Origin of the sequence: Erythrobacter sp., assembly GCF_036351135.1 — a bacterium.
GTDB lineage: Bacteria > Pseudomonadota > Alphaproteobacteria > Sphingomonadales > Sphingomonadaceae > Erythrobacter.
In genome coordinates this window covers 113,526-171,196 of record NZ_JAZBON010000009.1, presented here as the reverse complement: position 1 = coordinate 171,196, position 57,671 = coordinate 113,526, and the positions used below count along the sequence as shown (strand labels likewise).

Annotated in this window: 48 protein-coding genes and 1 tRNA gene (1 of these 49 only partly in view); 34 read left to right on the top strand and 15 right to left on the bottom strand. The window is 64.2% G+C overall.

The window, feature by feature from the left end; genetic code table 11:
* The 3 genes in view from V2I30_RS01925 to V2I30_RS01915 are tightly spaced (at most 39 nt apart) and all read left to right on the top strand, a layout consistent with a single transcriptional unit that may run on beyond the window.
* Window positions 1–110, top strand: partial view of an SDR family NAD(P)-dependent oxidoreductase gene (locus V2I30_RS01925; RefSeq protein ID WP_330660376.1) — the final stretch only. 703 nt of this gene lie to the left of the window's left edge; the window shows 110 of its 813 coding nt (coding positions 704–813); its start codon lies off the left edge, out of view; the stop codon is at window positions 108–110.
* Window positions 107–1,003, top strand: a complete 897-nt coding sequence (locus V2I30_RS01920) for an alpha/beta fold hydrolase (protein ID WP_330660375.1) — start codon at window positions 107–109, stop codon at window positions 1,001–1,003. Before V2I30_RS01925 ends, V2I30_RS01920 begins: the two co-directional genes overlap by 4 nt.
* A 39-nt stretch (window positions 1,004–1,042) precedes the next feature.
* A complete protein-coding gene (locus V2I30_RS01915) occupies window positions 1,043–1,267 on the top strand; it encodes an amphi-Trp domain-containing protein (protein WP_330660374.1) in 225 nt (74 codons plus the stop codon).
* 2 nt (window positions 1,268–1,269) lie between these two features.
* Here the strand turns inward: V2I30_RS01915 and V2I30_RS01910 are convergent, their stop codons facing one another.
* Window positions 1,270–2,391 (bottom strand): DUF2332 domain-containing protein, encoded by a 1,122-nt coding sequence (locus V2I30_RS01910; RefSeq protein ID WP_330660373.1) that lies wholly within the window; start codon window positions 2,389–2,391, stop codon window positions 1,270–1,272.
* A gap of 71 nt (window positions 2,392–2,462) precedes the next feature.
* On the opposite strand from V2I30_RS01910, the gene hisG reads away from it, so the two are divergent.
* From hisG to V2I30_RS01875, 7 genes are all read left to right on the top strand, one after another.
* Window positions 2,463–3,149 (top strand): ATP phosphoribosyltransferase, encoded by a 687-nt coding sequence (gene hisG / locus V2I30_RS01905; protein WP_330660372.1) that lies wholly within the window; start codon window positions 2,463–2,465, stop codon window positions 3,147–3,149.
* On the top strand, window positions 3,149–4,441 hold the full coding sequence (gene hisD / locus V2I30_RS01900; RefSeq protein ID WP_330660371.1) for a histidinol dehydrogenase: 1,293 nt from the start codon (window positions 3,149–3,151) through the stop codon (window positions 4,439–4,441). The genes hisG and hisD overlap by 1 nt, the downstream gene beginning before the upstream one ends.
* Window positions 4,442–4,799: 358 nt before the next feature.
* Entirely contained in the window at window positions 4,800–5,309 is a 510-nt protein-coding gene (gene nusB / locus V2I30_RS01895; RefSeq protein ID WP_330660370.1) for a transcription antitermination factor NusB, read from the top strand.
* A 25-nt stretch (window positions 5,310–5,334) separates the two neighbouring features.
* A complete protein-coding gene (gene thiL / locus V2I30_RS01890; RefSeq protein WP_330660369.1) occupies window positions 5,335–6,195 on the top strand; it encodes a thiamine-phosphate kinase in 861 nt (286 codons plus the stop codon).
* Between the two features lie 189 nt (window positions 6,196–6,384).
* Window positions 6,385–8,538: a sodium-translocating pyrophosphatase gene (locus tag V2I30_RS01885; RefSeq protein ID WP_330660368.1), complete on the top strand. Its 2,154-nt coding sequence runs from the start codon at window positions 6,385–6,387 to the stop codon at window positions 8,536–8,538.
* A gap of 304 nt (window positions 8,539–8,842) precedes the next feature.
* The gene (locus tag V2I30_RS01880; RefSeq protein WP_330660367.1) at window positions 8,843–10,933 is read left to right on the top strand and encodes a S9 family peptidase; all 2,091 of its coding nucleotides are present in this window, start codon (window positions 8,843–8,845) and stop codon (window positions 10,931–10,933) included.
* Between the two features lie 142 nt (window positions 10,934–11,075).
* Window positions 11,076–12,002: an acyl-CoA thioesterase gene (locus V2I30_RS01875; RefSeq protein ID WP_330660366.1), complete on the top strand. Its 927-nt coding sequence runs from the start codon at window positions 11,076–11,078 to the stop codon at window positions 12,000–12,002.
* Window positions 12,003–12,014: 12 nt separating this feature from the next.
* Here the strand turns inward: V2I30_RS01875 and V2I30_RS01870 are convergent, their stop codons facing one another.
* Window positions 12,015–14,378 (bottom strand): TonB-dependent receptor, encoded by a 2,364-nt coding sequence (locus V2I30_RS01870; RefSeq protein WP_330660365.1) that lies wholly within the window; start codon window positions 14,376–14,378, stop codon window positions 12,015–12,017.
* A 147-nt stretch (window positions 14,379–14,525) separates the two neighbouring features.
* The gene (locus tag V2I30_RS01865; protein WP_330660364.1) at window positions 14,526–15,344 is read right to left on the bottom strand and encodes a universal stress protein; all 819 of its coding nucleotides are present in this window, start codon (window positions 15,342–15,344) and stop codon (window positions 14,526–14,528) included.
* A gap of 124 nt (window positions 15,345–15,468) precedes the next feature.
* On the opposite strand from V2I30_RS01865, the gene V2I30_RS01860 reads away from it, so the two are divergent.
* From V2I30_RS01860 to V2I30_RS01845, 4 genes are all read left to right on the top strand, one after another.
* Complete coding sequence (locus V2I30_RS01860; protein ID WP_330660363.1) at window positions 15,469–16,962, top strand: carotenoid oxygenase family protein; 1,494 nt, start codon at window positions 15,469–15,471, stop codon at window positions 16,960–16,962.
* A 128-nt stretch (window positions 16,963–17,090) separates the two neighbouring features.
* Window positions 17,091–17,702, top strand: a complete 612-nt coding sequence (locus tag V2I30_RS01855) for a superoxide dismutase (protein WP_330660362.1) — start codon at window positions 17,091–17,093, stop codon at window positions 17,700–17,702.
* 354 nt (window positions 17,703–18,056) lie between these two features.
* Window positions 18,057–19,469 (top strand): HWE histidine kinase domain-containing protein, encoded by a 1,413-nt coding sequence (locus tag V2I30_RS01850; RefSeq protein WP_330660361.1) that lies wholly within the window; start codon window positions 18,057–18,059, stop codon window positions 19,467–19,469.
* A gap of 332 nt (window positions 19,470–19,801) precedes the next feature.
* Window positions 19,802–21,223 (top strand): spinster family MFS transporter, encoded by a 1,422-nt coding sequence (locus V2I30_RS01845; RefSeq protein WP_330660360.1) that lies wholly within the window; start codon window positions 19,802–19,804, stop codon window positions 21,221–21,223.
* Here the strand turns inward: V2I30_RS01845 and uvrC are convergent, their stop codons facing one another.
* Window positions 21,224–23,278 carry an excinuclease ABC subunit UvrC gene (uvrC, locus tag V2I30_RS01840; protein ID WP_330660359.1) on the bottom strand — a complete coding sequence of 685 codons (2,055 nt, stop codon included), beginning with the start codon at window positions 23,276–23,278 and terminating at the stop codon, window positions 21,224–21,226. It abuts the gene before it with no gap.
* 220 nt (window positions 23,279–23,498) lie between these two features.
* Between uvrC and V2I30_RS01835 the strand changes: the two genes are divergently transcribed.
* Together V2I30_RS01835 and V2I30_RS01830 are read left to right on the top strand one after the other, a co-directional pair.
* Window positions 23,499–24,944: a peroxidase family protein gene (locus V2I30_RS01835; protein WP_330660358.1), complete on the top strand. Its 1,446-nt coding sequence runs from the start codon at window positions 23,499–23,501 to the stop codon at window positions 24,942–24,944.
* 209 nt (window positions 24,945–25,153) lie between these two features.
* On the top strand, window positions 25,154–26,344 hold the full coding sequence (locus V2I30_RS01830; RefSeq protein WP_330660357.1) for an NAD(P)/FAD-dependent oxidoreductase: 1,191 nt from the start codon (window positions 25,154–25,156) through the stop codon (window positions 26,342–26,344).
* 86 nt (window positions 26,345–26,430) lie between these two features.
* Here V2I30_RS01830 and V2I30_RS01825 read toward each other — a convergent pair whose 3' ends face one another.
* Window positions 26,431–29,529: a hypothetical protein gene (locus tag V2I30_RS01825; protein ID WP_330660356.1), complete on the bottom strand. Its 3,099-nt coding sequence runs from the start codon at window positions 29,527–29,529 to the stop codon at window positions 26,431–26,433.
* Window positions 29,530–29,767: 238 nt separating this feature from the next.
* Here V2I30_RS01825 and infA point away from each other — a divergent pair, with 238 nt between their 5' ends.
* The 9 genes from infA to purQ all read left to right on the top strand — a co-directional run bounded on the left by infA (window position 29,768) and on the right by purQ (window position 36,914).
* Window positions 29,768–30,013: a translation initiation factor IF-1 gene (infA, locus tag V2I30_RS01820; RefSeq protein ID WP_330660355.1), complete on the top strand. Its 246-nt coding sequence runs from the start codon at window positions 29,768–29,770 to the stop codon at window positions 30,011–30,013.
* 105 nt (window positions 30,014–30,118) lie between these two features.
* On the top strand, window positions 30,119–30,724 hold the full coding sequence (locus V2I30_RS01815) for a Maf family protein (RefSeq protein WP_330660354.1): 606 nt from the start codon (window positions 30,119–30,121) through the stop codon (window positions 30,722–30,724).
* Window positions 30,717–31,664, top strand: a complete 948-nt coding sequence (locus tag V2I30_RS01810; RefSeq protein ID WP_330660353.1) for a ribonuclease — start codon at window positions 30,717–30,719, stop codon at window positions 31,662–31,664. The genes V2I30_RS01815 and V2I30_RS01810 overlap by 8 nt, the downstream gene beginning before the upstream one ends.
* 46 nt (window positions 31,665–31,710) lie before the next feature.
* Window positions 31,711–31,887 carry a DNA gyrase inhibitor YacG gene (locus V2I30_RS01805; protein ID WP_330660352.1) on the top strand — a complete coding sequence of 59 codons (177 nt, stop codon included), beginning with the start codon at window positions 31,711–31,713 and terminating at the stop codon, window positions 31,885–31,887.
* A 127-nt stretch (window positions 31,888–32,014) separates the two neighbouring features.
* Window positions 32,015–32,089 (top strand) — tRNA-Phe (locus V2I30_RS01800).
* A 30-nt stretch (window positions 32,090–32,119) separates the two neighbouring features.
* Window positions 32,120–32,923 carry a phosphoribosylaminoimidazolesuccinocarboxamide synthase gene (purC, locus tag V2I30_RS01795; protein WP_330660351.1) on the top strand — a complete coding sequence of 268 codons (804 nt, stop codon included), beginning with the start codon at window positions 32,120–32,122 and terminating at the stop codon, window positions 32,921–32,923.
* A gap of 98 nt (window positions 32,924–33,021) precedes the next feature.
* Window positions 33,022–35,877, top strand: coding sequence for a M16 family metallopeptidase (locus V2I30_RS01790; protein ID WP_330660350.1), 2,856 nt, complete (start codon window positions 33,022–33,024; stop codon window positions 35,875–35,877).
* 96 nt (window positions 35,878–35,973) lie between these two features.
* The gene (purS, locus tag V2I30_RS01785; protein ID WP_330660349.1) at window positions 35,974–36,219 is read left to right on the top strand and encodes a phosphoribosylformylglycinamidine synthase subunit PurS; all 246 of its coding nucleotides are present in this window, start codon (window positions 35,974–35,976) and stop codon (window positions 36,217–36,219) included.
* Window positions 36,219–36,914, top strand: a complete 696-nt coding sequence (gene purQ / locus V2I30_RS01780; RefSeq protein ID WP_330660348.1) for a phosphoribosylformylglycinamidine synthase subunit PurQ — start codon at window positions 36,219–36,221, stop codon at window positions 36,912–36,914. Before purS ends, purQ begins: the two co-directional genes overlap by 1 nt.
* Before the next feature lie 53 nt (window positions 36,915–36,967).
* On the opposite strand, the gene V2I30_RS01775 is transcribed toward purQ, so the two are convergent.
* From V2I30_RS01775 to V2I30_RS01765, 3 genes are all read right to left on the bottom strand, one after another.
* Window positions 36,968–39,337 carry a putative bifunctional diguanylate cyclase/phosphodiesterase gene (locus V2I30_RS01775; protein ID WP_330660347.1) on the bottom strand — a complete coding sequence of 790 codons (2,370 nt, stop codon included), beginning with the start codon at window positions 39,335–39,337 and terminating at the stop codon, window positions 36,968–36,970.
* A 133-nt stretch (window positions 39,338–39,470) separates the two neighbouring features.
* Window positions 39,471–41,294, bottom strand: coding sequence for a glutamine--fructose-6-phosphate transaminase (isomerizing) (gene glmS, locus V2I30_RS01770; protein WP_330660346.1), 1,824 nt, complete (start codon window positions 41,292–41,294; stop codon window positions 39,471–39,473).
* A gap of 96 nt (window positions 41,295–41,390) precedes the next feature.
* Window positions 41,391–42,308: a DMT family transporter gene (locus tag V2I30_RS01765; protein WP_330660345.1), complete on the bottom strand. Its 918-nt coding sequence runs from the start codon at window positions 42,306–42,308 to the stop codon at window positions 41,391–41,393.
* A gap of 226 nt (window positions 42,309–42,534) precedes the next feature.
* On the opposite strand from V2I30_RS01765, the gene V2I30_RS01760 reads away from it, so the two are divergent.
* The 4 genes from V2I30_RS01760 to V2I30_RS01745 all read left to right on the top strand — a co-directional run bounded on the left by V2I30_RS01760 (window position 42,535) and on the right by V2I30_RS01745 (window position 47,665).
* Complete coding sequence (locus V2I30_RS01760) at window positions 42,535–43,539, top strand: glycosyltransferase family 2 protein (protein WP_330660344.1); 1,005 nt, start codon at window positions 42,535–42,537, stop codon at window positions 43,537–43,539.
* Window positions 43,536–45,209, top strand: coding sequence for a hypothetical protein (locus V2I30_RS01755; RefSeq protein WP_330660343.1), 1,674 nt, complete (start codon window positions 43,536–43,538; stop codon window positions 45,207–45,209). The genes V2I30_RS01760 and V2I30_RS01755 overlap by 4 nt, the downstream gene beginning before the upstream one ends.
* Before the next feature lie 99 nt (window positions 45,210–45,308).
* A complete protein-coding gene (locus V2I30_RS01750) occupies window positions 45,309–46,349 on the top strand; it encodes a glycosyltransferase family 4 protein (protein ID WP_330660342.1) in 1,041 nt (346 codons plus the stop codon).
* Complete coding sequence (locus V2I30_RS01745) at window positions 46,346–47,665, top strand: lipopolysaccharide biosynthesis protein (RefSeq protein WP_330660341.1); 1,320 nt, start codon at window positions 46,346–46,348, stop codon at window positions 47,663–47,665. The genes V2I30_RS01750 and V2I30_RS01745 overlap by 4 nt, the downstream gene beginning before the upstream one ends.
* Here the strand turns inward: V2I30_RS01745 and V2I30_RS01740 are convergent.
* Together V2I30_RS01740 and V2I30_RS01735 are read right to left on the bottom strand one after the other, a co-directional pair.
* Entirely contained in the window at window positions 47,659–48,297 is a 639-nt protein-coding gene (locus tag V2I30_RS01740; protein ID WP_330660340.1) for a sulfotransferase family 2 domain-containing protein, read from the bottom strand. The two genes, V2I30_RS01745 and V2I30_RS01740, sit on opposite strands and share 7 nt — an antisense overlap.
* A complete protein-coding gene (locus tag V2I30_RS01735) occupies window positions 48,290–49,144 on the bottom strand; it encodes a glycosyltransferase family 2 protein (protein WP_330660339.1) in 855 nt (284 codons plus the stop codon). Before V2I30_RS01735 ends, V2I30_RS01740 begins: the two co-directional genes overlap by 8 nt.
* A gap of 423 nt (window positions 49,145–49,567) precedes the next feature.
* On the opposite strand from V2I30_RS01735, the gene V2I30_RS01730 reads away from it, so the two are divergent.
* A complete protein-coding gene (locus tag V2I30_RS01730; protein WP_330660338.1) occupies window positions 49,568–51,127 on the top strand; it encodes a CpaF family protein in 1,560 nt (519 codons plus the stop codon).
* A 6-nt stretch (window positions 51,128–51,133) separates the two neighbouring features.
* Here the strand turns inward: V2I30_RS01730 and V2I30_RS01725 are convergent, their stop codons facing one another.
* The 4 genes from V2I30_RS01725 to V2I30_RS01710 all read right to left on the bottom strand — a co-directional run bounded on the left by V2I30_RS01725 (window position 51,134) and on the right by V2I30_RS01710 (window position 54,240).
* On the bottom strand, window positions 51,134–52,483 hold the full coding sequence (locus V2I30_RS01725) for a tetratricopeptide repeat protein (protein ID WP_330660337.1): 1,350 nt from the start codon (window positions 52,481–52,483) through the stop codon (window positions 51,134–51,136).
* A 43-nt stretch (window positions 52,484–52,526) separates the two neighbouring features.
* Window positions 52,527–53,213, bottom strand: coding sequence for a hypothetical protein (locus tag V2I30_RS01720; RefSeq protein WP_330660336.1), 687 nt, complete (start codon window positions 53,211–53,213; stop codon window positions 52,527–52,529).
* Window positions 53,203–53,883, bottom strand: a complete 681-nt coding sequence (locus V2I30_RS01715) for a DUF4331 family protein (RefSeq protein WP_330660335.1) — start codon at window positions 53,881–53,883, stop codon at window positions 53,203–53,205. The genes V2I30_RS01720 and V2I30_RS01715 overlap by 11 nt, the downstream gene beginning before the upstream one ends.
* A 111-nt stretch (window positions 53,884–53,994) precedes the next feature.
* Window positions 53,995–54,240, bottom strand: a complete 246-nt coding sequence (locus V2I30_RS01710) for a hypothetical protein (RefSeq protein ID WP_330660334.1) — start codon at window positions 54,238–54,240, stop codon at window positions 53,995–53,997.
* Window positions 54,241–54,313: 73 nt separating this feature from the next.
* Between V2I30_RS01710 and V2I30_RS01705 the strand changes: the two genes are divergently transcribed.
* From V2I30_RS01705 to V2I30_RS01690, 4 genes are all read left to right on the top strand, one after another.
* Window positions 54,314–55,225 carry a DMT family transporter gene (locus tag V2I30_RS01705; protein WP_330660333.1) on the top strand — a complete coding sequence of 304 codons (912 nt, stop codon included), beginning with the start codon at window positions 54,314–54,316 and terminating at the stop codon, window positions 55,223–55,225.
* Window positions 55,226–55,419: 194 nt separating this feature from the next.
* Window positions 55,420–56,550 (top strand): hypothetical protein, encoded by a 1,131-nt coding sequence (locus tag V2I30_RS01700; protein ID WP_330660332.1) that lies wholly within the window; start codon window positions 55,420–55,422, stop codon window positions 56,548–56,550.
* A 135-nt stretch (window positions 56,551–56,685) separates the two neighbouring features.
* On the top strand, window positions 56,686–56,814 hold the full coding sequence (locus V2I30_RS01695; RefSeq protein ID WP_330660331.1) for a hypothetical protein: 129 nt from the start codon (window positions 56,686–56,688) through the stop codon (window positions 56,812–56,814).
* Between the two features lie 127 nt (window positions 56,815–56,941).
* On the top strand, window positions 56,942–57,067 hold the full coding sequence (locus tag V2I30_RS01690; RefSeq protein ID WP_330660330.1) for a hypothetical protein: 126 nt from the start codon (window positions 56,942–56,944) through the stop codon (window positions 57,065–57,067).
* A 3-nt stretch (window positions 57,068–57,070) separates the two neighbouring features.
* Here the strand turns inward: V2I30_RS01690 and V2I30_RS01685 are convergent, their stop codons facing one another.
* Window positions 57,071–57,670: a DUF938 domain-containing protein gene (locus tag V2I30_RS01685; RefSeq protein WP_330660329.1), complete on the bottom strand. Its 600-nt coding sequence runs from the start codon at window positions 57,668–57,670 to the stop codon at window positions 57,071–57,073.
* Between the last annotated feature and the right edge of the window lies 1 nt (window position 57,671).

Here is a 57,671-nt window from a genome sequence, read left to right as displayed (position 1 = left end):
GCATGGAAGAACAGATGGGCGAAGCGCGCCGAACCCCCGATGCCCTGTTCGACCAGGTCGCGGCCATGGTTGCGGGCGGATATATGGAGCGTATGGAGGAAGGCGAATGATCGCGCTCGAACAGCGCCGCGTTACGCTCGCCAACGGGATCGAACTCGACGTGGTCGACGAGGGCCCGCGCGATGCGCCGGCGCTGATCTTCCTTCACGGCTTTCCCGAAAATCACCGTACCTGGCGCCACCAGATTGACCATCTCAAGGACCGCTATCGCTGCATCGCTCCCGATCAGCGCGGCTATCGCGGGTCTTCGAAACCGGATGCGGTCGAGGATTACGCGCCCGACAAGCTAATCGCCGACGTCTTCCTGTTGGCCGATGCGCTCGGTGCTGAGACTTTCACCATTGTCGGGCACGATTGGGGCGGCGCGATCGCCTGGGGCGTGGCGCTGGGCGGCCAGCATGCGCGCGTGACCCGCGCGATTATCGCCAACGCCCCGCATCCGGCGATCTTTCAGCGGCTGCTCTATACCAACCGGGTCCAGCGCGAGGCCTCGCAATATATCCGTGCCTTTCGCAACCGCGCGAACGATCCGCTGATCGAGGAGCAGGGCCTGCGCGGTATCCTCGAACGCGATGTCAAATGGGACCGGCCCGATGCGATGGACGCAGCGGAGCGCGCGATCCTCGACGCCGATTGGCAGGATCGCGAGGCCGCCTTCGCAATGCTGAACTGGTACCGCGCGACCAACATGGACGTGCCCGATATGGACGCGCCCTTCGAAGTGCCTGCCGACTATACTCCGCCCGACCTGCCGCGGCTGACCATCCCTACGCTGGTGATCTGGGCGCTCGACGATCTCGCATTGCCGCCCGAAAATCTCGAAGGGCTGGACCGGCTGATCGATCCCCTGACCCTGGTGCACATTCCCGATTGCGGCCATTTCGTGCCGTGGGAGGCGCCGGACGAGGTCAATGCGGCGATGGACCAATTTCTGCAATCTTGATCGCCTACCCGATCTCTCCCGAGAAGAGGAGAGAGCGCCATGAGCGATATGCAAGACCGCGATGTCACCAAGACCTACTCGACGAACCAGAACATCGCGAAGCTGGAGCGGCTGATCGAGGCGCTCCGCGATGGCCAGGATTTCGAGATCCAGGTCGACAATGAACGCCTGACCGTGCCCGCGGGCAGCGAGTTCTCGATCGAGCACGAACGCGAAGGCCCCATGCACGAGCTCGAGTTCCAGTTCCGCTGGCGCGAAGACTGAGCTTATTGCGGCGCATCGCCCGCCCATTCGACCCATGCGCCATGCGGATGCGCATGCGAGAGCAGATGCGTCCCGCCGTCCTGCGCGCTGCCGTTCCAGTAGCGCACCTTCAATTCGTGGCGGAAGGTGGCGGGATCGGTCTCCAGCGCGATCCAGGCGAGCGGCCTTTGAGGCGTCGCCCGCTCCCCCGCCGCCTCGAACGCCGCGGTGATCGCGTTCTGTGAGCTGGCAGGCATGTATTGCCACATGATCGAGTGGAACATCGCCCGCGTTGTGCCCTGCGCCTGCGGCCGAGCGAGGCGTTCACTGGCAAAGTCGGCGGCGTCCTGCCGGCGAAGGTCGGGCGGCTCGGTGCGCGCAAGGGCGATTGCTGCCTCGATACGCTCCATCCGGCCGGGGGCATCGGGCCAGACATAGGATTTGAGCCTTAGCGCGGAGGCATCGTCGGTAAGGTCGATCGGAGCGACGTCGCAGCCTGTAACTTCGAGGATCGCGAAGTCGCGCGGCGGCGGCGGCGGACCAGACTCCCCGCGCCATTCGGGCGCAATCCGCATCGGCGAATCCTCCGGTCCGACCGCGACATTGCCAAGCGCGAACCGATATCGCTCGATCATCGTCAGCACACCCGCGCTCACCCCCAGCTCGAACAGTTCGAAGCGCGGGTGTACCCGGCGCGCCAGCCAGAGCAGCCCCGCCATAATGCTCGCCGCGCGGCCCGCCTCGTTGGTCTGCGGCGGTCCGGCCAGCCAGCCGAGCAGGCGCTGGTCATGCGCCTCGACCAGCGCGGCGACGCGTCGGTCGACTTCGTCCTGATCGGTGATATCGCCGCTATAGACGAGCGCGAGGCGCGCGTCCTCGCCGGTCAGCAGCAAATGATGCAGCCCGCCCGCAAGCCGCAGCGGGACGGCGTCCTTCAGGGTCAGCCCCGGCCAGCTCGCCATCCGCCGACCGGTGGCCGTATCTCCCCGCGCCACCTGCTTCATCGCCAGGACCACGCGCGCGGTGCCGGGGGCCCCGTTCTGCGCGGCGTGATCGGCCTGCCAGTCAAACGCCGCGTCGAGATCGGCGATCTGCATGACCTCGCCCTGCCCGCCAGCTCCCTCCGCCCCGGTTTCACTCGTCATGACCCGCCCTTCCCCTCACCCTTCGCAAGTTGTTGCCCTTTCCAACACCGCCGCGTAAGCCCGCCCGCGGTATGAAGCCCGCGGCCCCTCCCCGACTGACATTCGCCGTGCCCAAAGGGCGCATCCTCGAAGAGGCGCTGCCGGTGATGGCGCGGGCCGGCGTGGTGCCCGAGGAGGGGTTTCACGACAAGGCTAACCGCTCGCTCTCCTTCGACACGACGCGCGCCGACATGCGGCTGATCCGGGTGCGTGCCTTCGACGTCGCGACCTTCGTTGCGCATGGTGCGGCGCAGCTGGGGATCGTCGGCTCGGACGTGATCGAGGAGTTCGATTATGCCGATCTCTACGCCCCCGTGGACCTCGACATCGGCCATTGCCGCCTGTCGGTGGCGCGCATGGCGGACGCCCCGCCGCATGATCCCAGCGCAAGTCATGTGCGCGTCGCGACCAAGTATCCCAGCCTCACCGCGCGGCATTTCCGCGGCCGCGGCATCCAGGCCGAATGCGTCAAGCTGAACGGCGCGATGGAGCTCGCGCCCCAGCTCGGCCTCGCCAGCCAGATCGTCGACCTCGTCTCGACCGGGACGACGCTCAAGATGAACGGGTTGGTCGAGAAGGAGCGCATTCTGGGCATCACCGCGCGCCTCATAGTCAACCGCGCCGCCTTCAAGACCGACCCGCGGATCGCCGCGCTCGTCTCCGCTTTCCGCAAGGACGCCGAAGCGCGTGCGAGCGGCAAGACACGGGACGCCGCCTGATGCAGCAGCTTTCGACCAGCGACCCCGATTTCGAGCGCCACTTCGCGCGCATCGTCAATGCCCGGCGCGAAACCGACGGCGACGTGGCGAGCGCGGTGCGCGACATCCTGCGCAACGTGCAGACCGGCGGCGACAATGCGCTCGTCCAGTACACCCAGCGCTTCGACGGCTATTCGCTGACCGAGGACGCTGACTGGTCGATCACGCGCGATCGCTGCGAACAGGCCTATGACGAGATCGAAGCCGAACAGCGCGATGCGCTCGAACTCGCGGCGTCGCGCATCCGCTCCTATCACGAGGCGCAGCTGCCGAGGAACCGCGACTATGTCGACGATGTCGGCGCGCGGCTGGGTGCAAAGTGGAACGCGGTCGATGCTGCGGGTCTCTACGTGCCGGGGGGGCGGGCGGCCTATCCCTCCTCGCTGCTGATGAACGCGATCCCCGCCCGGGTCGCAGGGGTCGAGCGGGTGGTGGTGGTGACGCCGACGCCCAAGGGCAATTCGAATCCGCTGGTCCTTGCCGCTGCTCATATCGCCGGGATCGACGAGATCTGGCGCGTCGGCGGTGCGCAGGCGATCGGCGCGCTCGCCTATGGTACCGATCGCATCGCTCCGGTCGACGTCGTGGTCGGCCCGGGCAACGCCTATGTCGCCGAGGCCAAGCGCCAGCTCTACGGCGTCGTTGGCATCGACATGGTGGCAGGGCCGAGCGAGATCCTGGTCGTCGCCGATGGCCGCAATGATCCCGATCACATCGCTGCCGATCTCCTCAGCCAGGCGGAGCACGATCCCAGTTCGCAGTCGATCCTGATTTGCGACGACGAGGGGTTCGTGCGCCAGGTGACCGATTGCATCGACATCATGCTGCTCGATCTCGACACGGCCAGGGCCGCCAAGGAGAGCTGGGACGAGAACGGCGTCGTCATCCTGGTGGGCAGCATCGCCAAGGAGGCGCCCGCGCTCATCAACCGTCTCGCCGCCGAGCATGTCGAACTGGCGATCGACGAGCCGGAAGCGGTGTTCGAGAGCATCCGCCATGCCGGCAGCGTGTTCCTGGGCCGGATGACGCCCGAGGCGGTCGGCGATTACGTCGCCGGGCCCAATCACGTCCTGCCCACCGGGCGCCGCGCGCGCTTTTCGAGCGGGCTGTCGGTGCTCGACTTCATGAAGCGCATGAGCTTCCTTAGCCTCGACGAAGACGCCTTCCGCGCAATCGGTCCCGCGGCGGCGACGCTTGCCCATGCCGAGGGTCTTCCGGCCCATGCGAAGGCGGTCGAGCTGCGCCTCAAGTGAGCGAACACGTGGTTGCCCGTGCGGCGGGCGGCAAACCCTACAGAGTGGAACAGGTGGAACACGGTCCAGGCGCAAAAACCGCGATTGTGTCACTCTCGGTCGCGAGAGTGACACTGTCGGCGTCCGAATCGTCACCAAAACGCGAAAAGTGTCATCCTGCGAAACCAGGCCTGTCACCCTACGGCGATGAAAGTGTGGACGTGGAGCGCGCGCGGTGTCACCTACCGCAGCGCTTACCGGGTCGCACAATTCGGCGGGATCGCGATGGACATTTCGAACCATGGCGGCAGGTGTACCCCTCGCCTCACCCTGTAGGAAAACAGACAGCAACGATTTGAACCAGGCTCCTCGCCCCGACATGAACCAGCCCCCCCTCTCTTCCACGCGCTCGAACCCCGGCTCGAACCCGCGCGCCCAGTCGCGCTCCGCCGCGCGGCTCGCCGCCGTCCAGGCGCTTTACCAGCGCCAGATGGAGAAAACCCCGCTCGCCAGGCTGCTCGACGAGTTTCACCAGCACCGGATTGGGCGCGAGGTCGACGACGAGGACCATGCAGGTGAGGTCTTCGCCGACGCCGAGATCGAATTCTTCGACGATCTCGTGCGCGGCGTCGATGCGCGTCTGGAAGAGATCGATGCACTGCTCGCCGCCCGACTGGCGCAAGGATGGACGCTGGCCCGGCTGGACAAGACCATGCTGCAGATCCTGCGCGCTGGCACTTACGAGTTGATGGCGCGGGCCGACGTGCCCAAGGCGAGCGCGATCAGCGAATATGTCGATGTCGCCAAGGCGTTCTTCGACGATCGCGAGGCGAAGTTCGCCAACGGCATACTCGACGCGGTGGCGAAAGAGGTGCGTACCGGACCGTAAGCGGTCATGGATACGGGCAGCGCACATGATGGACGAAACCGAATTCCTCTCCGCGCTTCGGACCCTGCCCCTCCATCCCGGCGCGCGGCAGCTGCGCGACGATTGCGCGCTGATCGAGATCGGCGGAGAAACGCTGATCTTCAATCACGACACGATGACGGAAGATGTGCATTTCCGACCGAACGCCGATCTTGCCGATGTCGCGTACAAGCTGGTCGCCATCAATCTGTCCGATCTCGCTTCGAAAGGAGCCGAACCGGTCGGCATCCTGCTCGGCCATTCGCTGGGCGGCAATGACGGGCGCTTCATCGAAGGGCTACGCGAGGTGACGGCGGAATTCAGCGTGCCCCTGATGGGCGGGGACACCGTCGCTGCGACGGGAGCGAGCACCTATGCGGTCACCGCGGTTGGACGCGCGACATCGCGCCCGGTCCCCTCACGCACGAGCGCCGAAATCGGGCAGGGTGTGTTCGTGACTGGCCCGGTCGGGCGCGCGATGCTGGGCTTCGAGGGGCATCCCGAACATCTCGCCAATTTCAATCGGCCGCGCCCGCGCCTGACGGAAGGGCGCGCGCTCGCACCGCTGGTCGGGGCGATGATGGACGTCTCGGACGGGCTGCTGCTCGATGCGTTTCGCCTTGCCAATGCGAGCAACGTATCGCTGGCGCTGGACAGCACGCTAATCCCCGTCGCCGATCCGGCCCGCGCCGACGAATGCATGCGCTGGGGCGACGATTACGAATTGCTCTTCACCGCGGCGCGCGACGTTCGGCTCCCCGTTGCGGCAACCCGCATCGGCCAGGTGGAACCGCGCGGCTTCGCCCCGCTGGTGCTCGATGGCGAGCCGGTGCTGAATTCCGCCGGGCTTGGCTACAGCCACGGCTAGGCCGCGCTCGATCTCGAAACAGGCCCGATCTCAAAACTGGTGAAATGCGCCTGCCGCCGCGCTCTTCGGACTTGTCAGCCGGTGGCAAGTTCGTATGACTGAGCGCCTTGCGCCGCGAACAAAATGAGCGGGACCTGAAAGCCGGCGCAATTTTCCACACATTCCGCGTCACGAGAGAGGGGATACTTCGTGGACCTGATACTGATTTCGATCGCGCTGGGCGTGCTCGCCGTAATCTACGGCGCCTTCACCAGCCGGCAGGTGCTGAGCGCGAATGCCGGCAATGCCAAGATGCAGGAGATCGCCGGCGCGATCCAGGAAGGCGCGCAGGCCTATCTCAACCGGCAATATACGACGATCGGCATTGTCGGCGTGGTTGCCGCGGTGATCGTCGGACTGTTCCTCGGGGTCATCCCCGCGGTAGGCTTCGTGATCGGCGCGGTCCTCTCGGGCGTGGCCGGATATATCGGGATGAACATCTCGGTACGCTCCAACGTGCGTACCGCGGCGGCGGCAGAAAAGGGCCTGCAGCAGGGCCTCACCATCGCCTTTCGCGCCGGCGCGATCACCGGCATGCTGGTCGCGGGTCTCGCGCTTCTCGCCATCGCGGTGTTCTTCTGGGTGCTGGTCACCCCGATGGGTCTCGCCGCCAACAGCCGCATCGTGATCGACGGCCTCGTCGGCCTCGCCTTCGGCGCCTCGCTGATCTCGATCTTCGCGCGTCTGGGCGGCGGTATCTTCACCAAGGCCGCCGATGTCGGCGCCGATCTCGTCGGCAAGGTCGAAGCCTCGATCCCCGAGGACGATCCGCGCAACCCCGCCACCATCGCGGACAACGTCGGCGACAATGTCGGCGATTGCGCCGGCATGGCCGCCGACCTGTTCGAAACCTATGTCGTCACCGTCGGCGCGACCATGGTGCTGACCGCGCTGCTGTTTTCCGAGCAGCTCGGCGACCTGCTGCTGCCGATGATGAGCTTGCCTCTGCTGATCGGCGGGGCGTGCATCGTCACCTCCATCATCGGCACCTATTTCGTCCGGCTGGGCAGCGGCACCAACGTGATGGGCGCGATGTACAAGGGCTTTATCGTTACCGCCCTGCTCGCCATCCCCTTGATCTATGTTGCGATCGAGCTGGCGGTCGGCATCGGTACCGACTTCGGGGCCAATACGGTCAACGTCGATCCGGGCGCGCCGATCGCCGAGGAAGGCACCAGCACGCAGGTGATGGATTTCACCGGGCTGGACCTGTTCTGGTGTTCGCTGATCGGCCTGGCGCTGACCGGGATCATCATCTGGATCACCGAATATTACACCGGCACCAATTATCGCCCGGTGCGCTCGATCGCCAAGGCTTCGGAAACGGGTCATGGCACCAACGTGATTCAGGGCCTCGCCATCAGCCTTGAATCGACCGCGCTGCCGACCATCGTCATCATCGCGGCGATCATCGGCGCCTATCAGCTCGCCGGGCTCATCGGCCTCGCCTATGGCGCGACCGCGATGCTGGCGCTCGCCGGCATGGTCGTGGCGCTGGACGCCTATGGCCCGGTGACCGACAATGCCGGCGGCATCGCCGAGATGGCGGGGCTGGACGAGAGCGTGCGCGAGAAGACCGATCTGCTCGATGCGGTCGGCAACACCACAAAGGCTGTGACCAAGGGCTATGCCATCGGATCGGCGGGGCTTGCCGCGCTGGTGCTGTTCGCCGCCTACACGGCCGATCTGCGGCTATTCTTCCCCGAGGCCGATGTCGATTTCAGCCTCGAGAACCCCTATGTCATCGTCGGACTGCTGCTGGGCGCGCTGCTGCCCTATCTGTTCGGCGCGATGGGGATGACCGCGGTGGGCCGCGCGGCTGGAGACGTCGTCGTGGATGTGCGCGAGCAATTCGCCGCCGACAAGGGCATCATGGCCGGCACCAGCCGCCCCGATTATGCTCGCACGGTCGATCTCGTCACCAAGGCGGCGATCAAGGAGATGATCGTCCCCTCGCTGCTGCCGGTGCTGGCGCCGATCGTCACCTATTTCGTCATCCTGTTTATCGCCGGCCAGGAAAACGCCTTCGCCGCGCTCGGCGCTCTGCTGCTTGGCGTGATCGTCGGCGGGCTGTTCGTTGCGCTTTCCATGACCGCCGGCGGCGGCGCATGGGACAATGCGAAGAAATATATCGAGGACGGCAATCACGGCGGCAAGGGCTCCGAGGCGCACAAGGCCGCGGTGACCGGCGACACCGTGGGCGATCCCTATAAGGACACCGCCGGCCCGGCGGTGAACCCGATGATCAAGATCACCAACATCGTCGCCCTGCTGCTGCTCGCAGCGCTCGCCGGCGCGCAGTAGACGCGCAATAGGGGTCGGGCGTGCGACGCCGGACCATGCTATCGGACCCCGCCCGCGCCGTGCTGCTTTCGATGGGCAGCGCGGTGCGGGCGGGGTTTTCACTTGCGGTTCACGTCTTTATGCCTAAATTCCGCCCCGGGACTGAGGGCTGGACGCAGCGCCGTGCGCGCATTTCCTGCCGACATTATCAAACTATCGCCGGGTCGCTCGCATTCGTGCCGAGTCCTCGTCCCGTGAATTCATGCCGTGCTCCGCTCGCGCTTCCGGGCGTGGGGGAGCCCGGTTTCAAGGGGTGACGAGGGACATGATCAGACACACGCTTTTCCGTAACACGGCGCTTCGCGCGCTTGCCGCCGCCTCGCTGGGCCTCGGCGCCAGCCTGGCCGCAACCGCTGCGCCAGCTGCCGCGCAGGACGCCTCGAGCGCGCCGCAGGTTCCCGAAATGCTCGAAAAACGCATTCCGGCGGGCGAGTTCGTCAAGCAGGCCAACATGCGCTCCGTGCGCATCTCGCCGGACGGCAACCGGCTGGCCTATCTCGCCAACAATAGCGGGCGGCAGGTGCTCGTCACGCTCGACCTCAACAACATCGAAGCCGGGCCAAAGCTCATCCTCGAAGCCGAGGAAGCGCGCGAATCTGGTCAGCGCTCGCTCGCGGGCTTCCGCTGGATCGGCAACGAGCACGTGGTGATGACCGTCATCAGCCGCGAGAATATTAACGGCCAGCTCGGCGATTTCCGCCGCCTGGTTGCCTATGACGTGACCGACGGTGAACTCGTTCAGCAGGCCTGGCGCAATGCCGGCGGCGATGCGGGCGTCATCCTGCATATCGATCACGACACCGGCAAATACCTGCTGCAGCGCGATGCAATCAGCGAAAACACCGAACGCTGGGGCTATCCCGAAGTCGTCGAGGTCGATGTGAACGACGGCAAATACAGCTACGTGCAGCGCACCAACCCGGTGGTTACGGGATGGCAGGCCGACGGCAATGGCACCGTGCGCGTCGGCGGTAATTACGATAGCGACACAGGCAAACAACGCATTCTGTATCGCTCGGAAGACGAGTCCAACTTCAAGACCGTCTACAACGAGGCCGACGCCACCTTTACCGAGAGCCTGCCAGCACCCGAGGTCTTCGTTCCCGGCACGGACGACGCCTACGTCACCAGCCGCGAGGACGGCTACACCAAGGTCTACCGCATGAACATGCAGACCATGCAGCTGGGCGAGCCGGTGTTCGAGGTGGCGGGCCACGATGTCGACGGCGTCATCTCCAGCCCCGATGGGAACCGCGTGCTGGGCTATGTCTCCTACGAGAATGGTCAGCGCGAGGCCGTCTACACCGACGAGATGATGAAGCAGCTTCAGACGATGCTCGAGGAAGTGTTCGGCGAGAACGAGGCGCAGATCGTCGACTGGTCGGACGATTTCAGCAAGATCGTCGTCTTCGGCGGCGGGCTGAACCGGGTCGGCGCCTATTACCTGTACGACACGCAGACCGGCCAGCTGGGTCTGCTCGCCTGGCAGTCCGCCAGCCTCAAGGACGCGCCGATCAACCCGATGCGGGCGGAAACCTACACCGCGAGCGACGGGACCGAGATCGAGGCCATCATCACCATGCCGCGCCACCGCGAAGGGCAGACGGGCCTGCCGGTCGTGGTCATGCCGCATGGCGGCCCGTTCGGCGTCAAGGACACGATCAATTTCGGCTTTGCCTCCTGGCACCAGGCGCTGGCCGAACAGGGCTATGTCGTGATCCAGCCGAACTATCGCGGTTCGGGCGGCTACGGCAAGGAATTCGAGAAGATGGGCCGCGAACCGGGCGGCTACGGCATGCGGATGCAGGACGACCTCAACGATGCGGTCACCGCCTTTGCCGCCAAGGGTCTGATCGATGCCGACCGCGCATGTATCATGGGCTGGTCCTATGGCGGCTATGCCGCGGCCCGCGGGGCGCAGCGCGATCCCGATGTCTGGCGCTGCGCGGTCGCTGGCGCAGGGGTCTACGACATGCCGCTGATGAACGAGTGGGATCGCAAGAATCTTGGTCGCTTCAGCGAAGGCTTCCAGGCGACTTCGGACAATCCGCAAGCCATCTCGCCCGCGCTTCATCCCGAAGGCGAATGGGCGCCGATCCTGATCGTTGCGGCCAAGCGCGATGCGCGTATTCCGATGGAACAGGCCGAGGCGCTCGTCGGCGCGCTGCGCCGTGCGGGCAAGAGCGAAGGCACGGACTTCAAGTACATCGTCCAGGAACAGGGCACCCACAATTTGCCCTATGACGACGTCCATATGCAGTGGATCGAGGAGGCACATGCCTGGATCGAGAAGCACAACCCGGCCTACGTTCCCGCGGACGGCGACGAGGCGCCTGCGGTCGTCGCGATGAACTGAGCTCGCTTTCAAGTGTAACCGCGCAACATAGGGCGCGCCGGTAGCCAGGACTTCATTCCGCTGCCCGCGCGCCCTTTTTGTATCGCCAGCCGCTTCCTGCGCGCTTGACCGGCGCGGGCGGGCTGCGCATGGCGCGTGGCATATGAGCGAACCCCACGATCCCGCGAAAACCGTCGCCGCCCTTGTCGATCTGCTGACTGTCGAAGAGCGCAGCCCCGACATCTATGCCGGCCATCCGCAGAAAGGCGGCGTGGGCCGGGTGTTTGGCGGGCAGGTCGTCGCGCAGGCGTTGCAGGCGGCGCAGGCCAGCGTCGAGGACGGCAAGGCGGCGCATTCGCTGCACGCCTATTTCCTGCGCGGCGGACGCGAGGGGCTGGAGACCGAATACCGGATCGAGCGCGATTTCGACGGGCGCAGCTTCTCCAATCGCCGGGTCGTCGCCTCTCAGGAGAACGAGGACGGCGCGGCGACCCCGATCCTAAACCTCACCGCGAGTTTCCAGACGCGCGAAGACGGGCTGGAACACGACGATGCGCCGATGCCCGACGTCGCTCCGCCCGAAGAGCTCATGCCCGATATGGAGATGCGGCGGGCGATGGCGGACAAGATGGGCGACAAGCTCTCCGATGCGCAGCGCCGCCTGATGCTGCGCCCACGCCCGATCGAGATGCGCACGACCGACAAGCTCCACTGGATGAATTCGGACAAGAAGCCGCCGCGCGTGCATAGCTGGTTCCGGACCGCCGCACCCCTGCCATCCGATGCCGACACCCCCGCGCTCCACCGCGCCATCATCGCCTATGCCAGCGACTACACGCTGCTCGGCACCAGCGCGCTGCCGCACGGCCTGTCCTGGATGCGCGGCGAGCTCGTTGGCGCGAGCCTCGATCACGCGATCTGGTTTCACAGGGAAGCGAGAGCGGACGAGTGGCTCCTCTACGCCACCGATTCGCCCTGGTCGGGCAGCGGACGCGGCTTCAACCGCGGTCGGATCTACAACCGCGCAGGCGAGCTCGTCGCCAGCGTCGCCCAGGAAGGCATGATGAGAAAGCGTCGGCGCAAGGGGTGACGCGCCGCCCGCTCACTGACCGAAACGCGCCGTCAGTTGCACGCCGTAAAAGCGCGGTTCGGCGGGGATGAAGGTCGGCACGCCGAAAGCGCCGCCCGTATTGCCCGCATCGAGCAGATAGTCCTCGTCAAAAGCGTTGCGGATGAAGCCGGCTATCTCGAAACGATCGTCGGCAAAGCTCACGCCGGCACGCGCATTGACGAGGGTCACCGGCTCCTGACTGATGAGGTCGCTGTTGGGCACCTCGAAAAAGATGCGGCTGCGATGTGTGACGCTGGGGGTGGCGAAAAAGCGCATGCCGTCGCCGAAAGGGTAATCGATGGTGAAGCCGCCCGACGCCTGAACCTCGGGTTGCAGGCGGAAACGCGCGCCGGAAAAGGCGGGTGAGAAGGCGCCGTCCTCGTCGATCCCGCCGTCGATATAGCCGACATTGCCGAACACCTGCAGCCAGTCGGCGAGCGTCACCAGCAATTCGGCTTCGACGCCGAGATTGGTCGCCGACCCCGCGCTTGCGGTGACGAAAGTGCCGAGCGGACCGTCCGGATCCTCGATCGAGACCTGGAAGTTGGAATAGTCCTGATAATAGACGCCGAGCGAGCCGGAAATGGTCGGCCCTGCGAATTTGATGCCGGCCTCGTAGTTCCAGACGATTTCTTCGGAAACTAGATCGAGATCGGGCACCACGCTGCCGCCTGCATCGACCTGGGCGCCGAGATCGACCACCGGCGAACGGCGGCCCTTGGAGATGGTGGCGAAAACGTTGACGTCGCTGCTCACACGATAGAGCGCGTTGAAGCGCGGCAGCACGGCCTGGAAACTGTCATCGGCGGTGAAGGTCTGCCCATTGGTGTCAAGGAAACCGGGGATCAGCGGCGCGCCGCTCAGCACGCTGTCGGGCGAATTCGAGATGAAACCGGCCTGCCTGTATTCGTCGAGAAAGCGCACGCCGGCGGTCAGTTCGAGATCGTCGGTCGGCAGCCATGTGACGTCGGCGAACACCGAATAGGCTTCGTTGCGGCCCCGATTTTCGAAGACGGCGGCATAGGGGATGAAGTCAGCTGCGCCCATCGTCGCAAGGCCGGTGACCGCGCTGGCGGGAACGCTACCGTCGGGCGCAACGCAGGGGATGCCGGGGATCAGCGGCGCACCGAAAAGCCCGGTGAGGCATTGGAGGAACAGTCCCTCCTCGGTGGCGAAGGGGACGTTCTGCGCGCCGTCCTCGATAAAGACGTTCCAGCCCGCGCTCGCCCGCAGGCTCGCTCCGTCGTAAGTGAAGCGGCCTTCGTGACTCGCCTGCCACCCATCGGCGTTCTCGGCGAATTCGAGGAAGGGCGCCGCGCTGCCATCGGCGTCGAACACTTCGCGACTGTCGAATTCGCGGTAGCCGTTGACGGTGGTGAAGGTCCATTCGTCGGCGAACTGGTATTCGGCGGTGAGGCTGACATCGTAGACCTCGCGGTTCAGCCCCAGCTGATCGTCGCCCAGCGCTGCCGCGCCTTCGGGAAAGCCACCGAAATTGGCATCCTCGAAGGCGTTGTCCGGCCCGCCCGGCGCTCCGGCAAAGGCGGGGAAGGTGCCCGAGATGAAGGGCGTGCCGCCATTCCTTTGCTGATCGTAGGTGCCGATCAGGTCGAGCGTGAAATCGGGCGTCGGCGCAAAGCGCAGCGAGGCGCGCACACCCAGCTGGTCCTGCGCGTAGAGATCTTCTTCTTGGTTGGGCGACAGGTTTTCGACATAGCCGTCGCGCGTGCGCCATTCGAAGGCGATCCGGCCCGCCAGCACGTCCGATCCGGCATTAAGGAACCCGCCGAGCAGCGTCTGATCGAAATTGCCGTATCCACCGGTGATCTCGCCCGAAAAGCTTTCGCGCGGGCGGGCGGAGACGAGGCTGATCGCCCCCACCGCGCTTGCCGTCCCGAACAAGGTCGCCTGCGGCCCCTTGATCACCTCGACCCGCTCGAGATCGTAGATCGCCTGATACGATCCGCGCGAGCGCGAAATGTCGACGCCGTTGTAATAGAGCGTGACGCGCGGGCCCTGCTGCGCGGAGCCGCTGTCGGAGGTGATGCCGCGGATGACGATGCCGGGATTGTTGGCGCTTTGCTCCTGGATCAGGAGGCCGGGCACGTAGTTCGACAGCTCGTCGAGATCGGTGACGCCGAGCTCTTCGATCCGGTCCCCCGTCACCGCCGAGATCGTGATCGGCACATCGAGCGCGCGCTGTTCGACCTTTTGCGCGGTGACGATGATGGTGTTGCCGCTCGCGCCGATATCCTCGCCGCGCTCCTCGTCGGTGGCGACGTCCTGCGCCACGGCAGGCACGGCGAGAGTGGCAACGCCGGCGAAGAGCGCGGCGCGAATAAGCGAACGGGTCATGGGCGGGGAGGCTTTCAGCTGTGGGAGAACTGCCCGCCTGCTAGATGCGCCCGGTGTCAGGTTAAGGACATGCGCGTGTCACCTACAAGGCAGTCTTGCAGTTTGAAGGCGGCGCCGACCCCCGCGCGCCGCCTTCGATGTGCTCCCTCAATGCGCAAGGAAGATCGGCATCTCCGGATCGCTCAAGGCGCGCCGCGTCACCCCGCCCATCAGCATCTCGGCAAGCCGCGAATGGCCGTAGGCGCCCATCACCAGCAATCCGCATTCACGCCTTTGCGCGGCGGAGAACAGCGTGTCGGAGATCTTCGCATCGCCGCGCGGCACCTCCACCAGTTCGGCCTCGACGCCGTGCCGGCTGCAATAGCGCGCCGCCTCGCTCGCCGGGAATTCGGCGCGCTCCTTGGTTTTCTCCTCCGCCACGCTGAGAAGGAACACCTTGTCCGCCTTCACCAGCATCGGCATCGCGGCGCGCAGCGCATTGCATGCCTCGGCCGAGCCGTTCCAGGCGACGAGCACGGGCGCGCTGGCGTCGAGGCTCTTGGTTTCGCCCGGGACCACGATGACCGGGCACGGCGCCTTGACCGCGAGCGAGCCGGCCATCGCCGAAGGCCCGCGCCGGCCCTCTTCGCCGACATCGTGCGGGCCGATCAGGATCACGTCGTGGAGCGGCGACTGATCGAGCAGCCGGGTTTCGGCCATGCCGTAGAGAAAGCGCCACTCCCAGCTTGCATCCTCGTTGGCGAGATCGGTCTCGATCCGCGCGCGAAGCTCTTCCGCGTTCTGTTTGATCTGCGGCATCGCCGCGGCCAGCGCCGAGCCGTAGAAATCGCCCGGTGCGAACACTTCGTAACTGACCGCCTGGAGGCAGGTGATATGCCCGTCATGCGCGCGCGCAAGATCGAGCGCGGCCTGCATGCGGGCTTCGAAACAGCTGTCGGAGTCGACGTGGAGGAGGATCGATTTCATGGCATTTCTCCCGTTGTTGGATACGGATTTTCGCAAAGACGGCGCAGAAGCGCATTGAGCAATATCAAATTTGCGCCGAATATGCGTGGCGGGCTATGATCGGCGAGGAAGGGAGGGGAATGCCATGACGATAACGCGCGAAGCCCCGCTGCGGACCAGTCTGAAACCCTCGGACCATCCCTATCTGAGCGGACCGTGGAGCCCGGTCCACGAAGAGGTCACGGTGGACGAGCTGGAAGTGATCGAAGGCGCTATCCCCGAGGATATCGACGGCATCTACCTGCGCAATACGGAAAACCCGGTGCACCAGCCGCTCGGCCGGCATCATCCTTTCGACGGCGATGCGATGATCCACCAGGTCAGCATCTCGGGCAGCAAGGCGAGCTATCGCAACCGCTTCGTGCGCACCCACTGCTTCGAGGCGGAGCAGATTGCCGGCCGCGCGCTATGGGGCGGGCTGATGGACCCGCCCGGCACCGGCGAACGTCCCGGCTTCGGCGCGCATGGAGGCCTGAAGGATACGGGCAGCACCGACATTGTCGTTCATGCCGGCCGGGCGCTCGCCACCTTCTATCAATGCGGCGAAGCCTGGCAGCTCGATCCGGTCACGCTGGAGCCGCTGGGCAAGGCGCCGTGGGGGCCGCTCGACGGCGTATCGGCCCACCCAAAGGTCGACGAGGCGACCGGCGAGCTCATGTTCTTCAACTATTCCAAGCATGCGCCCTATATGCATTACGGCGTGGTCGACCGGGCGGGCAAACTCGTCCACTACACGCCCATCCCGCTGCCCGGCCCGCGCCTGCCGCACGACATGGCGATCACGAAAAACTTCTCGATCCTCAACGACATGCCGCTGTTCTGGGATGCCGATCTGCTGCAGCGCGACATCCACGCGGCGCGCCTGCACGAAGGCGTGCCCACGCGTTTCGCGCTGATCCCGCGCCGCGGGCGCGCCGACGACATCCGCTGGTTCGAAGCCGCGCCGACCTACGTGCTCCACTGGACCAATGCCTATGAGGACGGTGAAGAGGTGGTGCTCGAAGGATATTTCCAGGACAAGCCGATGCCCGACCCGCTCGAGGAAGCGGGCGAATACAGCCACATGATGGCCTATGTCGACGAACACAGCTTCCAGAGCCGGCTGCACCGCTGGCGCTTCGATCTCGCCACCGGCGAGACCCGCGAGGAACGGCTGTCGGACCGGATCTGCGAATTCGGGACCATCAATCCCGACTATCTGATGCGCGCAAACCGTTATGTCTGGTCGACCACCACGCGGCCCGGCTGGTTCCTGTTCGACGGCTATGTCCGCCACGATACGAAGACGGGCGAGGAGCAGGTCTATCGATTGCCCGACGGAGTCTATGCCAGCGAAAGCCCGATGGTGCCGCGAAAGAACGCATCGGCGGAGGACGACGGCTATCTCGTCACCTTCCTGATCGACGAGAACACGCAAAGCTCGCAACTTGCCATCCTCGATGCGAGCGACATCGCCGCCGGCCCGATCGCCCGCGCCGCCCTGCCGCACAAGATTTCAAGCGGCGTGCACGCCACCTTCGTCACCCACGCGCAGCTCGCGGCCGACGCCCGCTTTCACGCGCGGCGCAGCGCCGCCTGAACCGCTCCCGACCGTGTTCGCCCCGGATCGGCGCGATCTTGGACCCTTTATCGCGTCGGCGCATTGCATAATTGAACCCTTCCCGCGGGAGAGCCCCTTCCCCCGCAACCCACAGGAGACCCCCGATCATGGCTTTCAGACTTATCGACCTGCCCTATGCCGACACCGCGCTCGATCCCGCCGTGTCCTCGGAAACCTTGTCCTATCATCACGGCAAGCACCACCAGGCCTATGTCGACAAGACGAACGATGCGATCGACGGCACGGCCCATGCCGACAAGCCGCTCGAAGACATCATCGCCGCCGCACGCGGCAGCAATCAGGGCCTGTTCAACAACTCCGCCCAGAGCTGGAACCACGGCTTCTACTGGCATTCGATGACCGGTAATGAAACGCAGCCTTCCGACGAACTCAAGGCGATGATCGAAGAGGCCTTCGGTTCGGTCGACAAGCTCAAGGAAGAGCTCAAATCCCGCGGTGCCGGCCATTTCGCCAGCGGCTGGGTCTGGCTCGCGGAAAAGGGCGGCAAGCTCTCGGTCGAGGAAACGCATGACGGCGATACCCTCGCCGACAGCGACTTCAACCCGCTGCTGACGATCGACGTGTGGGAACACGCCTATTACCTCGATCACCAGAATGCGCGGCCGAAATACTTGGAAGGGGTGACCGGCGACAAGCTCAACTGGAAATTCGCCAGCGACAACCTCGCCCGCGGCACCACCTGGACTTATCCGAAGTAAGCAACGCGCTTCGAACGCATTCGAAGGCCCGGTCCGCACCCATGCGGGCCGGGCTTTTCGTAACGGAGGGAAGCAGTGCGATCCGGTATCGGAAGCCTTCGCCGGAAACTCCTGATAACCCACAAGAGATGGAAAGCGGCTGCTGTCATCAAATCGGGCAAATGGTCGAAACGGACCCCCGAAAGAGAACGTACGAATGGAATAAGCCTGCGTTTCCAACCACCCAATCGGCCATCACGATATAAATCTTGCTGGCCGTTTGGCGTTGAATTACTGCGCCATATCCTTTGAGAGCCGACGGCTGATCACATGACTGGCCAGTTCCCGTAGGCGGCTCGGCCAGGGAGGGATGCATTGACCGACAGTCATGATCTCACGGGGACGGGGAAAGACCACCTGGCCTTGGTGCTCGCCGTTGGCGACATCGGCATCTGGGAGTTGGATACGAATTCGAAGGCGGCATGGCGCAATGCGCGTCACGATGAAATCTTCGGTTATGCCACGCCGCTCGAATCCTGGACATATGAACAATTTCTCGAACACGTTCTCCCTGAAGACCGCGCAGCCGTTAACGAAAAATACGGCGAAGCTCTGCGCGAGGAACGCGATTGGTCATTTGAATGCCGCATCATTCGGGCTGACGGTGTCCAGCGATGGATTAACGCCAATGGAAAACCAATACGCGATGCGGGAGGATCGGTCAGCACCTTGATAGGGCACGTGATCGACATCACCCACACCAAGCGGAACGAGGAACATCTTCGGCTCGTTACCAACGAACTCAATCACCGCGTGCGTAATATGCTCGCCGTAATGAAAGCCATGATCGGCCTCTCCGCTAAAACCGCACAAGACGTTCCCTCCTTTGCAAGGGCGGTAGAGGGTCGTGTCGCAGCGCTTGGCCGTGCGCACGATCTGCTCGCCAATCACGGCAGCGACACGATCGCGTTGCGAAAAGTCATCCTGAACGAAACAGAAGCCTTTGTTTGCCTTGGCAACAGGCTTTCGGTCACGGGGGCTGACAAACTCGTTTTAAGACAGGAAACTGCGGAGAGGCTCGCTCTCGTCCTGCACGAACTTATGACCAATGCGCTCAAATATGGCGCGCTATCGAACGAAACCGGACGGGTGGAAATAGAGATCGAAAGCCGGTCGAACTGCGCTGTGCTGCATTGGCGAGAAAGGGGCGGACCGAGAGTTGTGCGCCCTAAAGCCTCTGGATTTGGTTCAACCCTGCTTGACAGAGCATTCGGTGGCAAGGGCAGCGTAATTGTCGACTACGATCAGGAAGGTGTGCAATGCAGGATAGAAATACCCGTATCCACTCCTTCGGTTGCCCCTGAAAAACCCACGCCCGCCGGTTTGAACGACGAAGAGAACGCAACAAAGCTGATAGGCAAGCGTGTGCTGGTGCTGGAAGACGAGCCCCTTATCGCGATGAGCCATGAAGCCGCTCTGGAACAGGCAGGCGCGATTGTGTTCGGTTCGTTCTCCAATTGCGCCGATGCATTGTCCGCGCTCGACAAGAAATCGGATGGGCCGGATCTCGCAATCCTTGATATCAATTTGGGTGAAGGCAATAGCGGCGCGGTGGCGGAGCGGCTAAAAAGCAACGGGGTGCCGTTCGTATTCACCACAGGATACAGCGAGAACAACGAATTGTTGGGCAGGTATCGGGACCACTTGGTGGTTAGGAAACCGGCCGCAGAAAGTGATCTCATCGCATCGCTGTCGGAAGCGTTCACCGGCCACGCAAGCGAACGCTAGGTTACCGATCGGCACATGCTGGCAATCCAGTTGCCGGACCAAAGGCAAGAGTTTCGGTCGTCCGCTCGAACGGAGAGGGACTATCGAGATACTAGTACGAAGCAGCCAGGCTATTGATCGGGTGACCACCACCCACTTTACCTCGCCCGCAATTTGGTCGAAGCTGCACGCCAGAGAAAGCCGCGACCCATAAATGGGCGCGGCGTGGGAGAGAGATCATCGACACACGGTTAGCCGCGCAGCCGGCCGGCATTGCCGCATCGCCCGCCGGTTCACCCAGCACCGGCTTTGGCACGCCGGGCTACCGCTCCTATGTGCTGGGCGCGCTGTTGATGGTCTACATTTTCAATTTCATCGACCGCACGATCGTCAACATCCTGACCGAGCCGATCAAGCTCTCCTTCGGGCTGGAGGACTGGCAGATGGGCCTGCTCGGCGGGCCGGCCTTCGCGGTGCTCTACACCTTCCTCGGCATCCCGATCGCGCGCGCGGCGGAGCGCTATAACCGGGTTTTCATCATCGCGGGCGCGGTGGTGATCTGGAGCCTGTTCACCGCTTTGTGCGGCTTTGCGGCGAGCTTCATGATGCTGTTCCTCTTTCGAGTCGGCGTCAGCATCGGCGAAGCGGGCTGCACGCCGCCCGCGCAATCGCTGATCGCGGACTATTTCAAGCCTTCGAGCCGCGCCACAGCGGTGTCGGTCTATGCGCTCGGCGTGCCTTTGGGCGGCATGTTGGCGGCGGTCTTTGGCGGAATGCTGGCGGGGATCGACGGGGCCGAGTTCGGGGAATTCGTCGGTTCGATCGGGCTGGGCGCCCTGTTCGGCGATCTCGACTGGAGCACGGTCGAGGGCTGGCGCATCGCCTTCGTCGTGGTCGGCCTGCCCGGCGTCCTGCTCGGCCTTATCGTGTGGCGTTCGATTACCGAGCCGCCGCGCGGCTACACCGATCCGGCCTCGCTGCAGGGTCTGGAGAAAGCGAGCTTTGGCGCAGCGCTCGGCGTGCTGATGAGGAAGCCCGCCTATCGCCACGTCGTATTCGGCGCGATGCTCGCCTCCTTCGTCGGCTATGGCGTCGGGCAATTCACCACCAGCTTCCTCATCCGCACCCATGGGCTGACGATCCAGGAAGCCTCGCTGCTGTTCGGGATCATCCTCGGTGTGATGGCGGCGATCGGGGTGTTTTCCTCGGGCTGGCTCGCCGATCGCCTGTCGCAGAGCTACCCGCGCGCGCTGTCCTGGTTGCCGGCGGTGGGCATGGGCGCCTCGGTCCCGCTCTATGCGTTCGGCTTTCTCGTCGACAGCCTGTGGCTCGCCATGCCCGCGCTGATGGTCGCGGCGATGATCCACTATTTCTATCTTGGGCCGATGTATGCTGTGTCGGGCGGCGTGGTGGACAGCCGGATGCGGGCGACCTCGGTTGCGATCACGCTCTTCGTCGTCAATCTGCTGGGCTACGGCCTCGGCCCGCCGCTGATCGGCATTCTGTCGACTTTTCTGAAAACAGTGTTCCTCGAAGGCTACGGCCTGGGCCTCACGCTGGAGGACTGCCAGCCGCTGATCGCGCTCGCGCCCGAATTGCAGGCGCAGCTATCGGGCACCGAGGCGGGCAACCTCGCCGCCTGTGCCGCCGCCGATGCGCGCGGTCTGCAATGGTCGATCGTGATCTTCATCTGCGGCTATGGCTGGGCCGCGCTGCACTATCTGCTCGCCGGGCGGACGTTGCAGGACGATATGGTAGCCGCACGGGGGGAATGATTACCCGCCCGCGTGGTAGAAATCGTAGATCTTGCGCGCGACCGTGTCGCTGACACCGGGGGCGCGCTGCAGGTCTTCGAGGGCGGCGGCGCGGACTTTGCTCGCGGTGCCGAAATGCAGCAGCAGCGCGCGCTTTCGTGCCGGGCCGATGCCGGGGATCTCGTCGAGCGGTGAGGCGGTAATCGCCTTGGAGCGCTTGGCCCGGTGCGCACCGATGACGTAGCGGTGGACCTCGTCGCGCAGGCGCTGCGCGTAGAACAGGACCGGCGAATTGGTCGGCAACGTCTTTTCGCGGCCGTCCGGGAAGTGGAACACCTCCCTCCCCTCGCGCCCATGATGCGGACCCTTGGCGATGCCGATCACCGGCACTTCGTCGGCGATGCCCAGTTCTTCGAGCACTTCCATAACCGACGACAGCTGGCCCTTGCCGCCGTCTATCAGGACGAGGTCGGGGAGGATCGCTTCGTGGCCCTTGGTCCTTCGAGACGAAGCCTCAGCCTTCGGCTTCGACTTCTCCTCAGGATGAGCGGTTGCTGAATCATTCCGCTCATCCTGAGGAGGCGAGGACGTAGTCAGAGCCGTCTCGAAGGACCCGCCGGCAAAGCTGCGAAACCGCCGCCGCATGACCTCGCGCATCATGGCGAAATCGTCGTTGGTCTGCGCCTCGCGAATGTTGAATTTGCGATATTGCGACTTTTCGAAGCCTTCCGCGCTGGCCACCACCATCGCGCCCACCGCTTTGGCGCCCTGAATATGGCTGTTGTCGTAAATTTCGATACGCTGCGGCGGCTCTTCCAATTCGAGGAATTCGGCGAGTTCGCGGTTGACCTTGGCCTTGGTGCCGGTCTCCGCCAGCCGGCGTTCGAGCGCTTCGACCGCATTGCGCCGCGCCTGTTCCATCAGCTTGCGCCGATCGCCGCGCTGGGGGATCGAAATGCCAACTTTGCGGTCCGCGAGTTCGCACAAGGCGGCTTCGATCAGCTCGCGTTCGGGCACGTCGCGATCGACCAATATGGTCGGCGGCGGCGGCACCTCTTCGTAGAATTGCAGCATTACGTCGGCGAGCACTTCGGCGGCGTCGATATCGGCGGGATGGCGCGGGAAGAAGGCGCGGTGGCCCCAGTTCTGTCCGCCGCGGATGAAGAAGGCCTGGACGCAGGTCTGTCCGCCCTTCTCCGCCAGGGCGAAGACATCGGCGTCGCCCATCGCCTTGGCGTTGATCGCCTGCGAGCCCTGGATGAAAGTCGCCGCGCGCAGCCGATCGCGTAGGATCGCCGCGGTTTCGAAATCGAGCTCCTCGGCCGCCTTCGCCATCTGTTTTTCCAGATCGGCCTGCACCCGGCCCGATTTGCCCGCGAGGAAGTCCTTGGCCTGCGAAACGAGCTCGTCATAGCCCGCCTCGTCGATCCGCCCGACGCATGGGGCGCTGCACCGCTTGATCTGGTAGAGCAGGCAGGGCCGGTCGCGATTGTTGAAGAAGCTGTCGGTGCACGAGCGCAGCAGGAACAGTTTCTGCAAGGCGTTCAATGTGGTGTTCACGCTGCCGGCGCTCGCGAAGGGGCCGTAATAATTCCCCGCCGCCCGCCGCGCACCGCGATGTTTGTGGATGCGCGGGAAGGCGTGGTCGCCGCGCAGCAGGATGAATGGGAAGCTCTTGTCATCGCGCAGCAGCACGTTGAAGGGCGGGCGATAACGCTTGATCAGCTGCGCTTCCAAAAGGAGCGCCTCGGCCTCGGAATTGGTGGTGACGATCTCCATCGCGCGGCATTGGCTGACCATGCGCTGGAGCCGGCTCGAAAGCTGCTTGATCTGCGTGTAATTCGCCACCCGCGCCCGCAAGGAGCGCGCCTTGCCGACATAGAGCACGTCGCCGCGCGCATCGAGCATCCGGTAGACGCCGGGCACGGGTTTGAGCGTCCGCACAACCTCGCGGATCGCCGCGACCCCGGCATCGAGATCGGGTGTGGCGCGCGCGATGGTGGAGGCGGCGCGTCCCTCGTTGAAACGCGCCGCCCCGCGCGGATCGTGCGGACTGCCGGCCTTGGTTCTCGTCATATTGCGCAAGATAGGGCGAGTGGCCGTGCGCGAAAAGCCCGCGCGGACGGTCGGCTAACGGCTTTGCGTAATGTGCCGGTGCGCTCGGGCGATGTCACACCTGAAAAAAGAAAAATACAACAAGTCGCGCTTTTACAATTCAGGTCGCGGTGATCTCGAGTAATCGATCCGAAACATAACAGGTGGGTTGCCTAATCGTAAGCTAACGGAAAGGCAAGTTATGTCGAATACAGAACATCATGGAATGAAGCCGCTCGAAGGGCTGAATCCCTATTGCAGCATGAGCCTTTACGGCGAGGAAGATTTCGGGGGGCTGCGCGAAGACCGGTTCGGACGCATGTTCGGCGAATTGCGGCCGGCCTATGTCTCTCCCGAAGTGTTGACGGAAGTCGGCGCGGTCGGCGGCCCGATGGACGGGGGCAATTCCGACGACAGGACCGACGACGTGCCGGTCGGCATGATCTTTTTCGGCCAGTTCGTCGATCACGACATCACGCTCGACGCCTCGACCACGTTCGACAGCGTAATCGACAATCCCGGCGAGATTGCCAATGTGCGTACACCGACGCTCGATCTCGATTGCATCTACGGCCTCGGGCCGGAGGCGCAGCCCTACCTCTTCGAACAGGGCGGGGATTTCGGCGGGGTGCGGCTGCTGACCGGGGCGGACAATCCCGGCCAGGCGGGCCTTGCCGAGCACGATCTCCTGCGCGCGCCGAATGGCCGCGCGATCATCGGCGATCCGCGCAACGACGAGAACCGGGTGATCAGCCAGATCCAGCTCGCGATCACGCGCTTTCACAATCACGTCGCCGAGACCCTGAATTCGGAAGAGGGCCTGGTCGGACACGATCTCTACGAAGCGGCGCGCGAACAGACGACCTGGCACTATCAATGGGCGCTGGTGAACGATTTCCTGACTGCGATCTGCGGCGCGCCGGTGGTGAAGAAAATCCTCGGCTGCGGGCGCCAGCATTATTGCGGCAACGTGCCCTTCATCCCGGTCGAGTTTTCGGTCGCTGCCTATCGTTTCGGCCATTCGATGATCCCGATGAAGGTCCAGGTGCGCAAGGGCGGCGCGCCGCTCGAGCTGTTCGGCGCGACGCTCGGCAGCGGTTTCGATGCGGTCGGCGATGCCAAGGCGGTGGTCGACTGGCACGAATTGCTGTTCACTCCGGAAAACCGTCAGGTCGAACGCGCGCAGCAGCTCGACACGCGGCTGGCGGGCGATCTCCTGAACCTGCCCTTCGTCACCGGGAGCGCCGCGGAAAAGTCGCTCGCCACCCGCAATCTGCTGCGCGGCAACGCCTTCCTGCTGCCCGGCGGCGAGAAGATCGCGGCGGCAACCGGCTGCGAGGAGGCGCAGATCGAGCGTGTGCTCGACAAGGTCGAGAGCCTGCATGCAGGGCTCGGCCGCGAAGGCATTCCGCTATGGCTCTATCTCCTCGCCGAAGCCGAAGTCGTCGGCCGTGCCGAGAGCAATGGCAGCGACAAGGAAGGCGAAGGGCTGGGCCCGGTCGGCGCGACGATCGTTGCCGAAGTCATCATCGGCCTGCTCGAACTCGACGATCATTCCTATCTCGGCGCCAACCGCAACTGGGCCCCGCGCGAAGAGTGGAACACGCTCGGCAAGCTCGTGACCGTCGCGCAGCCCGCTCTGCCCTGAACCTGGGCATGCCGATCCCGGCGCGGTGTGGTCTCTTCACCGCGCCGGCAATGCCGTAAGTCCAGCGCGAACCCCGCTGCTGGCACTGGCGGGGCAGGACCACCTAATCGCCCCGGCTCCTGCTCCGCCATGGCATTTTGCGCTCCTGATGACGGCCTTCTCGGCAAGGGGGATGGCCGCGACCCGGCGCAGGCTCTATCGCCGCCGGCATGACCCCGGGCGAGCACCCTTCCTACGACGCGATCATCCTGGGCGCCGGCGCGGCGGGCCTGATGTGCGCCGCACGCGCGGGGCAGCGGGGATTGCGCGTCGCGCTGCTCGAACGGGCCGAGAAGCCCGGCAAGAAAATCCTGATCTCTGGCGGCGGCCGATGCAATTTCACCAATCGCGAGGCCGGCCCGGACAATTATCTCTCCGCCAATCCGCATTTCGCGCGCTCCGCGCTCGCTCGATACACGCCGGCGGATTTCGTCGCGCTGGTCGAGAAGCATGGCATCGCTTGGCATGAAAAGACGCTGGGCCAGCTGTTCTGCGACGGATCGGCGAAGCAGATCGTGCAGATGCTGATCGACGAATGTCCCGATAGCGTCGACGTGATCTGCGACGCGGATGTCGGTGCAGTCGCGCAGGAGGACGAGGCGTTCGTAGTCAGCGCCTCGGGCCGCACCTACCGCGCGCCTAATCTCGTCATCGCTACCGGCGGTCCCTCGATCCCGAAGATGGGTGCGAGCGGGTTCGCCTACGATCTAGCACGGCAATTCGGCCTGAAGGTGGTCGAACCGCGCCCGGCCCTCGTTCCGCTGACCCTGGGCGGGGAGGACGTGCTGTTTCGTGAATTGTCCGGCGTCTCCGCGCCGGTGAGCGCAAGCGCGGGCAAGACGCGGTTCGAGGAAGCGGCGCTGTTCACGCATAAGGGTCTGTCCGGCCCCGCCATCCTGCAGATCTCCTCCTACTGGCGCGGCGGCGAGGAGGTCGGGATCGCGTTTCTGCCGCAAGCGGACGAGGACTGGTTGATCGAGATGAAGCGCGACCGTCCGCGCGCGACCATCCGCAGCGCCCTGCGCGATCACCTGCCCGATCGACTGGCCGAGGCGCTCGCCGCGCGGCTCGGCATCGAGCGGGAACTGGGTAACGTGCCCGACAGGGACCTGCGCGCGGCGGGGCAGAAGCTCGCCGACTGGCGTTTCCGCCCGACCGGAACCGAGGGCTTCGCCAAGGCCGAGGTGACGATCGGCGGCATTTCGACCGCGGAGCTGTCGAGCAAGACGATGGAAGCGAAGAAAGTCCCCGGCCTCTTTGCTATCGGCGAGGCGGTCGACGTCACCGGGTGGTTGGGCGGTTACAATTTCCAATGGGCTTGGGCGAGCGGGGTCGCGGCGGCTGAGAGCTTATCCTGCTAGCTGTCATTCCCGCGAACGCGGGAACCTAGCGCGACCCTGAGCGCCCAGCCTAAATGGGTCCCCCCTTCGCGGGGATGACGAGCAAGCTAGAATAATTTCCGGATATCGATGCCGATAAACCGTCCGACCGGGTCGACCAGGAAGGGCTGGTAATTGAGCGGCGTCTCGCCGGTCGCATCGACCACCCTAATGCGTCCATCGAAGACATTGTCGGCGCGCAGGCTGATCCGCACATTCTCTAGCCACTCGGCATCGCTACCGGTCAGCTCGTCGATATTGGCGAAGATGCGCAGATCGAAGGTGGCAAGGTCGGAGAAGAACAGGTCACCAGAGCTGCCGGCCAGGGCCGAGACTTCGAGGCGGGTCGGGCCGGTGTAGCGACCAGACAGCCTGAGACCGAGACCCTGCCCGAAAATACCCGCTTCGAGCCGGGTGGTGTTGCGCGGGAAACCGAAGGCGCCGGTCGCTTCGCCGTCCAGCTGGTCGAGCGGATCGAGGCCGGGTGCGATCAGGATCTGGTTTTCCAGCTCGATCGTGTGGTTGAGGCTGACGAAATAGCGGAAACCGGGGCGGTTGCCGCTTGCCAAGGGATTGAACCCGCCAGGCGGGCCGCCGCCACCTTCGCCGCCCCGCGCGCCCGCCGGCGGACCACCCTCGCCCGAACAGATGCGCTCCTGCAGCGCCTCGATGCGTGCTGGGTCGATCTCTCCGTCCTCCCCGCGCAGCCTGTCGATCAGGAAGCCTGCCATATTGGGATCGAAGCCGGGGATGGCGTCCGACACGTCCTCGCCCGCATCGATCCGCGTGATCAAGGCGCGCAGGCGCTCGGCGCCATTCTCCGCGCAGGCGATAGCGCGGATGGCGGCGAAGCTCTCGCCCATGGGTCCTGTAGGCGGTCCACCGGGGGCCGCGGGCGCGCCGCTGGCCTCCGCGGCCTCGGGCGGACCCATAGCGCAAATCCGCTCACGAACCGCGGCAAGGCGTGCAGGATCGATCTCGCCATCCGGCCCGCGCACCCGGCCTAGCATCCCTGCCAGGCGCTGCGGATCGAAGCCCGGGACGATGTCCGAGACGTCCTCCCCATTGGCGATCGCGTTTGCGAGGCGGGTGAGCATGGCAAGCCCGTCCTCGGCGCACAGGCGCTCGCGAAAGGCCATGAAGCCGCCCCGCCCGTCCGTGCTCTGTTGGGCAGGCGGCGGGGAGGCGCTTTGCCGCGTCTCCTGTGGCGGCCCGCCCCCGCCACCCCCTTCGCGTCGATCCTCGCCGCCACCGATCGAACCGTTGACGTTTAGACTGAAATTCAGCCGGTCGGCGCGGGCTTCGGCAAAGGTGACCTGACGCCGATCGAGGGCGATCAGCCGCCCGCCCGCATCGCGCGTGATCCGGTCGGGAAATGCCGCCTCGATCTCGGGCGTGACCTGCGGAAAGGCGCTGACCACGTCGTCCGACCGGTTGCGGACATATTCGACCTGGAAGCGGGCATCGTCCCAGAACGGCAGTTCCCAGTTCGCGGCGAATTTCCAGTCCCGCTGCGTCTCGGCGAGGAGATCGGGATTGCCGCCCGTTGTCACAGTCGCCAGCACCGTTTCCCCGGTGGTGAAGTCGAACACCGGCGTGTTGAGATTGACGATCTGCGGATCGCCCAGGGCGCCGAGCGACGGCGCGACCTCGCGCTCGATATAGGTCGCGGTGAGGTCCAGATTGTCGAACGGAGCCCAGACGAGGCCGACGGTGTAATCGCCAAGCAGCCCGAAATCCGACAGGTCTTCGAGCCCCGCCTGCAGGTTCAGCGTAAAGCTGCCCAGCGCATCGGCGAAACCGTTGCGGCGGCTGGTGATGGGGATTACGAAATTCGCCCCCGTCGCGGCCCTGCGGCGGGTCAGCTGCGTGTCGAAAGCGGTGCGCGTATCGGTGCTCTCGATGCGCTGCCAGTCGAGCCCCGCATCGAAGGTCGCCGTGAGCTCGCCGCCCGGAAGATAGGCGATCGGTCCGCGAAGGGTGGCGAGCGAGGTGGTGGCGATGGTGCGGCGATTGGCGATGTCGAAACCCGCATCGGCATTGCTCGGCAAAGCGCCGTCGAGCGCGAGGTCGCCAGCCAGCGCCGCCTCGACGAGGGCGGTCGTGTCGAAGGGACGATCGATCTCGGTTTCGGTTTCGTTGAGATTGCCGTCCACAGTCGCTTCGAACTGGAACGCGTTCACCCGCGTGCTGAGCGAGCCGGATCCGGCATATGTGTCCGACGCGATCCGCAGCTCGAGCGGCGTCTCCGCGCCGAAGGTGCGCAGCACGCCCGTCGCGGGATCAAGCGGATCGTCGGTCAAGAAGACGGTGTTAAGCCCCTGCAAGGAGCGCCGGTCGGATCGGTCGTAGTTCGCATTGGCCGAAATCGACGTACCGCTTTCCAGGAACGCCTTGGCATAGCTGACATTCGCCTCGATCCCGCGGCTATCGGCAACGAGGCTGCGGAACGCGGCCTGATCGGGATCGCCGGCAATGTCCGAGACGGAGCCGGGCGTCTGGACGATGCCGCGTTCGTCCTCGGTCAGGAGCGAGGTGTCGTTCGCCTCGAGATTGAAATTGATCCGCGCGCCGTCCGAGATCTGGAGATAGCCCAGTTCCTGCTCGCGCTGGTGATAGCCGCCGCGTGCGGGGCCTTCGAATTCGAACTCGACCTCGGCGTTGCGATAATTGTCCTTGAGGATGAGGTTGATGACACGGCGATCGGGCGGAAAGCCGAAGCGCAGGGCGACTTCCTCGGGAAACACCTCGACGCGTTCGAGCGCTTCGGGCGGGTACTGGAACAGTTCGCGAAACGAGCCGGGGCGGATGCCGTTGACGAGGATGACCGGCCGCCCGCCCCCGCCGCGTCCGCGCGACGAGCCGGTTCGCGCGGTGATCTGGGTCACCAGGTCGGCGATCGAAGCGACACCCTCGGCGGCGATGTCCTCTTCACCGAGCTCGAGCAGCGGCGCCTGTTCGACATCGAGCCGGCCGCGCTGGCGCTGCCCCTCGACGATGATCTGCGCCGGTGCGACCCCTCCATCATCCGCGCCCTCTGCACGATCCTGCGTAGCGGGGTCGGGCAGCGTCGTGTCCTGCTGCTGCGCCGAAGCGGCCGGCGCGTCGAGCAAGAGCACGGCGGTGCCCGCCAGCAATATCGAGCGCACAAGGCTAGGAAAGTTCATCGAGCGCCCCTTCGCGCCCGGCCGCATACGCGACCGGCGCTATTACTCTACTGGTCTGCATCATGAGTTGCGTAAGTCCCTGCGCTTCGGATGCACGCTGCCCGCGCCGCCTGCACGGCGCCGTGTGTCGGCGGCCTTAACGCGCAACTCTTCCCTTTTGCCTTCACCATCGCTAAATGCCCCGCGCAAAGCGACCAACGACATATGTTGGGCGCACAAACACGAATGAAGGACGTACATGGCCAAGGAAGAACTTCTCGAAATGCGCGGGCGCGTCGTCGAGCTGCTGCCCAATGCGATGTTCCGGGTAGAGCTTGAAAACGGCCATGAAGTGCTGGGTCACACGGCGGGCAAGATGCGCAAGAACCGCATCCGCGTGCTAACCGGGGACGAAGTGCTGTGCGAGCTGACGCCCTACGATCTGACCAAGGCGCGCATCACCTACCGCTTTATGCCGGGCCGCGGCGGTCCGGGGCCGCAATAGGCGGTTTTCGCTGGCCGGGCCCTTCGAGATGGCCTCTGCCTTCGGCTTCGGCCTCCTCAGGATGAGCGGGGGGCGAGTTGATAGGATTACACTCCCATACCGCTCATGCCGAGGAGCGAGGACGTAATCCGAGTGTCTCGAAGCACCCCCCATCTTGCCCTTGCATCGGCCTCCCCGCGACGGCGTGACCTGTTGGCGCGCCTCGGAATAGAGCCCGACGCGGTGACGCCTGCCGATATCGACGAGACACCATTCAAGGGCGAGCTTCCCCGCGATTACGCGCTGCGCATGGGACGCGAAAAGGCGCTCGCCATCGAGGCGGAAGGCTTCGTGCTTGCCGGAGACACGGTGGTCGCCGCAGGCCGCCGCATCCTTCCCAAGACCGAGGACGAAGCCGAGGCGCGTCGTTGTCTCGAATTGCTGTCCGGGCGGCGCCACGACGTGTTTTCGAGCGTCGTACTGCGCGCACCCGACGGCTCGATGCGCGAGCGGCTCGCGGCCAATATCGTCCGGTTCAAGAACCTCTCGCGCGAGGAGATCGACACCTATCTCGCCGGCGGCGAGTGGCACGGCAAGGCGGGCGGCTATGCTATCCAAGGGTCCGCGGAGGGGCTCGTCCAGTGGATCAGGGGCAGCCATTCGGGCATCATGGGTCTGCCGCTTTACGAAACGCGCGCGCTGTTGAAGGCGGCGGGGTTCGACATTGCCTGAGTGGCTCATCGAACACGGGATCGGGGAGATGCGGGCTCTGCGCATCGAACGCGGCGAGATCGTGGCGGCGAAATTGCGCTGGCCCGGCGAACTGGTTGTCGGCGAGACGGCCACCGCACGGCTCAGCGCGAAGCGCGCGGGCGAAAAGCGCGGAACGGCGACGCTCGAAAACGGCAGAGAGGTTCTGGTCGATCATCTCCCGTCACACATCAGCGAGGGCGCGAGCGGACATGTTCGCATCACCCGCGCCGCGATAGCGGAGCGCGGTCGGCTGAAACGTGCGCAGGGGCGGTGGACCGAAGAGGCGTTGGCAGACCCTTCTCCCACCCTCGGTGAAACGGTCCGCCAGTTCGAGCCCGGCCTCTGGGAAGAGGTATGGCACGCTGCCTCTTCCGGCGCGATCACCTTTGCCGGGGGCGAAATCCTGTGCAGTGTCACCCCGGCGATGACTGTCATCGATATCGACGGCGATCTCCCCCCGCGCGAACTCGCCCTTGTCGCGATCCCCGCCATCGCCAAAGCGCTGCGCTGGTTCGATATCGGCGGCAATATCGGCATCGACTTTCCCACTCTCGATGCGAAAACCGATCGCCGCGCGGTCGATGAGGCACTCGAAAAAGCCCTTGCCGACTGGCCGCACGAACGCACCGCGTTGAACGGTTTCGGCTTCGTCCAGATCGTGGCGCGGCTCGAAGGGCCGTCGCTGCTTCACCGCTTCGCCACCGCGCGCACCGGCATGTGCGCACGATATGCCATACGCATGGCAGAACGCGCCGAGGGGGCGGGCATCACGCTTCTGACCGTCCACCCGGCTGTCAAAGCCAAGTTGAAGCCCGACCGGCTGGAGGAACTGCGCCGCCGCACGGGCCGCGAGGTGCGGATCGAAACCGACCCCAGCCTTGCGCTCGGGGCACCCAGTGCACAGGTTGTGGGTCTTTGATGTTGTGCCGCGAGCGGGTGATTTCACCGCGAATGATAACGAGCCCATGACCAAACGACGCCCCTGCCCGATCTGCAAGAAGCCGCGCGCCGAGGATTACGCGCCGTTCTGCTCGCAGCGCTGCAAGGACCGCGATCTCGCGCAATGGTTCGGCGACGGCTATTCCGTCCCCGGCCCTCCGGCAAACCCCGAGGACATCGCCCGGGACGAATTCGACCGCTGAAGCGCGGCCCGGGGCCGCCGCCATTTCCCCCTTGCCAAGCGCCGATCCCTTCGCCATAGCGCCGCTCTCATTTGCTCGCCGCGGGCCGCGCTTCATCCGCGCCGTACCCCGCGCCGCCGCAGCGAATGCCCGGGTAGCTCAGGGGTAGAGCAGCGGATTGAAAATCCGCGTGTCGGTGGTTCGATTCCGCCCCCGGGCACCACCTGCCGTGCAACAGGGGAACCGTGTAAGCATGTCCCGCCGCTCCAAGATCTACGAAGGCAAGGCCAAGATCCTCTACGAGGGTCCCGAACCGGGCACGATCATCCAGTATTTCAAGGACGATGCGACCGCCTTCAACGCGGAGAAGAAGGGCACGATCAACGGCAAGGGCGTGATCAACAATCGCATCAGCGAGCACGTATTCACCCGCCTCGCCCATATCGGCATCCCCACCCATTTCATCCGCCGCCTCAACATGCGCGAGCAACTGGTCCGCCAGGTCGAAATCATCCCGATCGAGGTCGTGGTGCGCAATGTCGCCGCGGGCTCGATCTCCAAGCGTCTCGGCATCGAGGAAGGCGAACCGCTGCCGCACACGCTGATCGAATATTACTTCAAGGACGATGCGCTGGGCGATCCGCTGATCGCGGAGGAGCATATCGCCTGCTTCAACTGGGCGAGCCACGAGGAGATGCACGATATTTCTTCGATGGCGATCCGGATCAACGATTTCCTGTGCGGCATGTTCGCCGCGGTCGATATACGCCTCGTCGATTTCAAGCTCGAATTCGGGCGGCTCTATGACGGCGATTACGCGCGTGTGATCCTGGCCGACGAGATCAGTCCGGATGGCTGCCGGCTGTGGGACATGGCGAGCGGCGAAAAGCTCGACAAGGACCGCTTCCGCCGTGACCTCGGCGGTGAGGAAGAGGCCTACCGCGAGGTCGCCCGCCGCCTCGGCCTGTTGCAGCAGGAAGACAACGGCCCGGGCGAAGTGCTCGACATGTCGAGCCACCGTTCGCGTCTTCGCGGCGGACCGCCCCCCAAGAAGTGAGGCGGATCACCGGCGCCAGTGCGAAAGACGGGTCGGGCTTCCTCCGGCAAGGGAGGAAGGCGCGTTTTTCATCCCTGCCAAACCATCTGCTGCGCGTTATGATCATGGCCGCAAGCCTATGCCTTGCGAGCGCGGCCCCCGCGACAGCGCAGGACGCCCCTACCACGCTTCCTAAAGCCGAAGCTGACGTACCCACATGGCCATTCGAGGCAAGCGATCTGCCCGTCGACCCCGCCTACCGCTTCGGCGAGCTCGACAACGGTTTGCGCTACATATTGCGCGAGAATGCGACGCCGGAGGGTACCGCGCTGGTGCGGATGCGGATCGGGTCGGGTTCGCTCGACGAGACCGAGAGCGAACGCGGCCTTTCGCATTATCTCGAACATATGGCCTTCAACGGATCGACCGGCATTCCCGAAGGCGAAATGATCGCGCTGCTCGAGCGCGAGGGGCTGGCCTTCGGCGCGGACACCAATGCCTCGACCGGCTTCGAGACGATCACCTACAAGCTCAACCTGCCTCGCAACGATGAGGCGCTGCTCGACACCGCGCTGATGCTGATGCGCGAGACGGCAAGCGAGCTGACCATCGCCGAAGACGCGGTCGAGCGCGAGCGCGGGGTGATCCTCGCCGAGCGCCGCGACCGCCGCAACTTCGCGCAGGAAGCGCGCGAGGATGCGATGCGGTTCGTGGCGCCGGGCGCGCGCTATATCGATCGCCTGCCGATCGGGACGCTGGACATCCTCGAAAGCGCCGATGCGGCAGATCTGCGGGCTTTGTACGAACGGACCTACACGGCGCCCAACACGCTGCTGGTGGTGGTCGGCGACTTTCCGGTCGATGTCATGGAGGCCGCAATCCACGCGCGTTTCGCCAACTGGGAGGGAGGCACGGCCCCCGTCGAGCCCGAAACCGGCCCTGTGGATGTGACCCGCGGCGGGCTGGCGCACATCCATCTCCATCCCGCGCTGTCCGAGCGGGTGACGGTGACGCTGCTCGGCCCGTGGGTGGACGAGGCGGATACGCGCGCCCGGCGGCGGGCGGCCATCACCCGTTCGATCGGCTACGGTATCATCGCGCGGCGCCTGTCGCGTCTCGCCCGCAGCAGCGACGCCCCCTTTCGCGCAGCCCGCTTTGCACGCGGCACGATCTTCGAAGACGCGCGCAGCAACACGCTGACCGTCACGACCGAGGACGGCAAATGGCGCGCCGGAATGCTTGCCGCCATTCGCGAGGTGAATCAGGCGCTGACCCATGGCTTTACCGATGCCGAAATGCGCGAGCAGATCGCCAATATCCGCACATCCCTCGAAAACCGCGCGGCGGGCGCCGCCACACGGGCGAACAGCTTCTATGTCGCCGCCGCGCTGAACCTTGTCGCGAACGAGGTCGTGCCGACCGAGCCTGCCTTTCAACTCGCTTTGTTCGAGGAGGTCGTCCCCACGCTGGATGCCGAGACGGTGCATGCGGCGCTGATCGAGGACGCGCTCGCGCTCGAGAAGCCGTTGATCCGTTTCCAGGGGCGGCGCGCGCCCGACGGCGGGGAAGAGGCGCTGACCCGCGCCTTTGCCGAAGCGATGGCGCTGGCGATCGCCGCGCCGCAGGATGCGGGCCCCGCGCGCTTCGCCTACGACGATTTCGGCGAGCCGGGCGCGATCATTTCCGACGAGCGCGACGAGCGCCTGGGCTTTCGCCTCATCACCTTCGCCAATGGCGTGCGCCTGACGATAAAAGACACCGACATCCGCGAGGACCGCATCGCCTATCGCATGTCGCTCGACGGCGGAACACTCATGAACACCGCCGAGGAACCCCTGCGCACCTATCTCGTCGGATCGCTCGCAAATGGCGGGCTCGGCCGGCACAGCCGCGACGAATTGCAAAGCGTGCTTGCGGGGCGCAGCGTCGGGTTGAGCGTCGCGGCGGCAAGCGATGCGTTCAGCTTCGCCGGGATAACGACGCCGCGCGATCTGACCTTGCAGATGCAGGTGCTCGCCGCGGCGCTGAGCGATCCGGGCTACCGCCCCGAGGGGCTCGAACAGTTCCGGCGCGGGATCGACAATTTCTTCAAGACCCTGCGCGCCACCCCGCTGCGCGCCTATGGCAATGCCGCAGGCGCAGTGCTTTCGAATGGCGATCCGCGTTTCACCCTGCAACCGCGCGACGCCTTTTTTGCGCTGGATTATAAGGGGCTTGAGGCCGTGATCTCGGACCGGCTCGAGGAGGGCGCGATCGAGCTCGCGCTGGTCGGAGATATCGACGAGGAGGCGGCGATCGCGGCGGTGGCGGCGACGCTCGGCGCGCTGCCCCCGCGCGAGATCGACTTCCGCCCGCGCGAAGCGGCTCGGCAGCGCCAGTTTACCACCGAGCGCGGCCCGGTAATTCTGCGGCATGAGGGCGAGAGCGACCAGGCGCTGGTCCGACTGGTCTGGCCGACCAAAGACGACAGCGACTTCGCCGAGGAACTACGCCTCGGCCTACTCGCCCGGGTGATACGGATCCGGCTGACCGAAACCTTGCGCGAAGAGCTCGGCAACACCTATGCACCCACCGCCGAAAGCTCGATGAGCAGCATCTATCCCGATTACGGCACCTTCACGATCAGCGCATCGGTCGATGTCGCACAGGTCGCGGCGACCCGCATGGCCATCGCGCAGGTGCTATCCGAGCTGCAATCAGGGCCTATCGACGAAGACCTCGTCGCGCGCGCCCGCCAGCCGATGCTCGAAGCCTACGACAATGCGCTCAAATCGCTTGGCGGCTGGATGCAGCTTGCCGATCGCGCGCAGAGCCAGGCCGATCGGCTCGAACGCTGGTTTGCCGGCCCGGATTTGTTGCGGGGGATCACCGCGGAGGAATTGAGCATGTCCGCGAGGCAATATCTGTGCCCTGGCGAGGCGGTCGAATTTCTGGTTCTGCCGGAAGAGGCGCCCGCCCCCGCTTCCGCCCGATAACGCGCGCCCTCGCGATTGCCTGTCGCGCCAGGCGGAGTATATGCTCGCATGATCGACCGGTGGCCCCCGCCACCAACACGCAAAGGCTCACCTCCCATGAAAGTTCGCATCCTCGTCCGCCTCAAGCCCGGCGTGCTCGATCCGCAGGGCCGTGCGGTGCACAATTCGCTTGGCGCCCTCGGTTTCGAAGGGGTCGAGGACGTGCGGATCGGTCGCCTGATCGAAATGGAGGTCGCCGACACGACCAGCGACGAGACCCTTCGCGCGATGTGCGAAAAGCTACTCGCCAATATGGTGATCGAGGATTTCGCCATCGAGACAATCGAGCGGGAGGCGGCCTGATGGCCCACGGTTTCCGCGCCGCGGTCATCACTTTTCCCGGCTCCAATTGCGACCGCGACATGGCCGTCGCGCTCGAAGCGGTGACGGGCCACGCGCCGACGCGGGTGTGGCACGGCGATGCGGCCTTGCCCGAACGGCTCGATTTCATCGCCCTGCCCGGCGGCTTTTCCTACGGCGACTATCTGCGATCGGGCGCGATGGCGGCGAAGAGCCCAATTCTGCGCGCCGTGGTCGATGCCGCCGGACGCGGCGTCCCGGTGCTGGGCGTATGCAACGGATTCCAGGTGCTGACCGAAAGTGGATTGCTGCCCGGCGCGCTGATGCGCAATGCGGGACAACGTTTCATCTGCCGCACCGCCGATCTTGAAGTCGCGAACACGACCTCGCCCTACACGCGCGGGCTCGAAAGGGGGGAGACCCTGCGCATCCCGGTCGCGCATCACGATGGCAATTACTTCGCCGACGAGGCGACGCTGGATCGCCTGGAGGGAGAAGACCGCGTCGCCTTTCGCTACGTTGACAACATCAACGGATCTCGCCGCGCGATCGCCGGGGTGCTTAGCGACAACGGCCGGGTGCTGGGCATGATGCCCCATCCCGAACGCGCCATCGCGCCGGCGGCACATCCATCGCTGGGCGGCGAAGACGGGCGCAAGCTCTTCCGCAACCTGATCGAGAACCTCGCCCCCGCCTGACCAGACCGGCTTAAACCAACCTGCCAAGGCTCCGCGTCACCAACCGTGCGCCGTCAGGCCCGGATGCGCCGCGCGCCCTTCTTTTCGTTGGCATGGAACAGGCGCAGCGCTTCCTCTGCCGACATCGGGCGCCCGAAATAGAATCCCTGGATCTTATCGCAGCCCAGATTGCGGATCAGCTCGGCTTCCTCGGCGCTTTCCACCCCTTCCGCAGTCGTTGTCATATCGAGGCTCTTGGCCATCGCGACCACCGCGTTGATGATCGCAAGGCTCTCATTCGCGCCCTGCGAGGCGCCTTGCACGAATGTCCGATCGACCTTGATCGTCGAGAAACGCAGCTTGCGCAGGTAACCGAGCGACGAATAGCCCGTCCCGAAATCGTCGAGCGCGATCGAGCAGCCCAGCGCCATCGCCTGTTCGAGCGCGTTGCGCGCCACGCTGGCATCGCGCAGGAAGATGCTTTCGGTCACCTCGATCTCGAGCCGCTCGGGCCTCAGGCCGCTGGCGGCAAGCGCGTCGATTACATCCCTGTGGAAGCTGGGTTCGAGCAGCTGTTCGGGCGAGACGTTGACATTGACCTTGACGTGATCGGGCCAATTACGCGCCTCAAAACAGGCCTGGCGCAGAACCCATTTTCCGATCGGGACGATTAGCCTGGTATCTTCGGCGAGCGGGATGAACTTGCCCGGACTGACGAAGCCGTGTTCCGAGCTGTTCCAGCGCACCAGCGCCTCGAAACTGACGATGTTCTCGCTGCGCGCATCGACGACCGGCTGATAATGCAGAACGAATTCGTCGAGCCCCAATGCCTTGCGCAGCGATACTTCGAGCTGGCGCCGCTCCTCGGCCGAGGCATGAAGGACCGGCTCGAACCGGCAATGTTCGCCACCGCCCACATCCTTCGAGCGGTAGAGCGCAAGGTCGGCATTGCGCATCAATTCTTCGACAGTCTTGCCGTCGCGCGGACCGATCGCGGAGCCGACGCTGGCGCCGACATAGAGCGTATGGTTTTCGACCTGATAGGGTTCGGACAGCGTGTTGATGACGTTCAGCGCAAGGTTGCTCATGAAGGTCGCATCGCTCGCATCACGGATGACGATTGCGAATTCATCACCGCCCAGCCTTCCGACGAAGGCGTTGTCGCCCATCAGCCCTTGAAGCCGCGAGGAGACCTGCGCCAGCAGCTTGTCGCCGGTGATGTGGCCGAGCGAATCGTTGACCGCCTTGAACCGATCGAGATCGACCATCATCAGCGCGCAGCGCGTGCGCCAGCGCGCCGCATAGTCGAGCGCTTCGCCCAGCGCTTCGGTGAGCATCAGGCGGTTGGGTAGCGAGGTGAGTGTGTCGTAGCGCGCGAGATAGGCGATCTTTTCCGACGATGCGCGCTGTTCGGTGACGTCGGAACCGACCCCGCGAAAGCCGGTGAAGCGGCCGCGCTCGTCGCGGATCGGAGTGCCCGAAAGCTCCCACCAGCGTTCCTCGCCCTTGATCGCGACCTGGACGATAAGGTTGGAGAAATTCTCCCGGTTGCGCAGTTTTTCGGCCAGTTCGTGAAGGCTCGGCGGGAAATCGCCGCTTTCCCAGGTGTCGCCGGCGATCAGCTGTAGCAGCGGTTCGCCCTCGACCTCGCGGTCCGAGGCGTGCAGCGCGAAGGCGAAACGCGGGCTGACCGAACGGATGCGGCGGCGCGTGTCGATCTCCCACAGCCAGTCGGCTTCGTTCTCTTCAAATTCCCGCAGCAAGAGCGAGACCACCTCTTCCTTTTCGGTAATCGCGCTTTCGGCGATGCGGGCGGTCAGATGAGCGCGGCCGACCTCGATCGCTCCCAGCGCGGTGCAGACCGCGAACATCGCGATCGCCGCGACCACGTACCAATGGCCGAGCAGGACGAAGGGCAGCAGCGCGCCTGCGCCCTGGATAAGGGTCGCAAGAACGATGTTGAGCGGCGAAGTGGTGTAGAAATAGACCCGCCCGGCGAGCAGGATGCCGGTGATGATGAGCAGCGTGATGGCGTGTTCTGGCGGCCCGGCCGGCGCGAACAGGAAGAGCGGAATGGTCCAGATTCCGGCCGATACCAGCGCGGTGTGACCATGGCGGCGATATTGCGCGCGGGTCGCCGGCTCATTCTTTGCCGGCAGCGCGAGGCGATCAGCGCGCAGGCCGGCCAGCTGCACGCCCGCCAGCGCGACGAACCATAGCGCGAGCCAGTGAAACGCGACGATCCCGATGAATATTTGCGCGACGAACAGGGCGAGCAGCGCATTGGCATAGGCCCGGTGAAAGGCGAGGCGGAACAGCTTGTGCGCCTGCAATCCGCGCAGCCGCGCCCAGTCCACCTGTCCCTTGTCGGACAGGCCGAGAATGGCCGAGACGGGCAGATTTTGCTCGCTGGTGGAGAGGGGTGGGGGTGTAGCGTCGCTCACGATGACCCGCGATTAACCGCGAAAGGTTATGGCCGCGTAAAGCTAAGCGCGATCTTTGCAGTGGGGTAAATTAACCCGCCGGTGCCGGTCCGACCGGGCGGGTTCCACCGAGCAGGGCAGCGCGGCGCCGTCGCTACTCGACCGTCACCGATTTGGCGAGGTTGCGCGGCTGATCGACGTCGGTCCCTTTGACCACCGCAACGTGATAGGCCAGCAGCTGCACCGGTATCGCGTAAACCAGCGGCGCGATCAGCGGATGAACCGGCGGCATCTCGATCGTTGCGAGGCATCCTTCGCCCGCCTCTTCGATCCCTTTCGCATCGGAAATCAGCACCACGCTCCCGCCGCGCGCGCGCACTTCTTCCATGTTCGAGACGGTCTTGTCGAATAGCGGCCCCGAAGGCGCGATGACGACCACCGGCACATCGTCGTCAATCAGCGCAATCGGCCCATGCTTCATCTCTCCGCTGGCATAGCCTTCGGCATGTATGTAGCTGATTTCCTTGAGCTTAAGCGCGCCTTCCAGCGCCAGCGGATAGTCCTGTCCGCGCCCCAGATAAAGCACGTCGCGCGCCGGAGCGATCAGATGCGCCATCGCCGCGATGTTGTCGTCGTGATCGAGCGCGGCGTTGAGCTTGGCCGGCGCCTGGAGCAGCCGTTTGACGATGTCGCGCTCCTCCTCGCGGCTCATCAGCCCCTTCTTCACCGCCATATGCGCCGCCAGCGCCGCGAGCACGGCGAGCTGGCAAGTAAACGCCTTGGTCGAGGCGACGCCGATTTCCGGGCCGGCATGGGTCGGAAGCAGCAGGTCCGCCTCGCGCGCCATCGTGCTGGTCGGCACGTTGACGACGACCGCGATGGTCTGCCCCTCCTCCTTACAATGGCGCAGCGCGGCGAGCGTGTCGGCGGTCTCGCCGCTCTGCGAGATGAAAAGGGCTAGGCCCCCCTCCTCGAGCACCGGCTGGCGATAGCGGAATTCGGACGCGACATCGATATCGACGGGGACGCGGGCGAACTGCTCGAACCAGTATTTCGCGACGAGACCGGCATAATAGGAGGTTCCGCAGGCGACGATGGTCAGCCGCGAGACCGAGGACAGATCGAAATCGAATTGCGGCAGCGCCACCGCCACGTCCTCGCGCCGCAGATAGGAGCCGAGCGTCTGCGCGACGACGGTCGGCTGCTCGAAGATCTCCTTCTGCATGAAATGGCGATAATTGCCCTTCTCTGTCGCCGCGGCAGAAGCGCCCGAGGACTGGATTGGACGCTCAACCGGCTTGCCCTCGCTATCGAAAACTTGTGCGTCCGTGCGCCCGACGACGACGAAATCGCCTTCCTCGAGATAGGTGATGCGCTGGGTCAGGGGCGCGAGCGCGAGGGCATCGGAGCCCAGAAACATTTCCTCCTCGCCATAGCCGACGACCAGCGGCGAGCCGAGCCGCGCGCCCACCAGCAAATCGGGGTAGCGACGAAAGGTGATGGCGAGCGCGAAAGCGCCGCGCAATTGCGGCAACACTTCGCGCACCGCGTCCACGGGATCGAGACCCTGTTCGATCTGGTGCGAGACGAGATGGGCGATGACCTCGCTGTCGGTCTCGCTTTCGAAAGCGCGCCCGGCGTCAACCATGCGTTTGCGCAGTTCCTTGTAGTTCTCGATGATCCCGTTGTGGACGATCGCGACCTCGCCGGTCGCATGGGGATGCGCGTTGGCGGCGGTGGGGGCGCCGTGGGTGGCCCAGCGCGTATGCGCGATGCCGGTGGTGCCGAGTGCGGGATCGGCCTTCAGCACATCGACGAGGTTGGCGAGCTTGCCTTCCGCGCGCCGACGGATCATCTCGCCCTCGTGCAGGGTGCACAGGCCCGCGCTGTCATAGCCGCGATATTCCATCCGTTTCAGCCCATCGACCAGACGGTCCGCGACCGGTTCATCGCTGACGATGCCGATAATCCCGCACATAGATCACACCCGCTTTCTTTTTTTCGCCGGTTCGAACGTGATGCCCGGCCTTATAGTTCCTGTCGTGCTTGGCGCGCTTGTTCTAATGACGGGGAGTCACGCGCCGCGCGCCATCCCCCGCGCCGGACCCGGCCGACGCTGCGCGCCATCTCGCCATAGAACGAGCCCGGCGGCGATGATAAGCGCCGCACCCACTAGCGTCAGATTATCGGGCCGCTCGTCGAAGAACAGCCAGCCGAGCGTCACCGCGACGATCATCTGCACATAGATCGCAGGCGCGACCTTGGCCGCACCCGCGCGTTCGGTGCCGATAAAGGCGAGCCAGTGCGCCGTGCTCGCCGTGACCGCAACCACGGCGCAGCGCACGACCACGTCCCAGCTCGGCCAGCCGAAATCGAGCGCCGCCACCCCGGACGCCTTCATCGCGAAGGCCGCCACAACAAGGATCGGCGCGCAGATGCCAGCGACGAACACCTGCATCGACAGGGCGCTCCCCTGCCCAGCGCTCAGCCGGTTGGTAATCATTAAGAGCGCGAAGAAGGTCGCGGAAATCAACGGCAGCACCGCGCCCCATCCCAGGGCCGCTAAATTGGGCCGCAGGATGATCGCGACCCCGGCAAGCGCGACCAGCGACACGAGATAGACGCGCGCTCGCACTTCCTCGCCCAGGAGCAAGCCGGCAAGCACCTGCGTCAGGACCGGAGCGAGGAAAGCGATCGCCATCGCCTCGGCGAGCGGCATGATATAGATCGCGGAAAAGAAGCTGAGCGATGCGATCGCGAGGCATGCCCCGCGCGCACCCTGAAGCGCCCAGTTCGCTGGCACGAAAGCGCGCGGTCCCTCGGCCCGCCAGAGCAGCACCGACAATCCCGCGGCTCCCAGCGAAAAGCGCAGCGCCGCCACCGCATGCGCCGGCCAGTCGCCTGCCATGCTCTTGATCACGGCATCGCCCGCCGAAAGCACGGCAAAACCGGTCACCGCATAGGCGAGGCCCGATCGCTCTTCGGGGGTCATAACGCGGGATGGTGGGTTGCAGACATCGAGAGGCGCGGTGCGCCAAGCCGCGCTCGAAAGCAAGAGCCCGGGGTAGGCGCATCTTACCTGCGAAACGCATGGCGGCGCACGCCCGTCGCATGGTTTACGATTGCTTAAACACGTCGCGGTAGCACCCGGTTTCACAACGCACGACGCCCGCGCGCTTCCAGCGCGTGCGCCGCGCACGGGGGCCCGCAATACTGCAATGACCAAGCTTATCATTCAGATACCCTGCCTGAACGAGGCCGAGGTGCTGCCGAAAACCCTTGCCGCCTTGCCGCGCAGCCTGCCCGGGATCGACCGAATAGAATATTGCGTAATCGACGATGGCAGCAGCGATGACACCGGCGGGGTCGCGCGGCGCTGGGGCGTGCACCACATCGTGCGCCACGCCCGCAATCGCGGCCTTGCCGAAGCTTTTCGCAGCGGGATCGACCGCTGTCTTGCCGAGGGCGCCGACATCATCGTCAACACCGATGCCGATGGCCAGTACGAAGGCGCCGATATCGCCCGGATCGTCGCCCCGGTGGCCAATGGCGAGGCCGATATCTGCATCGGCGACCGCTCGGTTGCCAAGAATGCGCATTTCGGCCCCGGTAAGCGGCTGCTCCAGCGTCTCGGCTCGGCGACCGTACGCGCGCTTTCGGCGACTGATATCACTGACGCCGTCAGCGGTTTTCGCGCCTTCAGCCGGGACGCCGCGCAGCGCATCAACATCACCACCGATTTCAGCTACACCACCGACATGCTGATCCAGGCGGGGCGCAAGCGCCTGGCGATCGCCAGCGTGCCGATCCGCACCCATGCCGCGACCCGGCCCTCGCGCCTGTTCACCTCGATCCCGCGCTTCATCCAGCAGACCGGGGTGACGATCCTGCGCGCCTATACGACGTTCAATTCGCTGCGCGTCTTCGTTGGACTGGGCATGCTCGCAACGCTGGTCGGCCTCTTACCCATCGGGCGGTTTCTGTGGTTCGTGATGCAGGGCGACGGCGCAGGTCACATCCAGTCGCTGGTCATCGGCGGGGCCTTGCTGACCGTGGGCGTGTTGGTGACGACGCTCGGCATCCTCGCGGACCTCATCGCCACAAACCGCAAGCTGCTCGAGGCGGCAATGCTCAAGCTGCGCCGGATCGAAGAGCGGTTGCCGGAAGGAAGAGCCGCGGCCAGCGACGAAGCCGCCTCCGAAGTGCAGAGACGCCGCGCATGAACCTGGCCGCAGCCACCCGCTTGCCCGCCGCTCCGGCGCCTCGCGCGTCGAGCGAGCGCGTATCCGACATCGCGCTGATGCTATCGCTCGCGACCCTCGCCGCGCTGCACCTCGCCAACGCCTATTTCCGAGTCATCAACTGGGACGAGTTCTGGTTTTACTCGCAGGTCGAGACACTGGCGCGTGGGGATTACCTCCAGCCCCTGCAGACGATCCACACCCGCGCGTTCTACTGGTGGCTGCCCGGCCTGGGCGGAACCGAGGTGGAGCATATCGTCATCGCCCGGTTCTTCATGGCCGCCTGTCTCGCGGTGGCCGCCTTCGCGACCTATCTCGCGGCGCGCGCGCTCGTAGAGCGCCCCGCCGCCATCCTTGCAATCGCCGCCTATCTCGGCTCGGGCTTCGTCCTTAATCACGGCACGTCGTTCCGCATCGATCCGATTGCCGCGGCAACGCTTTCGAGTGCCCTAGCCCTGGCTTTGCGTGTGCGTCTGACGCCTGTTGCAATCGCGGCGCTCGGCATTCTCATCGCGCTCTCGGCGATGGTGACGATCAAGTTCGTGCTGTGGGCGCCGGCCTTTGCAGGAGTCGCGCTCTATCGCTGGGAACAGGAGCGCTTCGAGCGGACCTATCCGCTGCGCTGGTTTGCAGCAGGAGCAGTCGCGGCGGCGGTGTTCGCCGTGCTTTACGCGCTGCATTCCGTCCCCGCTCCCGAAGCGCAGAGGGCGATGGACCCGGCCAATTACGCGAGCGGTTCGGCGAGCAAGATGTTCGGGCTGTTGCATTCGCCCTATCTTTACATGATGCGCCATGCGGCGATCTTCGGCCTGCCCCTCGCCGTCGCTGCGATCGCCGCGCCCTATCTGATCGTTACAGGCGTCGGCAGCCGAACAAGGCGCCTCGCCCTGCTGCTGCTCTGGACGCCCGCGCTGACCCCGCTGTTCTACCACAACAGCGCGCCTTATTTTTATGTGTTCATTCTGCCGCCGGTGGTCGTCGCTTCGTCGCTCGGCTTCGAGTGGGTCGCGAAACGCTATGGCGCGGCAACCGTCGCAGCGCTCATCGGTCTGTTTTCGCTGCTCGTCTGGGTGGGAGGCGAACGCTCGGTCAAGCATCGGCAGCAGGAATTGCTCCTCGCCGTGCACCAAGCTGTGCCCGAACCCGTCGCCTATTTCGATTGCTGCGGCATGATCGGCAGTTTTCGCAAAGCCAACGGTTTCATGACGCCATGGGGACTGGAGAGCTACCAGCGCTCGGGCCGCGCGAAATACCGCGCCGCCATGGAAAAACAGCCCGTGCCGCTGCTCCTCGACAACGAGCAATATTTCCGTCCGATCTTCGAAGGCGGCGCACCTGCGCGTCTGCACCCCGATGACCGCGCCGCGCTGACGCAGACCTACCGCCCGTTCTGGGGCGACCTCTACATTGCAGGACGCGAGCTTCCCTCCGGCTATGACGGCGAGTGGGACGTCCTCGTCCCCGGCCCCTACACGGTTTCCGGACGGGTAAGCGTAGCGGGCAAGGAATACCGCGAAGGCGCGATCGTCGACCTGCTGCGCGGACCGGTCGCGCTGTCCAATCCCTCGTCAAAGCCGGCCAGCCTGACCTGGGGCCGCGCCCTCGAAGCGCCCACCTCGCCGCCGCCGAGCGACTATTGGGGCGGGTTTTAGATGAACGCGCCCGCCCGCCTCGCTCAAAGGAGTTCGCGCGCCGCATCCGGCGAGCGCATCCTTTTCATCACCCGAAAATGGGGGCCGGCGGTGGGCGGGATGGAGACCTATTGCGAGCGTTTGACACAGGAGTTGTTCAAACTCCAGCCGGTCGAGGTCGTCGCGCTGCCGGGGCGGAGCGACGGACAACCGCCGAGTGTGATTGCCCTTTTGCTCTTCCCGTTCACCGTGCTGCGGCGCCTGCTCGCGCTGAAGGATGCACCGCAATTCGTGCATCTGGGTGATATGGCAATCTGGCCGCTCGCGCTGATGACGCTCGCTCGCTTTCCGCGCGCCCGCATCGTCCTGTCGGCGCATGGCACCGACGTTTCCTATGGAGCGCGAGGCGGGATGCGTGGCAATCTCTACAGCGCCTATCTCAAGGCCGGCGCGCGAATGCTTTCCCACGCAACCGTCATCGCCAATTCGCGCGCTACGCGTAGTCGGGTGAAGGCAGCAGGCTGGCGCCGGGTCGCAGTCGTCCCCCTGGCGGCTGATCAAATCCCCCTGCCGTCGACACAGGTCCGCCGCCACACGATCCTCTTCGCGGGCCGGCTGATAAAGCGCAAGGGTTGCTCCTGGTTCGTGCGCGAAGTGTTGCCGCTATGTCCTGATCACCGGCTATTGATTGCCGGCACCCGCTGGGACCCCGGCGAGAATGCGGCGCTCGAACACCCGCGCGTCGAGTTTCTCGGGCCCCAATCGCAAGCAGAACTCGCACGCCTCTATGCAGAGGCTGGCACTGTCGTCGTCCCCAACATCGAAGTCGAGAGCGGCGAGTATGAAGGTTTTGGTTTAGTTGCTCCCGAAGCGGCCAACGCCGGAGGCGTGGTGCTCGCATCGAACCACGGAGGCCTCATAGATGCGGTTATCGATGGCCAAACCGGATTTCTGCTGCCGAGCGGAGACGCAAAGGCGTGGGCCGAAAAGATTAGCGAGGTCACCAGCTGGAGCGAAGCAAAACGCGCCGACTTCAAAGCCACCTCCCAACACCGCGCGCGCGATTATTACAGCTGGAGCCGGGTCGCGCTTCAGACCTACGCTGCCTACGAGTTGGGTGAGGTTGAGTCGCTGGACCCTACATTCGAAGATATGACATGAGCGCTTCCGCTGCAAAGGCCTTCCGAACGCGCAATCCAGAGCAATTCGGTTTGCGAACGTTCTCCTCGCTTGTAATTCGAGTATCTGGCCTTGGTTTGATCTTCGGACAAGCGGTTCTTCTGGCTCGATTATTCAACGTGGAGAATTACGGTTTCGCCGCAATGCTCCTTTCCGGAGTGCAAATACTTTCCGCGCTCACGCTGATGGGATTGGGACCTTACGCCATTGTCGAGGTTCCCCGACAAATCGAGGAAGGAAAGTTTGGCGAGGCTAGGGGGCTACTGCATTTCTCTCGAATGACGGTCCTTGCAAGTAGTGCGTTTCTGATCATCCTATCGGTAACCTTCCTGCCCGGCACGCTTACTGACGCGGAGCGTGCCGCGTCACTCTTTGCTCTCTTCGCCATTCCTGCGATGGCATTCATCCAGCTTCATCGTGGCCATTCTCTCGCTAACTCTCAGCTGGTCATGGCACAATTGCCTGGCGAATTGTTGCGACCGCTACTGCTAATGGCCATCCTTGCCGTCGCCTTGGCAGGACTCCTCACATTCAAGTTCGGAATTACCGAGTTTTTTGCCGCCTTTACGGTCACCGCATGGATAGCCGCATTCGTCGGGTGGCGAGCGTTGCCGCGTCAACAGCGCGACATGGAAATTGGACTCGAAAGAGCGAAGAGATGGATGCTTTTCGCTATGCCCTTCTATGGAACGATGTTGGTCAATATGGCGCAGCTGGAAGCTGGAACTGTTTTACTCGGGATCTTGGCTAGCCCAGAAGCTGCCGGACTTTACTACCCTTTGGCCAAATGCGCTTTTCTCCTGGCCTTGCCAGCCTATGTCCTCGGTCTCCAGTATCAGCCAGATGCATCACGACTGACAGTGACTGATGATCTGTCCGAATTGTTGCGCATCTCGCAGCGTTTTTCGTTTCTCAACTTAAGCGCAGTCATGGTTGGCGGAGGATTGATCGGCGTCTTTGCCGTCCCATTATTGAGCCTGTTCGGGCCCGCGTTCAGCGAGTGGGCATCATTCCTATGGGTATTGGTGGGAGGCGCTTTCGTTTACGCCCTTTCCGGTCCCGCCGCGCAATTGCTGACCGCGAGCGGTTATGCCGGAAAAGCGTTCGCAGGAACAGCGGTCGCCCTTGCCGTCGAACTTGCGCTGTTGACGATCCTGATACCCAGATTTGGACTTGGCGGAGCTGTTTGGGCTGTGGCCGCAGCTATGTCTCTTCGCGCGACGTTCCATATAATTGCCTGCCAAAAATACTGCGGCCTTGGGCCGGCTCAATTTTTTGTCCTAGGTCGAGCTCAATAGCCAAAAAGCGCATAATCTTCAGCGTAGACTTGGCGTACGATCGTCCGGGTCGCCTTTGATGCCTGGACGCAATTTCGTTTTGGACCAGTGTTGCGGACCGGCAGTTCAGGTTCGATCCCGAGACGATTTGCAACTTCAGCGAAATCCTGCGCCATGTTCTCGAAACGCCCAACAAAATCGACAGCGATTGTGCGCGAGCTTTCTGAAGAAATAAGAAAGCTAGCTTGTGTCTGAAGATGTACCTTATTGAGTAAGTCTGGTATATTATACACCCGTTCGGCAAACTCGTCGAGGGAGCATCCTTTGATGTGTCGAGAAGCAAATTCGACATCTTTCTTGTTCATTCCTCCCGCGGCAAGAAAATGAAATGCGGATACAAAGCGATCAAGCGGATCGCGAACGAAGCTGAAAGTGAAATAGTTACGTGTCGCTGTGGCATCAGCGGCCATGCAGTCAGATAAGCGCCAATGACCCACCTGGTGTCCATAGACCGCTTCTGAAACTGACGAACCGGCAGCTTTCGGGATGTGCAGAAAAATCGATTCCCGTTCGTGAAAGCCCTGATCGAGGCTGCCGCCGATCCTTAGCGCGGTCCGCCGCATATACCCGCGCAACTCATGGAGCCTATACATTTCGCACCGTACCACGCATCAGTTTCGCCCAAGACCACCCAGCGATATATGCGGGAAGAAGCACGGGCGCGAAGAGCCAGTCGTAGATATTCGGCTTTCGCGAAGGCGCTGGCGCTCCACCTTGGGCGCTGCGGCCGTAGCCTGCATAGAACATACGTTCGATCAGCCAGCCGAGGCGCAACCGTTCGCGCGCCACTAGATGCATAACGTGACTTCGCCCGACATAACGCCCCTTCCATCCCGCTTTCACGACACGGCGAAAGAAGTCGCTTTCCTCACCTCCGAACAGACGACCGTCGCGGCGGCCTAGCGTCACATCAAACCGCATACCTCTGGCAAGCTTTCCTCGATGCACTCCAAAGGCGGCGCCGACTATCTTGTGCGCAGGGCCATCCCCCATACCGAGATCCAGCATTGAATACTGATCCTTCGCAATCGCCCCGCGGGCAAATGCGGGCGGCACGATCTCCCATTCCGGCAGGATCCGACTTCCCGCTATCGCGACACTGCTTTCTGATAATGCGTCAGCGATCGCGACAGCCCAATCAGGTCGCGCGATGGCGTCTGCATCAAGAAATAAAACGAGATCGTGTGCAGCTTCGTCCAGGCACAGATTTCGTGCATGAGACAGACTTTCACACTTCTGTCGGAGTATTCGCAGTTCGAGGTTGCCATTCGTGACTAAAGAAAAATCGAATGGTCGATCGACCCGCTGGTCTACCAAAATGACTTCGCCCGTTACGCCTTCTTGCCCAAGTGCCGCCGAGACACTTCGCGCCAATAATCTGTCACTTTCAGCGTACCGCGTTATTGCAACTGAAACGGCAGGGGACATATTTTTTTCCATTACTGCCAGCGAATTTTCGCGCGTTATCAGCTCCGTAATGATGGATGATGGTTAATTAGAAGCTAAACGTAACGCCAAGCCATTTTGCATTCGTTCTCTGGCCCGGCTCACGGTTACCAGCTCAAAAATATCTCCATACGAAAAATCACGAGTTGATGGCTCGCGTTACCCTCTCGCGTTTTTGACAACACGCAGCGCTGCGAGGAGGCAGCAATACCCGATGGACGCGCGGTGATACACTGGCCGGCCAGGCATGATGGGGGCTCGTAATGCTGAAGAACCAGTCCCCCCCCCTTTCGTGTCCTCAACTTTAGGGAAAAAACAACCTTTCCAAATTATTCACCACAATTCGTCGGACGCCTACTGCCGGACGTGGAGCGGGGCGTCGTTAGATTTCAGGTCAGGCCTTGGGGGCTATCGTAGATGAGCGCATTCGGCAAAAAGGGCGGCCCAGGCAGTATGCGGCCGGGCGCTAAGCCCGCTTTTGGCGTCGCGCGCCCGATGAAGGGCGGCAATGCGAAGAGCGAGGAGGCAAAGGGCGGGGAACAGTTTCCCCCGCTGCCCGGTGGCCCGGCCGGGGGCGGCTCGGGTTCGAGCGAGGCGGCGAAATCGGCCGCACCGCCCCCGCCCAAACCTGCGGGTAATAATTCCGCCAATGCGATGGATCGCCTTGCCGAGCGCATGAATGCGACCAATGCCGCCGAGGAGGAAGCCGGCGGCTTCGAGGCGAGCGTTCACAAGATCAAGGAACAGGTGCTCCCGCGCCTGCTCGAACGTGTCGATCCGGAAGCCGCAGCGACGCTCACCAAGGAAGAGCTGTCGGAAGAATTCCGCCCGATCATCATGGAAGTGCTGGCCGAGCTCAAGGTCACGCTGAACCGCCGCGAGCAATTCGCGCTCGAAAAGGTGCTGATCGACGAGCTTCTGGGCTTTGGCCCGCTCGAAGAATTGCTGAACGATCCGGACGTGTCCGATATCATGGTCAACGGCCCCGATCAGACCTACATCGAGAAGAAGGGCAAGCTCGTCATCGCGCCGATCCGGTTTCGCGATGAACAGCACCTTTTCCAGATTGCGCAGCGCATCGTGAACCAGGTCGGTCGCCGCGTCGACCAGACCACGCCGCTAGCCGACGCCCGTTTGAAAGACGGCTCGCGTGTTAACGTCATCGTGCCGCCGCTCAGTCTGCGCGGCACTGCGATCTCCATTCGTAAATTTTCCGAGAAGCCGATCACCTTGGATATGCTCAAGGAATTCGGCTCGATGTCGGATAAGATGTGCACCGCATTGAAGATCGCGGGTGCATGCCGGATGAACATCGTGATCTCGGGCGGTACGGGTTCGGGTAAAACGACGATGCTCAACGCCTTGTCGAAGATGATCGACCCGGGCGAGCGTGTGCTGACCATCGAGGACGCGGCGGAACTTCGTCTGCAGCAGCCGCACTGGCTGCCGCTCGAAACCCGTCCGCCCAACCTTGAGGGCCAGGGCGCCATCACGATCGGCGACCTCGTGAAGAACGCCCTGCGTATGCGTCCTGACCGTATCATCCTTGGTGAGATCCGCGGCGCTGAATGTTTCGACCTTCTCGCCGCCATGAACACCGGCCACGATGGTTCGATGTGTACGCTTCACGCCAACTCGCCGCGCGAATGTCTGGGCCGTATGGAAAACATGATCCTCATGGGCGACATCAAAATCCCCAAGGAAGCCATCTCGCGTCAGATCGCGGAATCGGTTGACCTCATCGTGCAGGTGAAGCGTCTTCGAGACGGTTCCAGGCGGACGACCAACATCACCGAGGTGATCGGGATGGAGGGCGAGGTCATCGTGACGCAGGAACTCTTCAAGTTCGAATATCTCGACGAGAGCGAAGACGGCAAGATCATGGGCGAATTCCGCTCATCGGGCCTTCGCCCGTACACGCTGGAGAAGGCGCGCCAATTCGGCTTCGACCAGGCATACTTGGAGGCGTGTCTGTAATTCGCCCTAGTGGTGGCTGAAGAACAGGAAGTCGTTGCGATCGTCGAAAGCCAGCGGGCTGATTTCCAGCGCGTTGGCCTTGGCACCGGTTGCGCAATTCTCGTCGCCTAGCCGCTCGCAAACTTCGGCAAGGACGCGATATTGCTCGGTCGATCGCCAGCCAGTCGCCTCCAGCTCTTCGAGAATTGCCCGCGCACTTGCGTCGCGGCCCCGCTCGGCTGCCGCGCGGGCGAGGCCGATCCGGCCGTCGCCATAAGGGCGCGCCTGATAATTCACGCGCGCCAGCTGCCAGGCCATCGCGCTGTCGCCGTCCGAGAGATAAGCCTCAAAAGCATGGTCGGCATAGGCCGCCGGATGGCTTGCGACCCGCGCCTTCCACAGCCCGCCGGCCCGTTCGCTGAGCGCACGCGCGTCCTCAGTCCGGCCCTGCGCTTCGTACACCGCGACCAGCGCGTCCATCACCGACGGGCGCTTGGTGCCCTCCATCGCTTCAAGATAGAATCGCTCGGCCGCGGCAAACTCGCCGCGAGTGGCGGCCATCTGGCCCAGATGCGCGCGGGCCAGCCACCAGCCGGGAAAGGTCCGATCGGCCTTCGCAAAATGTGCCTGCGCGCCCTCCCAATCGCCGCGCTGCAATTCGATTGCGCCCAATTGCAATTGGATCGAGGCTTCGATCCAAGGGCTCGGCTTATGGGTTTCGAGACCTTCCAAAAGGATCGCCCGCGCTTTGTCGAACCTTCCGTGATGGCGATGCCAATCGGCCATGCGAACCTTGGTGCCGAGGCTTGCGGCGAGGTCTTCGGCGGCCTCGTAACGCGCAAAGGCGCGGGTGTAATCGCCGCCATAGAGGGCCACGTCGCCGCGGATCGCCTCGGCTTCGGATAGTTCGGGCGCGGAGGCCGGCACCGCGAAACCGTCGATCCGCGGAACTTCATCCGCGGCGATATCTCCGCGGTGCAGCGACATCGCGATGAGCGAACGCGACAGGATCGGTCCGCCGGCCTCGGGCGCGAGCGTGCGGGCGCGATCGGCGCTCTCCAGCGCTGCGGCGAGGTCTTCATGGCGGCCGGTCAGCTGGCCGCGAAGATGCAGCGCGCTCGCCAGCGCGTCATGTGCGGCCCAGCTGTCCATATTGGCGCCGAGCCGCGCCCTGCCGCGCGCAACGACGCGGTCCATCGCTTCGAGCTCGTCGGCATAGGTCGCCGGACCCCAGGCGGGCGCCGCAGGTGCCGCCCGTGCGGCGCTGCCGTCCTGTCCGGTCAGCATCCGCTGCACCCCCATCACCGCGATAAGAGCGAGAAGGAGGAGCGCGATCCAGCGCAGGGCCTGCCCACTCGTCATCGAATCGTTCGCCATCCGCGCCGCCCCGCTCATACGCGCCCCGCCACTTGCGCCGCGCTCACCCCACCGATGCGCATGGCGTCAATCCGGCAGCTTCGAAATCGTCGAGCAGGATCTGCGTCAGCGTCGTCAGCTGCGTCGTAAGTTCGCTGGCAAACACCAGCGCCTCGTCTTCGGGCGGGCCGGCATCGTTGTAGTCGGGGCGAACCGGGACGCCGATCAGCGCCGGCGAAATCGCCGGCATTCCGGTGCGATCGACGCGGTCATAGTCACCGAGAGGCGCATCGATGAAATCGAACTGCGTCGCCGTGTCGGACCCTTCGAGCGGCGGGTCGCCCTGCGGCAGGCCGAGGAAGGGGAAAGCGTCGCGGAACGGCACGTCGTTCGACGCCGGATTGAGCGGGATATTCACGAAGGTGCTGGGGCCATGCACGTCCATGTCGAGCAGCGCGACCGCCAGCGTCACGTCGATCACCGGATCGGGCAGCGCGCGACCGTTGGGAAAGCCCGATGGCTGCGACAGATCGACGGTAATCGTATCGGGGACGATCAGGTCGAGCACGCTCGTCCCCGTTCCCGGTACGATCTGTTCGAGGCACGGCGTTACGCTCAGCACCGTCAGATCGCCCAGCGTCGGGGGTTCGTCTGGCGCCTGGATGACCTCGTCGTTGCCGCAGCCCGCCAGCGCGAATGCGAGCAGCGCGGGCGCCGCGGCCACCGTGAATGTCTTGCGGTTATTCATCATCGAGCTGCCCTCCCAGCCGATCGCTGAACGTCCAGATGTCCAGCAGGTTGCCGCCGTTTTCGATCCGGTCGCGCGGGATCTCGATCGCGAAGGCGGTGATGTTCTGCGCGCCGAAGAAGTCGCGATCCTCGCGGAAACTGAGGTCGCCGGTCGCGCGGGTGTCGGAAAGCCCCTGCGAGTCGAAAAAGAACGGATCGTCGACGAGGCCGGCAAAGACGCGCACGCCATTCTGCTCGATGATGCGTTCGACCGAGCCGACGACATCGCCATCGACGCCCGGCACATTCGTTACCCTAACGCCCCAGGGACCGTCTTCGACCCCCGTCTCCTGGCCAAATTGAAAACGGATCGGAATATCCGTCGTGGTGCGCGGCTCCCGGTTCGACACCGAAATGGTGAACAGCAACTCCTCGTCGTAGAAGGCGGGAAGCTCGGGCGCGGACGGACCCCCGAAGGTGACCGTCATGACGATCACCTCATCGTCATGCGTGACGTAGAGGTCGGCGATATCGGCGGCGATATCGGGCGTCTCGTCGCTGTTGGGATTGGTCCGTTGTGGCGGATCGAGGTGATCCGCGGCCGGCAGGGGTTTCTCCCCGCCGATAAAGGCGAGCGGCACGAGCGCCGCCGCGCATAGGGCAAGCCCGCCCATCCAAAGTGTACGACGCATTGTTCTTGTTCCCCCCTCGGACAAGTTCACCGTGCGACTCGTATGTCTTTTAATCGACACCTATCAGTGGGCACCCCCTTTCGCAAAGGGGCGCATCTCCGCCACCGGCGTCTAAAGACTGCCGAGCACGACCGGGAGGCTGACCGCCAGGCACCCGCCCCCGATGACGGTGAGGGCGAGAAACAGCGGCGTCCAGGGAACCCAGCCGACCCGTTCGAGCGTCTCGAGGCTGCGGCGCTTCACCCGGCGGCGTTCCATCGCCAGGCAGACGAGCGCGGCGATCCAGCTGGCAATCCCGGCAAGCGCGAGGATCGCGGCGTCGCTGGCGAAGGCGAGGCGGGTGAGAATATCGAACATGGCGGGAATATGCGCATTAGCGCACGGTTGCTTTTGCGGGAATTGCGAAAGCGGATTATGCGCCCGGGCCTGTATGGATGGATCGATCGCCCAGCCCCGCCCGCTGCTCGCGCTGGGCCTTCGCCTTGCGACCGCCGCGGTGCTGGCGACCATGTCCATGTTGGTCAAACTCGCGGGCGAGCGCGGTGTCAGTTTGCCGGAGCTGGTGTTCTGGCGGCAGGCGGTCACGCTTGTTTGCGTCGTCGCACTGCTTGCGGCGTGGGGACAATTGTCGAGCGTGCGCACCACCCGTCTGCCCGCTCATGGGCGGCGCGCCGCATACGGGCTGACGGGCATGTTCTTCGTCTACGGCGCGGTGATGTTGCTCCCGCTGGCCGAGGCGACCGCCATCAGTTTCACCGCGCCTTTCTTCGCTGTCGTGCTCTCCTTCCTGCTCTTCAAGGAGAAGGTCGGCGCCTATCGCTGGGGCGCGGTGGCTTTCGGATTTGCCGGGGTGCTGGTGCTCACTCAGCCCGGCTTCGGCCTTGCCGGCGGGACCTCCATCGATCCGATTGGCGCGGTGGTCGGGCTTGTCGCCGCCTTCCTCGTCGCGCTCATCAGTTTTCAGGTCCAGGACCTCAACACAACCGAAGCGCCCTGGAGTATCGTCTTCTGGTTTGTCCTGTTCACGACACCCGTGGCTGCGCTCCCTATGCCGTTCGTCTATGAGCCGCACGAGCCGGAGGTGTGGGGCATTATCCTCGCGATGGCGCTGTGCGGAGCGCTGGCGCAGATCCTGCTCACATCTTCGCTGCGCTTCGGCTCTGCGGGCGTGATCCTGCTGATGGACTACACCGCGCTCCTGTGGGCCACATGGTACGGGTTCACCGTCTTCGACCGTGCCCCGCCCGCCAGCCTATGGATCGGCGCGCCGCTCATTATCGGGGCGGGCGTTCTCATATTCGTCCGCGAACGGGCGCTCAAACGTCGATCGGCGCAAGGATAAAACGAAATGAGCGTTGGCGAATATAATTGATTGGCGCCTCTGACACGTGTACTATTGTATCATTACTCGCCTGATTGAAGGAGTTCGTGATGAAAGTGCAAGTGAAGACGTCTCTCGCTTCTACACTCCTCGCCTCCGGATCGCTTGTGTTCGCGGCCGGCTCCCTCGCAGCTCAGAATGACGATCAGATAATCGTGTCGGGTACACCGATCGGGGAATCGCAGAGCGCGCTCGAGGACTGCCTCGCCCGCGGTTGCGCGCCCGAAGAGGACATAGCGCTCACGCTCGCCCATGCCGAGAACCTGTTCATCGCAGGCGACTACAAGGACGGCGAGGAGGTGCTGAACGATTCCCTCGGTCGCACGCGCAAGTTCAAGAGCGCGATTCCCGTGCCGCTTTCCGACCTTCACCGCGCCCGCAGCCGTTTTGCGCAGCATCTGGGCGAACCGCGCGATTATCGGCTTGCCGCGCTCGATAGCCGCGATGTGCTCAAAGACGCGTTCGGCGAGGATGACCGCCGCGTCCTGATCGCCGATATCGAGGTTGGCGATAGCCGTGCGAAACTTGGCTTCCCTGCCGATGCCCGGCGCATCTATCGCGACGTGGAAGAAGAGGCTCTGGAGCTCGGTCACACCCGCGTGGCGAGCTTCGCGCGCTTGCGGCTCGCGATGCTGGCCCAGGCGAAGCTCGTCGACCGGCCCGGTAGTCAGACCGCCCTCGCCGATTACGAAGCCGCGCTTGACCGGCTGATCGAAGAGCCGTTGCCGGAATCGGACGATTTCATAATGGTCGCGCGCGTCCTGAAGGCGCGGGCAGAGCGCGAGCGAGGCGAGAAAGGCGCGACCGATACACTGATCGAGACCTTTGCCGCGATGGGCGGGACCGAAAAACCCGTGCTGCTTTACAATGAACCGCTCAAGGCATTCGATCCGGGAGGTTTCCCGATCATTCGCGAATTCGGCCTCCTTTTTTCGAACGAGATCGAGCGACGGACCACGCCCGTGCTGAACAATGCGCGGTTTATCGATGTCGGTTTCTGGATCAGGCCCAATGGCGAGGTCGAGGATATCGAACTTCTGCGCGCGCAGGGCACTGACGACTGGCACGGTCCTGTCATTCAGAGCATAGCATCGCGTCGCTACGCGCCCCTAAACGTGGACGAGCCCTCGCCCGGGGTCTTCCACGTCGAGCGATATACCTACACTTCCAATTTTGCCGCCGCCTCGACAGGAACTCGCATTCGTTTGCGCGAGCCGGGATACCGCATACAGAGGCTGGATCTGACACCGGAAAACACCGAAAACCTTATCACGACCGAAGGGTAGGCCGGACGGGCGGAATGCTGAGCGCCCTGCGCGAACGGCAGCTCGCCAAGCGCCATGCACTGCTTACCGCGCGGCGGGAACCGCCCTCGTCGCGGGACGTTTAGTCGTGGAATCCAAGAGAAGTGGAGAATGAGAATGATCAAGAAGACAGTGATCGCCGTGGCGTTTGGCGCCCTCACCCTTTCGGCAACCGCCTGCAACACGGTGAGCGGAGCCGGAGAAGACCTGCAATCGGCTTCGGAAGAGGTCGAAGAGGAAATCTGACCCGTAGTCCACGTCGTTCAATCCTTCGAGCGACCCGGAAGGCCCGCTTAGGCGGGCCTTTTTCGGTTGTAACGCCGGGTTAAGCGTGCAGAAGCGATAGGCGGGTTTCGATAGGAGACAAAGGACGATGCGAAAAATTCTTTCCGCGGTTTTGCTCGGCATGACGGTTGTCACGCTTACCGCCTGCAACACCGTGCGCGGTGCGGGCGAGGATCTGAAATCCGTGGCGGACGCGGTCGATCGCGAAACCTAGACGTCAATCGCGGCGATAGACGAGCATGAGATTGTTCGCCGGCATTTCGTGCCGGCCGGCGCGGGCGAAACCGTGTCTGCATGCGAGCTCGTCGACATCCTCCGCCCGGCGCAAGCCCCACGCCGCATCGCGCTCGCGTAGGCTGCGATCGAAGTCGATGTTCGACTGCGCTGGAGCGATATCGTCCTCGAAGAACGGGCCGTAGAGAATGACCGTCTGCCCTGCCTCGTCCAAGATCCGCGCCGCGCCTTCGAACAGCCCCTCGGCAGCTTCCCACGGGGCGATATGCACCATGTTGACGCATAAAATCGCATCGGCGCCGCGCATTTCCCATGTATCGGGCGCGCGCGCATCGAGCACCAGTGGCAGGCGCACATTGGTCCCGTCGAATTCCGCAATATAGGCCATGATGGATGCGAGCGCTTCCTCGCTCACATCAGATGGCTGCCAGGTGATGTGCGGCAATTCCTGCGCGAAATAGACCACGTGCTCGCCCGAACCGCTCGCCACTTCGAGCACGGTGGCAAGCGCCGGCAATTCGTCATTCAGAACTTCGCAGATCGCCTCGCGATTGCGCAGGGTGGCGGGGGCGTGACGCTTCATC

Bases quoted from the DNA above. Each gene is read 5' to 3' on its own strand.
- V2I30_RS01740 (WP_330660340.1), bottom strand. From the start codon at position 48,297: ATGTATAGGCTCCATGAGTTGCGCGGGTATATGCGGCGGACCGCGCTA.
- V2I30_RS01690 (WP_330660330.1), top strand. From the start codon at position 56,942: ATGCGAAAAATTCTTTCCGCGGTTTTGCTCGGCATGACGGTTGTCACG.
- V2I30_RS01875 (WP_330660366.1), top strand. From the start codon at position 11,076: ATGAGCGAACCCCACGATCCCGCGAAAACCGTCGCCGCCCTTGTCGAT.
- V2I30_RS01920 (WP_330660375.1), top strand. From the start codon at position 107: ATGATCGCGCTCGAACAGCGCCGCGTTACGCTCGCCAACGGGATCGAA.
- nusB (WP_330660370.1), top strand. From the start codon at position 4,800: ATGAACCAGCCCCCCCTCTCTTCCACGCGCTCGAACCCCGGCTCGAAC.
- V2I30_RS01910 (WP_330660373.1), bottom strand. From the start codon at position 2,391: ATGACGAGTGAAACCGGGGCGGAGGGAGCTGGCGGGCAGGGCGAGGTC.
- glmS (WP_330660346.1), bottom strand. From the start codon at position 41,294: ATGTGCGGGATTATCGGCATCGTCAGCGATGAACCGGTCGCGGACCGT.
- V2I30_RS01695 (WP_330660331.1), top strand. From the start codon at position 56,686: ATGATCAAGAAGACAGTGATCGCCGTGGCGTTTGGCGCCCTCACCCTT.
- V2I30_RS01750 (WP_330660342.1), top strand. From the start codon at position 45,309: ATGGAGACCTATTGCGAGCGTTTGACACAGGAGTTGTTCAAACTCCAG.
- V2I30_RS01730 (WP_330660338.1), top strand. From the start codon at position 49,568: ATGAGCGCATTCGGCAAAAAGGGCGGCCCAGGCAGTATGCGGCCGGGC.
- V2I30_RS01685 (WP_330660329.1), bottom strand. From the start codon at position 57,670: ATGAAGCGTCACGCCCCCGCCACCCTGCGCAATCGCGAGGCGATCTGC.
- V2I30_RS01870 (WP_330660365.1), bottom strand. From the start codon at position 14,378: ATGACCCGTTCGCTTATTCGCGCCGCGCTCTTCGCCGGCGTTGCCACT.
- purQ (WP_330660348.1), top strand. From the start codon at position 36,219: ATGGCCCACGGTTTCCGCGCCGCGGTCATCACTTTTCCCGGCTCCAAT.
- V2I30_RS01855 (WP_330660362.1), top strand. From the start codon at position 17,091: ATGGCTTTCAGACTTATCGACCTGCCCTATGCCGACACCGCGCTCGAT.
- V2I30_RS01745 (WP_330660341.1), top strand. From the start codon at position 46,346: ATGAGCGCTTCCGCTGCAAAGGCCTTCCGAACGCGCAATCCAGAGCAA.
- V2I30_RS01790 (WP_330660350.1), top strand. From the start codon at position 33,022: ATGATCATGGCCGCAAGCCTATGCCTTGCGAGCGCGGCCCCCGCGACA.
- V2I30_RS01835 (WP_330660358.1), top strand. From the start codon at position 23,499: ATGTCGAATACAGAACATCATGGAATGAAGCCGCTCGAAGGGCTGAAT.
- uvrC (WP_330660359.1), bottom strand. From the start codon at position 23,278: ATGACGAGAACCAAGGCCGGCAGTCCGCACGATCCGCGCGGGGCGGCG.
- V2I30_RS01915 (WP_330660374.1), top strand. From the start codon at position 1,043: ATGAGCGATATGCAAGACCGCGATGTCACCAAGACCTACTCGACGAAC.
- thiL (WP_330660369.1), top strand. From the start codon at position 5,335: ATGATGGACGAAACCGAATTCCTCTCCGCGCTTCGGACCCTGCCCCTC.
- V2I30_RS01735 (WP_330660339.1), bottom strand. From the start codon at position 49,144: ATGGAAAAAAATATGTCCCCTGCCGTTTCAGTTGCAATAACGCGGTAC.
- V2I30_RS01860 (WP_330660363.1), top strand. From the start codon at position 15,469: ATGACGATAACGCGCGAAGCCCCGCTGCGGACCAGTCTGAAACCCTCG.
- infA (WP_330660355.1), top strand. From the start codon at position 29,768: ATGGCCAAGGAAGAACTTCTCGAAATGCGCGGGCGCGTCGTCGAGCTG.
- purC (WP_330660351.1), top strand. From the start codon at position 32,120: ATGTCCCGCCGCTCCAAGATCTACGAAGGCAAGGCCAAGATCCTCTAC.
- V2I30_RS01710 (WP_330660334.1), bottom strand. From the start codon at position 54,240: ATGTTCGATATTCTCACCCGCCTCGCCTTCGCCAGCGACGCCGCGATC.
- V2I30_RS01805 (WP_330660352.1), top strand. From the start codon at position 31,711: ATGACCAAACGACGCCCCTGCCCGATCTGCAAGAAGCCGCGCGCCGAG.
- V2I30_RS01720 (WP_330660336.1), bottom strand. From the start codon at position 53,213: ATGATGAATAACCGCAAGACATTCACGGTGGCCGCGGCGCCCGCGCTG.
- V2I30_RS01755 (WP_330660343.1), top strand. From the start codon at position 43,536: ATGAACCTGGCCGCAGCCACCCGCTTGCCCGCCGCTCCGGCGCCTCGC.
- hisD (WP_330660371.1), top strand. From the start codon at position 3,149: ATGCAGCAGCTTTCGACCAGCGACCCCGATTTCGAGCGCCACTTCGCG.
- purS (WP_330660349.1), top strand. From the start codon at position 35,974: ATGAAAGTTCGCATCCTCGTCCGCCTCAAGCCCGGCGTGCTCGATCCG.
- V2I30_RS01765 (WP_330660345.1), bottom strand. From the start codon at position 42,308: ATGACCCCCGAAGAGCGATCGGGCCTCGCCTATGCGGTGACCGGTTTT.
- V2I30_RS01725 (WP_330660337.1), bottom strand. From the start codon at position 52,483: ATGGCGAACGATTCGATGACGAGTGGGCAGGCCCTGCGCTGGATCGCG.
- hisG (WP_330660372.1), top strand. From the start codon at position 2,463: ATGAAGCCCGCGGCCCCTCCCCGACTGACATTCGCCGTGCCCAAAGGG.
- V2I30_RS01715 (WP_330660335.1), bottom strand. From the start codon at position 53,883: ATGCGTCGTACACTTTGGATGGGCGGGCTTGCCCTATGCGCGGCGGCG.
- V2I30_RS01705 (WP_330660333.1), top strand. From the start codon at position 54,314: ATGGATGGATCGATCGCCCAGCCCCGCCCGCTGCTCGCGCTGGGCCTT.
- V2I30_RS01830 (WP_330660357.1), top strand. From the start codon at position 25,154: ATGACCCCGGGCGAGCACCCTTCCTACGACGCGATCATCCTGGGCGCC.
- V2I30_RS01825 (WP_330660356.1), bottom strand. From the start codon at position 29,529: ATGAACTTTCCTAGCCTTGTGCGCTCGATATTGCTGGCGGGCACCGCC.
- V2I30_RS01845 (WP_330660360.1), top strand. From the start codon at position 19,802: ATGGTCTACATTTTCAATTTCATCGACCGCACGATCGTCAACATCCTG.
- V2I30_RS01880 (WP_330660367.1), top strand. From the start codon at position 8,843: ATGATCAGACACACGCTTTTCCGTAACACGGCGCTTCGCGCGCTTGCC.
- V2I30_RS01815 (WP_330660354.1), top strand. From the start codon at position 30,119: ATGCCGAGGAGCGAGGACGTAATCCGAGTGTCTCGAAGCACCCCCCAT.
- V2I30_RS01760 (WP_330660344.1), top strand. From the start codon at position 42,535: ATGACCAAGCTTATCATTCAGATACCCTGCCTGAACGAGGCCGAGGTG.
- V2I30_RS01865 (WP_330660364.1), bottom strand. From the start codon at position 15,344: ATGAAATCGATCCTCCTCCACGTCGACTCCGACAGCTGTTTCGAAGCC.